Annotated in this window: 45 protein-coding genes, 5 tRNA genes, 1 other RNA gene and 2 pseudogenes (1 of these 53 running past the window's edge); 28 read left to right on the top strand and 25 right to left on the bottom strand. The window is 72.0% G+C overall.

Annotated features, from left to right (window positions below):
• Positions 1 to 175 carry the 5' end (the start) of a phosphoribosylformylglycinamidine synthase subunit PurQ gene (purQ, locus tag AB0H32_RS07595; RefSeq protein ID WP_361115776.1) on the bottom strand. Its footprint begins 506 nt before the window's first position, so only the first 175 of its 681 coding nucleotides appear in the window; it begins with the start codon at positions 173 to 175; the stop codon falls past the left edge of the window.
• Positions 172 to 435 (bottom strand): phosphoribosylformylglycinamidine synthase subunit PurS, encoded by a 264-nt coding sequence (gene purS, locus AB0H32_RS07600; RefSeq protein ID WP_015659417.1) that lies wholly within the window; start codon positions 433 to 435, stop codon positions 172 to 174. Before purS ends, purQ begins: the two co-directional genes overlap by 4 nt.
• A gap of 310 nt (positions 436 to 745) precedes the next feature.
• Between purS and AB0H32_RS07605 the strand changes: the two genes are divergently transcribed.
• From AB0H32_RS07605 to AB0H32_RS07640, 8 genes are all read left to right on the top strand, one after another.
• The gene (locus AB0H32_RS07605; RefSeq protein ID WP_361115779.1) at positions 746 to 1,063 is read left to right on the top strand and encodes an Lsr2 family protein; all 318 of its coding nucleotides are present in this window, start codon (positions 746 to 748) and stop codon (positions 1,061 to 1,063) included.
• Between the two features lie 156 nt (positions 1,064 to 1,219).
• Positions 1,220 to 1,291 (top strand) — tRNA-Gly (locus AB0H32_RS07610).
• A gap of 79 nt (positions 1,292 to 1,370) precedes the next feature.
• Positions 1,371 to 1,443, top strand: a tRNA-Gly gene (locus AB0H32_RS07615).
• 126 nt (positions 1,444 to 1,569) lie between these two features.
• The gene (locus AB0H32_RS07620; RefSeq protein WP_361115782.1) at positions 1,570 to 2,508 is read left to right on the top strand and encodes an ABC transporter ATP-binding protein; all 939 of its coding nucleotides are present in this window, start codon (positions 1,570 to 1,572) and stop codon (positions 2,506 to 2,508) included.
• Complete coding sequence (locus tag AB0H32_RS07625; protein ID WP_361115785.1) at positions 2,505 to 3,284, top strand: ABC transporter permease; 780 nt, start codon at positions 2,505 to 2,507, stop codon at positions 3,282 to 3,284. The genes AB0H32_RS07620 and AB0H32_RS07625 overlap by 4 nt, the downstream gene beginning before the upstream one ends.
• Before the next feature lie 18 nt (positions 3,285 to 3,302).
• Complete coding sequence (locus tag AB0H32_RS07630) at positions 3,303 to 4,550, top strand: histidine kinase (protein WP_361115788.1); 1,248 nt, start codon at positions 3,303 to 3,305, stop codon at positions 4,548 to 4,550.
• Complete coding sequence (locus AB0H32_RS07635; RefSeq protein WP_361115791.1) at positions 4,547 to 5,161, top strand: response regulator transcription factor; 615 nt, start codon at positions 4,547 to 4,549, stop codon at positions 5,159 to 5,161. The genes AB0H32_RS07630 and AB0H32_RS07635 overlap by 4 nt, the downstream gene beginning before the upstream one ends.
• A gap of 23 nt (positions 5,162 to 5,184) precedes the next feature.
• Positions 5,185 to 5,260 (top strand) — tRNA-Gly (locus AB0H32_RS07640).
• A 59-nt stretch (positions 5,261 to 5,319) separates the two neighbouring features.
• Here AB0H32_RS07640 and AB0H32_RS07645 read toward each other — a convergent pair.
• From AB0H32_RS07645 to ffs, 6 genes are all read right to left on the bottom strand, one after another.
• Positions 5,320 to 6,219, bottom strand: a complete 900-nt coding sequence (locus AB0H32_RS07645; protein WP_361115794.1) for a phosphoribosylaminoimidazolesuccinocarboxamide synthase — start codon at positions 6,217 to 6,219, stop codon at positions 5,320 to 5,322.
• A 72-nt stretch (positions 6,220 to 6,291) separates the two neighbouring features.
• Entirely contained in the window at positions 6,292 to 7,788 is a 1,497-nt protein-coding gene (locus tag AB0H32_RS07650; protein ID WP_361115797.1) for a N,N-dimethylformamidase beta subunit family domain-containing protein, read from the bottom strand.
• A gap of 252 nt (positions 7,789 to 8,040) precedes the next feature.
• The gene (locus AB0H32_RS07655) at positions 8,041 to 10,005 is read right to left on the bottom strand and encodes a hypothetical protein (protein WP_361115800.1); all 1,965 of its coding nucleotides are present in this window, start codon (positions 10,003 to 10,005) and stop codon (positions 8,041 to 8,043) included.
• A 420-nt stretch (positions 10,006 to 10,425) separates the two neighbouring features.
• On the bottom strand, positions 10,426 to 11,709 hold the full coding sequence (gene purD, locus AB0H32_RS07660; RefSeq protein ID WP_361115803.1) for a phosphoribosylamine--glycine ligase: 1,284 nt from the start codon (positions 11,707 to 11,709) through the stop codon (positions 10,426 to 10,428).
• A gap of 318 nt (positions 11,710 to 12,027) precedes the next feature.
• Positions 12,028 to 14,334, bottom strand: coding sequence for a DNA polymerase III subunit gamma and tau (locus AB0H32_RS07665; protein ID WP_361115806.1), 2,307 nt, complete (start codon positions 14,332 to 14,334; stop codon positions 12,028 to 12,030).
• Between the two features lie 58 nt (positions 14,335 to 14,392).
• Positions 14,393 to 14,491, bottom strand: an RNA gene (gene ffs, locus AB0H32_RS07670) — signal recognition particle sRNA small type.
• Between the two features lie 97 nt (positions 14,492 to 14,588).
• On the opposite strand from ffs, the gene AB0H32_RS07675 reads away from it, so the two are divergent.
• Positions 14,589 to 14,676, top strand: a tRNA-Ser gene (locus AB0H32_RS07675).
• Positions 14,677 to 14,681: 5 nt separating this feature from the next.
• Here AB0H32_RS07675 and AB0H32_RS07680 read toward each other — a convergent pair.
• Positions 14,682 to 15,066, bottom strand: a pseudogene (locus AB0H32_RS07680) (hypothetical protein); the annotation flags it as partial.
• Positions 15,067 to 15,069: 3 nt separating this feature from the next.
• Here AB0H32_RS07680 and AB0H32_RS07685 point away from each other — a divergent pair.
• A pseudogene (locus AB0H32_RS07685) lies at positions 15,070 to 15,348 on the top strand (hypothetical protein); the annotation flags it as partial.
• A 58-nt stretch (positions 15,349 to 15,406) separates the two neighbouring features.
• On the opposite strand, the gene AB0H32_RS07690 reads toward AB0H32_RS07685, so the two are convergent.
• The 13 genes from AB0H32_RS07690 to AB0H32_RS07750 all read right to left on the bottom strand — a co-directional run bounded on the left by AB0H32_RS07690 (position 15,407) and on the right by AB0H32_RS07750 (position 29,798).
• Positions 15,407 to 15,931, bottom strand: coding sequence for a hypothetical protein (locus AB0H32_RS07690; protein WP_361115809.1), 525 nt, complete (start codon positions 15,929 to 15,931; stop codon positions 15,407 to 15,409).
• Between the two features lie 631 nt (positions 15,932 to 16,562).
• Positions 16,563 to 17,639 carry a zinc-dependent alcohol dehydrogenase family protein gene (locus tag AB0H32_RS07695; protein ID WP_361115811.1) on the bottom strand — a complete coding sequence of 359 codons (1,077 nt, stop codon included), beginning with the start codon at positions 17,637 to 17,639 and terminating at the stop codon, positions 16,563 to 16,565.
• Positions 17,640 to 18,216: 577 nt separating this feature from the next.
• On the bottom strand, positions 18,217 to 18,813 hold the full coding sequence (locus AB0H32_RS07700) for a hypothetical protein (protein ID WP_361115814.1): 597 nt from the start codon (positions 18,811 to 18,813) through the stop codon (positions 18,217 to 18,219).
• A 355-nt stretch (positions 18,814 to 19,168) separates the two neighbouring features.
• Complete coding sequence (locus tag AB0H32_RS07705; RefSeq protein ID WP_361115817.1) at positions 19,169 to 19,666, bottom strand: DUF6114 domain-containing protein; 498 nt, start codon at positions 19,664 to 19,666, stop codon at positions 19,169 to 19,171.
• A gap of 17 nt (positions 19,667 to 19,683) precedes the next feature.
• Positions 19,684 to 20,307: a DUF6230 family protein gene (locus AB0H32_RS07710; protein WP_361115820.1), complete on the bottom strand. Its 624-nt coding sequence runs from the start codon at positions 20,305 to 20,307 to the stop codon at positions 19,684 to 19,686.
• Between the two features lie 341 nt (positions 20,308 to 20,648).
• Positions 20,649 to 21,353 carry an HNH endonuclease family protein gene (locus tag AB0H32_RS07715; RefSeq protein ID WP_361115823.1) on the bottom strand — a complete coding sequence of 235 codons (705 nt, stop codon included), beginning with the start codon at positions 21,351 to 21,353 and terminating at the stop codon, positions 20,649 to 20,651.
• A 177-nt stretch (positions 21,354 to 21,530) separates the two neighbouring features.
• Positions 21,531 to 22,484: an EamA family transporter gene (locus AB0H32_RS07720; RefSeq protein WP_361115826.1), complete on the bottom strand. Its 954-nt coding sequence runs from the start codon at positions 22,482 to 22,484 to the stop codon at positions 21,531 to 21,533.
• A 248-nt stretch (positions 22,485 to 22,732) separates the two neighbouring features.
• Entirely contained in the window at positions 22,733 to 23,332 is a 600-nt protein-coding gene (locus AB0H32_RS07725; RefSeq protein WP_361115829.1) for a poly-gamma-glutamate hydrolase family protein, read from the bottom strand.
• Positions 23,333 to 23,451: 119 nt separating this feature from the next.
• On the bottom strand, positions 23,452 to 25,248 hold the full coding sequence (locus tag AB0H32_RS07730) for a copper resistance CopC family protein (protein ID WP_361115832.1): 1,797 nt from the start codon (positions 25,246 to 25,248) through the stop codon (positions 23,452 to 23,454).
• A gap of 79 nt (positions 25,249 to 25,327) precedes the next feature.
• A complete protein-coding gene (locus AB0H32_RS07735) occupies positions 25,328 to 26,089 on the bottom strand; it encodes a glucose 1-dehydrogenase (RefSeq protein ID WP_361115835.1) in 762 nt (253 codons plus the stop codon).
• Complete coding sequence (locus AB0H32_RS07740) at positions 26,086 to 26,562, bottom strand: cupin domain-containing protein (RefSeq protein ID WP_361115838.1); 477 nt, start codon at positions 26,560 to 26,562, stop codon at positions 26,086 to 26,088. The genes AB0H32_RS07735 and AB0H32_RS07740 overlap by 4 nt, the downstream gene beginning before the upstream one ends.
• On the bottom strand, positions 26,549 to 27,166 hold the full coding sequence (locus AB0H32_RS07745; protein WP_361115891.1) for a GNAT family N-acetyltransferase: 618 nt from the start codon (positions 27,164 to 27,166) through the stop codon (positions 26,549 to 26,551). Before AB0H32_RS07745 ends, AB0H32_RS07740 begins: the two co-directional genes overlap by 14 nt.
• Before the next feature lie 133 nt (positions 27,167 to 27,299).
• A complete protein-coding gene (locus tag AB0H32_RS07750) occupies positions 27,300 to 29,798 on the bottom strand; it encodes a penicillin acylase family protein (protein WP_361115841.1) in 2,499 nt (832 codons plus the stop codon).
• Positions 29,799 to 29,876: 78 nt separating this feature from the next.
• Here AB0H32_RS07750 and AB0H32_RS07755 point away from each other — a divergent pair, with 78 nt between their 5' ends.
• From AB0H32_RS07755 to AB0H32_RS07775, 5 genes are all read left to right on the top strand, one after another.
• Complete coding sequence (locus AB0H32_RS07755) at positions 29,877 to 30,599, top strand: siderophore-interacting protein (RefSeq protein ID WP_361115844.1); 723 nt, start codon at positions 29,877 to 29,879, stop codon at positions 30,597 to 30,599.
• Positions 30,600 to 30,623: 24 nt separating this feature from the next.
• Complete coding sequence (locus AB0H32_RS07760) at positions 30,624 to 31,244, top strand: HhH-GPD-type base excision DNA repair protein (protein ID WP_361115847.1); 621 nt, start codon at positions 30,624 to 30,626, stop codon at positions 31,242 to 31,244.
• A 194-nt stretch (positions 31,245 to 31,438) separates the two neighbouring features.
• The gene (locus AB0H32_RS07765) at positions 31,439 to 32,107 is read left to right on the top strand and encodes an HdeD family acid-resistance protein (protein ID WP_361115850.1); all 669 of its coding nucleotides are present in this window, start codon (positions 31,439 to 31,441) and stop codon (positions 32,105 to 32,107) included.
• A 97-nt stretch (positions 32,108 to 32,204) separates the two neighbouring features.
• Positions 32,205 to 32,537: a hypothetical protein gene (locus tag AB0H32_RS07770; RefSeq protein WP_361115853.1), complete on the top strand. Its 333-nt coding sequence runs from the start codon at positions 32,205 to 32,207 to the stop codon at positions 32,535 to 32,537.
• A 49-nt stretch (positions 32,538 to 32,586) separates the two neighbouring features.
• The gene (locus AB0H32_RS07775) at positions 32,587 to 32,712 is read left to right on the top strand and encodes a hypothetical protein (protein WP_361115856.1); all 126 of its coding nucleotides are present in this window, start codon (positions 32,587 to 32,589) and stop codon (positions 32,710 to 32,712) included.
• Between the two features lie 18 nt (positions 32,713 to 32,730).
• Here AB0H32_RS07775 and AB0H32_RS07780 read toward each other — a convergent pair whose 3' ends face one another.
• The gene (locus AB0H32_RS07780) at positions 32,731 to 34,290 is read right to left on the bottom strand and encodes a helicase HerA-like domain-containing protein (RefSeq protein ID WP_361115859.1); all 1,560 of its coding nucleotides are present in this window, start codon (positions 34,288 to 34,290) and stop codon (positions 32,731 to 32,733) included.
• Positions 34,291 to 34,404: 114 nt separating this feature from the next.
• On the opposite strand from AB0H32_RS07780, the gene AB0H32_RS07785 reads away from it, so the two are divergent.
• Together AB0H32_RS07785 and AB0H32_RS07790 are read left to right on the top strand one after the other, a co-directional pair.
• A complete protein-coding gene (locus AB0H32_RS07785) occupies positions 34,405 to 34,701 on the top strand; it encodes a type II toxin-antitoxin system VapB family antitoxin (RefSeq protein WP_003999914.1) in 297 nt (98 codons plus the stop codon).
• A gap of 99 nt (positions 34,702 to 34,800) precedes the next feature.
• Positions 34,801 to 35,436 carry a LytR C-terminal domain-containing protein gene (locus AB0H32_RS07790; RefSeq protein ID WP_361115862.1) on the top strand — a complete coding sequence of 212 codons (636 nt, stop codon included), beginning with the start codon at positions 34,801 to 34,803 and terminating at the stop codon, positions 35,434 to 35,436.
• 108 nt (positions 35,437 to 35,544) lie between these two features.
• On the opposite strand, the gene upp is transcribed toward AB0H32_RS07790, so the two are convergent.
• Positions 35,545 to 36,180, bottom strand: a complete 636-nt coding sequence (gene upp / locus AB0H32_RS07795) for a uracil phosphoribosyltransferase (RefSeq protein ID WP_361115865.1) — start codon at positions 36,178 to 36,180, stop codon at positions 35,545 to 35,547.
• Between the two features lie 90 nt (positions 36,181 to 36,270).
• Between upp and AB0H32_RS07800 the strand changes: the two genes are divergently transcribed.
• The 9 genes from AB0H32_RS07800 to AB0H32_RS07840 all read left to right on the top strand — a co-directional run bounded on the left by AB0H32_RS07800 (position 36,271) and on the right by AB0H32_RS07840 (position 41,884).
• Positions 36,271 to 36,501 (top strand): hypothetical protein, encoded by a 231-nt coding sequence (locus AB0H32_RS07800; RefSeq protein WP_361115868.1) that lies wholly within the window; start codon positions 36,271 to 36,273, stop codon positions 36,499 to 36,501.
• Positions 36,502 to 36,843: 342 nt separating this feature from the next.
• Complete coding sequence (locus AB0H32_RS07805) at positions 36,844 to 37,380, top strand: hypothetical protein (protein ID WP_361115894.1); 537 nt, start codon at positions 36,844 to 36,846, stop codon at positions 37,378 to 37,380.
• A 113-nt stretch (positions 37,381 to 37,493) separates the two neighbouring features.
• On the top strand, positions 37,494 to 37,925 hold the full coding sequence (gene tadA, locus AB0H32_RS07810) for a tRNA adenosine(34) deaminase TadA (protein ID WP_361115897.1): 432 nt from the start codon (positions 37,494 to 37,496) through the stop codon (positions 37,923 to 37,925).
• Between the two features lie 46 nt (positions 37,926 to 37,971).
• A tRNA-Ser gene (locus AB0H32_RS07815) sits at positions 37,972 to 38,056 on the top strand.
• Between the two features lie 173 nt (positions 38,057 to 38,229).
• Positions 38,230 to 38,409, top strand: a complete 180-nt coding sequence (locus tag AB0H32_RS07820) for a hypothetical protein (RefSeq protein ID WP_153540120.1) — start codon at positions 38,230 to 38,232, stop codon at positions 38,407 to 38,409.
• A gap of 10 nt (positions 38,410 to 38,419) precedes the next feature.
• Positions 38,420 to 38,713, top strand: a complete 294-nt coding sequence (locus AB0H32_RS07825; RefSeq protein WP_361115872.1) for a Dabb family protein — start codon at positions 38,420 to 38,422, stop codon at positions 38,711 to 38,713.
• Between the two features lie 173 nt (positions 38,714 to 38,886).
• A complete protein-coding gene (locus AB0H32_RS07830; RefSeq protein WP_361115900.1) occupies positions 38,887 to 39,738 on the top strand; it encodes an RNA polymerase sigma factor SigF in 852 nt (283 codons plus the stop codon).
• Positions 39,739 to 40,048: 310 nt separating this feature from the next.
• On the top strand, positions 40,049 to 40,975 hold the full coding sequence (locus AB0H32_RS07835; RefSeq protein WP_361115874.1) for an RNA polymerase sigma factor SigF: 927 nt from the start codon (positions 40,049 to 40,051) through the stop codon (positions 40,973 to 40,975).
• A gap of 174 nt (positions 40,976 to 41,149) precedes the next feature.
• A complete protein-coding gene (locus tag AB0H32_RS07840; protein WP_361115877.1) occupies positions 41,150 to 41,884 on the top strand; it encodes a hypothetical protein in 735 nt (244 codons plus the stop codon).
• A 21-nt stretch (positions 41,885 to 41,905) separates the two neighbouring features.
• Here the strand turns inward: AB0H32_RS07840 and AB0H32_RS07845 are convergent, their stop codons facing one another.
• Positions 41,906 to 42,103: a hypothetical protein gene (locus tag AB0H32_RS07845; RefSeq protein ID WP_361115880.1), complete on the bottom strand. Its 198-nt coding sequence runs from the start codon at positions 42,101 to 42,103 to the stop codon at positions 41,906 to 41,908.
• Positions 42,104 to 42,307: 204 nt separating this feature from the next.
• Here AB0H32_RS07845 and AB0H32_RS07850 point away from each other — a divergent pair, with 204 nt between their 5' ends.
• Positions 42,308 to 42,802 (top strand): MarR family transcriptional regulator, encoded by a 495-nt coding sequence (locus tag AB0H32_RS07850; RefSeq protein WP_361115883.1) that lies wholly within the window; start codon positions 42,308 to 42,310, stop codon positions 42,800 to 42,802.
• A gap of 13 nt (positions 42,803 to 42,815) precedes the next feature.
• Positions 42,816 to 45,374: an MFS transporter gene (locus AB0H32_RS07855; protein WP_361115886.1), complete on the top strand. Its 2,559-nt coding sequence runs from the start codon at positions 42,816 to 42,818 to the stop codon at positions 45,372 to 45,374.
• Positions 45,375 to 45,484: the final 110 nt, after the last annotated feature.

Raw genomic sequence — 45,484 nt, forward strand, 5'->3', positions numbered from 1 at the left:
GCAGATAGTCGCCGTAGGAGAAACCACCCGGCAGCACCACGGCGTCGACCTGATGCAGGTCCTTGTCCTTGTGCCAGAGAGCGACCGGTTCGGCGCCCGCGAGGCGGATCGCACGCTGGGTGTCCCGGTCGTCGAGACTCCCCGGGAAAGTGACGACGCCAATACGAGCGGTCACTTCGCAGCCTCCGCGACTTCCTCCACCTTGACGGTGAAGTCCTCGATCACGGTGTTGGCGAGGAAGGATTCCGCAAGATCGTGGATGCGGGCGAGTGCGGCCTCGTCGACCGGCCCGTCAACTTCCAGTTCGAATCGCTTTCCCTGACGGACGTCCGAGATCCCTTCGAAACCCAGGCGCGGCAGCGCACGCTGGACCGCCTGGCCCTGGGGGTCGAGGATCTCCGGCTTGAGCATGACGTCGACTACGACGCGTGCCACTGGCACTCCCGGTGTGTGGTGCTGAGCAGGTTCCTTCAGACTACCCGCACAAAATTTCTACGCGAGTAGAGTTGTAGGAAACTACGTGAGACGCATCACGATCGGGTGTCGAAGCCGGGCACTAGTGAAAACTTCTGGGAAAGTTCGGGAGTCCGGCCCCGACATCTATTGCACTCGGACACGCGGACGGTTTTAGTCGGGCTTCACTTTGCATTGCCGGGCACTGTACAAATGAATTGGCAATAGCCGATACTCGGCACGTCATCGCCGATGAGCTGTATCGACGTGCCGCACGAAGGGACCGATATTCGTGGCGCAAAAGGTCGTGGTCACTCTCTTTGACGACATCGACGGCTCGGAAGCGGCGGAAACGATCGCCTTCGGACTCGACGGCAAGTCGTACGAGATCGACCTGAACGAAACCAACGCCAAGAAACTGCGCAAGGTGCTCGCGCCCTACGTGGAGGCCGGCCGCAAGCGGTCGCGGTCCGGCAAGGCGTACAAGCAGACGGAGGTCGCTCCCGACCCGGCCGCCGTGCGCGCCTGGGCCCAGGCGAACAAGATGGACGTGCCCGCGCGCGGACGCATCCCGAAGAAGGTCTACGAGGCGTTCAGCGCCGCCCAGTGAAGCCCGCGAAGGGGCAGCTCCCAAGGTCCGTCAGCGGACCCTGGGAGCCGTTCACTTGGCTCGGCAGGGAACCGACTTGCGCAACCCCCCTGCTGATCAGCTAATGTCTGGGACACGCCGAGGGGCGAGGCCGAAAGGCCGGATCCCGAGGACCGTGCGGGTGTAGTTCAGTAGCAGAACATCCCCCTTCCAGGGGGAAGGCGCAGTGTGCAATTCCTGTCACCCGCTCTGGCATCGGTCACGACCACTCTTGTGGATCAGGTAGGCTGGTGCTCGCACCGATCGGTGGGAGCCGATCGGGAGCAGTGCGGACGTAGCTCAGTTGGTAGAGCGCAACCTTGCCAAGGTTGAGGTCGCGAGTTCGAGCCTCGTCGTCCGCTCGGGAATGAGACCCCGGTCCATTGGACCGGGGTCTTTTCATCTGCCTCCGGACCGCTGACATTTGTCATGCCGAGTGATGACACCGCGCACTGCCGATCCGCCCGGCCCGCCGGGACGCTGAAGGCATGAACACCAACGGACACGAGCACGTGATCGAGGTCACCGACCTCAGGCGTGTCTACGGGGGCGGGTTCGAGGCCGTACGCGGAATCACCTTCTCCGTGACACGCGGGGAGATCTTCGCACTGCTCGGCACCAACGGCGCGGGCAAGACATCGACGGTCGAGCTGCTGGAAGGGCTCGCGGCACCGGCCGGCGGCCGGGTCCGCGTCCTCGGCCACGACCCCTTCCGGGAACGGGCCGCCGTACGTCCCCGTACCGGGGTCATGCTCCAGGAGGGCGGCTTCCCGTCCGACCTGACCGTCGCCGAGACCGCCCGGCTGTGGGCGGGCTGCACCAGCGGGGCACGGCCCGAGACAGAGGTCCTCGGGCTGGTCGGGCTGGCCGGGAAGACCGGGGTACGGGTCAAGCAGCTCTCCGGCGGCGAACGGCGGCGCCTGGACCTGGCGCTCGCCCTGCTGGGCGAACCCGAGGTGCTCTTCCTCGACGAGCCGACGACCGGACTCGACGCCGAAGGCCGCCAGGAGACCTGGGAATTGGTGCGCGGCCTGCGCGACGCGGGCACCACCGTGCTGCTCACCACGCACTACCTGGAGGAGGCGGAAGACCTCGCCGACCGGCTCGCCATCCTGCACGAGGGCCGCATCGCCGTCACCGGGACCCCGGCCGAGGTCACCGCGGGCCGGCCCTCGCGGATGTCCTTCGAACTGCCCGACGGCTACTTCCTCGGCGACCTGCCGCCGCTGGCCGCCCTCGGCGTCTGCGACCACGAGAGCGACGGCAGGGTCGTACGGCTGCGCACCCGGGAACTGCAGCGGACCGCCGCCGGGGTGCTGGCCTGGGCCGAGCGGGCCGGCGTCGAGCTGCACCGCCTGGAGGTGCGCTCGGCCTCGCTGGAAGAGGCGTTCCTCGGGATCGCACGGGAGCAGGAGGTCATGGCATGAGCAGCATCACCTGGGCACCGGCGGGCCGCCATCTGCGGGCTCTGGCCCAAGCGGAACTGGCCCTCCTCGGCCGGAACCGCAGCGTCGTGTTCGCCGCGCTGGTCATGCCGCTCGTCCTGCCGTTCAGCGTGCGGCCCGCCCTGGGGCAGCTGGACCTGAAGAAGCACGGGCTGAGCATCGGCGCGGTGACGATGACGGCCGCGATCGGGTTCTCCTTCCTCTTCGCCGTCTACACCTCCCTGGTCAACGTCTACACCGCCCGCCGCGAGGAACTCGTCCTCAAGCGGTTGCGCACCGGCGAACTCTCCGACACCGAGATCCTCTTCGGCACGGCCCTGCCCGCGGTCGGAGTCGGCCTCGTCCAGGCGCTGCTGCTGTGCGCGGGCTGCACGGCTCTGCTGAACACCGGGGCGCCCAAGGCGCCGTACCTGACCCTGCTGGGGCTGGTGGCGGGGCTCGTCCTGAGCGCCGCGCTGGCCGCGCTCACCGCGTCCTTCACCCGGAGCGTCGAGAGCGGACAGATCACCGCGCTGCCGCTGGTGTTCTTCTCGATGATGGGCTCCGGCATCACGTTCCCCACCGAGGTCATGCCCGACCGGCTCGCCTCCGTCTGCGAACTCCTCCCGCTCTCCCCCGCGATCCGGCTGGTACGCGGGGGCTGGACCGGCCAGCTGAGCGCCCTCCAGGCCCTCGGCGCGACGGCGACCGCGTTGGCCTGGATCGTCGTGGCGGTGTTTGCTGTACGGCGGTGGTTCCGGTGGGAGCCGCGGCGCTGAGGAACGGGGGAGGCGCGGATGCTGGGACGGATCAAGCGGTGGCAGCAGCGGCACTGGGGGGAGCGGAGCAAGGCCGACCGGGTCGAGCTGTACAGCGTCCTCACCTGGTACTGCACGGTCTGGTTCATCATGGCCTGCTGGCTGCTGCTGCCCCTGGTGGGCGGCGGTCTCGCCCACCGGCCCGTGGCATACGCCCTCGGCGCCCTCCTCGCCCTCGTGGGCATCCTGCAGTGCGCCCTCGCGAACCGGCTCACCAGGACCGCGCTCGACCACTACCTCGGGCGCGTCGAGCTGCCGGCCGGCACCCACCGCGCACCGGCCGTCCTGCTGGGACTGGCACTGGCGCTGCTCGTGGCGGTCGCCGGGCTGGATGCGGCCCCTCCCATGACGGTCCGGTTCGCGATCGGAGGTCTCCTGCTGCCGTTCGCGCTGCTGTACGGGCTCACGGTTCCGGTCCGGGTGTTCCTGCGCCGGACGGCCATCCTCACGGTCCTGCTCACGGCCGGCATCTGGTTCGCCGATCGCGACGACGTCGGCCTGGTGGCGACCGCCGCGATGACCGCCTTCCAGGCGATCTTCGCGCTGCTCGCGGGCCGTTGCGGCGCCTGGACCCTCGCCGTGATGTGGGAGGCGGAGCGGGGCCGCGAGGTGGAGGCCCGGCTCGCCGTCGCCGAGGAGCGGCTGCGGTTCGGGCGGGATCTGCACGACGTGCTGGGGCGGAACCTGTCGGTGATCTCCCTGAAGAGCGAGCTGGCCGTGCAACTGGCCCGGCGCGGGCGTCCGGAGGCCGTGGAGCAGATGATCGAGGTGCAGCGCATCGCCCAGGAGTCGCAGCGCGAGGTGCGGGACGTCGTACGCGGCTACCGGGAGGCCGACCTCGTCATCGAACTCGCCGGTGCGCAGGGCGTGCTGACGGCCGCCGGGATCGACTGCGAGGTCCGCGCCGAGGCCGCGGAGCTGCCCGCCGAGGTGCAGTCCGCGCTCGGCTGGGTGGTGCGTGAGGCGGCCACCAACGTGCTGCGGCACGGGGACGCGGGGCGGTGTGCGGTGGGACTGCGGATACGGGAGGAGCGCGTGGTGCTGACGGTGGAGAACGACGGAGCGGCCGGAACCCCCGACGGGGGTGGGGGTTCCGGCCTTCCCGGGCTGCGCGAGCGGCTGGCCGCCGTGGACGGGACGCTGGAAACGGGGCTCGTCGACAAGGACCGGTTCCGGCTGGTGGCCGAGGTGCCCCTGAGGCAGGAAGTGAGGGAAGTCACCTCATGAGCAGCCCGGTACGGCTGTTGCTCGCCGACGACGAGCATCTGATCCGGGGCGCCCTGGCCGCCCTGCTCGCCCTGGAGGACGACCTGCTGGTCGTCGCCGAGGCCGCGAGCGGGCCCGAGGCGCTGGCGATGGCACGGGCGCACCGGCCCGATGTGGCCGTGCTCGATCTCCAGATGCCGGGCGCCGACGGTGTGAAGGTCGCCACATCCCTGCGCACCGAACTGCCCGGCTGCCAGGTGCTGATCGTCACCGGTCACGGGCGGCCCGGGCACCTGAAACGGGCACTCGCGGCCGGTGTGCGCGGGTTCGTCCCGAAGACGGTCAGCGCCCAGCGGCTCGCCGAGATCATCCGGACCGTGCACGCGGGAAACCGCTACGTCGACCCGGAGTTGGCCGCCGACGCGATCTCCGCCGGTGACTCCCCGCTGACCACGCGGGAGGCCGAGGTGCTGGAGCTGGCCGCCGACGGGGCGCCGGTCGCGGAGATCGCCGAGCGGGCCGCGCTCTCGCCCGGGACCGTGCGGAACTACCTCTCCTCGGCCGTCACGAAGCTCGGTGCCGAGAACCGTCATACGGCAGTGCGTCTCGCACGGGAGCGAGGTTGGGTATAGTTGCTCTCGCGCCACGGCGCAATGCGGACGTAGCTCAGTTGGTAGAGCGCAACCTTGCCAAGGTTGAGGTCGCGAGTTCGAGCCTCGTCGTCCGCTCCACGGCGAAAGGCCCCCGGTTCTCCCGGGGGCCTTTTCCTGTTTCTACGACCAGCCGGTTTCTACGACCAGCCGGTACCGGTCAGCCGCTCGTACGCCTCCACGTACTTCGCCCGGGTCGCCTCCACGACCTGCTGCGGCAGCGGCGGCGGGGGCTGCTCGCTCCTGCGGTCCCAGCCGGACTCGGCCGAGGTCAGCCAGTCACGGACGAACTGCTTGTCGTACGACGGCTGTGCCCGGCCCGGCTGCCACTGGTCGGCCGGCCAGAAGCGGGAGGAGTCCGGGGTGAGGACCTCGTCGGCGAGGACGAGCGTGTCGCCGTCGAAGCCGAACTCGAACTTGGTGTCCGCGAGGATGATCCCCCGGTCGCGGGCGATGCCCCGGGCGCGGGAGTACACGTCGAGCGTGAGCCGGCGCAGCTGGGCCGCGGTCTCCGCGCCGACCTGGCGGGCGACCTCCTCGTAGGAGACGTTCTCGTCGTGCTCGCCGACCTCGGCCTTGGTGGCCGGGGTGAAGATCGGGCCGGGCAGCTCCGAGCCGTCGGTCAGGCCCTCGGGGAGGGCGAGGCCGCAGACGGTGCGGGACTCGTTGTACTCGGCGAGGCCCGAGCCGGTGAGGTAGCCGCGGGCCACGCACTCGACCGGGACCATCTTCAGGGACTTGCAGACCAGCGTGCGGCCCGCCCAGTCGGCGGGGGCGCCCTCGGGAAGCTCGGTGCTCAGCACATGGTGGGGTGCCAGGTCGCGGAGCTGGTCGAACCACCACAGGGAGAGCTGCGTGAGCACCCGGCCCTTGTCGGGGATCTCCGTGGGCAGCACCCAGTCGTAGGCGGACATGCGGTCGCTGGCGACCATCACGAGGTCGCCCGCCTCGTTCTGGTACAGCTCGCGCACCTTTCCGGTGTGCAGGTGCACCAGGCCCGGAACCTGGATCGGCTCGGGCTTTTCTACGAATCCGGACACGGTTCCTCCCCGTGGTTCTGTCCAAGTGCCTCGATTCTCCCTTATGCGGGCGATCGGTTTTGGCCAGGGGTGTCAGTCCCGTTTGCAGATGCGGTCCAGGAGATTGGCCGTGGCCCGCTGGATCCGGGGGTCCACATGGCCGGGGCGGTCCAGCGAAGGGGACCAGGCGAAGGTGCCTGCGGCGAACACCCAGGCGCCGGAGGGGGCGCGGTACAGGGACGTCTCCTGGTGGCGCTGGATGCCGTCGTTGTCGGTGTAGGGGGAGTGCGCGAGCAGCATGCGTTCCTCGTGCTCGGGCAGCGGGGTGCGCGGGAAGTAGCGGTCCGCCTCGCCGGCGACCAGGCCCTCGATCGCGTCCCCCTCGTGGGCGCCGGTCGCCTCCCACAGCCAGTGGCCCGCATTGCGGACGATCATCGGATGCGGCTCGGGCACCCGGCCCGCGTACTGGATGCCGACCAGCTGCTGCTCGGGCCGGTCGATCTCGCGCCACAGCACCGGCTTTCCCGGGCCCCTGCGTTTGCGACAGGTCAGCAGCCGGTGGGGGACGCCGGACGGCGAGGACCCCAACTCCACCTGCCAGTACATGGTGTTGGCGGAGAGGAAGACCAGCGAGGTGCCCCGGTCGCGGGCCTGTTCGACGGCGCGGCGCATCGGCACGGACCAGTACTCGTCGTGGCCCGGGAAGACCAGACCCCGGTAGCGGGAGGGTTCGATGCGGCCGGCGTGCAGATCGCGGGCGTCGGCGTAGGCGAGGTCGTAGCCGTAGCGCTCGGCCCAGCGGATGAAGTCGTAGGCGTGGCCGACGTGCAGGGGCAGGCCGGCGCCCGCGTACGGGCGGTCGAAGGAGACCGTGGTGGCCGCGTCGGCCTCGCCGAGCAGCCGCCCCTTCTCGTCCCAGGCGTGGTAGAGGCTGGCGCCCGTGCGGCCGTCCTCCGGGTAGAGGTTGTACGCCTGCCAGGTGATGTCGGGCAGCAGCAGGAGCAGGTCGGCGGGATGGTCGTCGCGGACCGTGAAGGGCACGTGGGAGCGGTAGCCGTCGGCGGTGGTGAGGACGGCCACGTAGGCGCCGATGCTCCAGTAGGAGGGCACCTGGAGGCGCCAGGACAGCCACCAGTGATGACAGGAGACCGTGCGGTCGGCGGCCAGCGGCGGGGGCTGGACGATGCCGGACAGCCGGGGGCTCGTGGTGATCTTGGAGGCGCCGTCGCCGCCGTAGTGGCCGATCCGGTAGATGTCCACGCTGAACTGCTGCGGCGGATCGACCGTGATGTGGAAGTCGATCGCCTCCCCGGGCGTGACCGCTCCGGTGGAGGTGAAGCCCTTGATCTGGCGGTGCACGTCGTCGGCCGAGCGGGGCCCGGAGATGGACGCGCGCGGCGCGGGGACGCGCGGCAGCTCACCGGCGGGCTGCTGCGGACTCGGGTCGACGTACCACGGCACGACGTGTCCCGTGTCGTCGAAGTAGGTCTCACTGCCGCGCAGCCAGGGGACCGGGCCCTGGCCGAAGGGATCCGTGACGGCGTGCGCGAGTGCTCCGGACTCCCAGCGGCGGATGCGATCCGAGGCCATGGTCGCTCCCCTCCCTCATGCCCCCGTGCCCTGTGTCAGGTGATGCTCGGTCGCGCTGTCGTATGTCGCATTTGCCTTTGCCATGTGCGTGGTCGGTCCCAGCACATCACATAACGCACGGGCTCGGTCACTATTCGTTGCGAATTGACCTGAAGTGGAAGATGGTGCTCCGTTACGCCGCCGGGTCGGCCACGGCACCGGGTGGCGCCGACACGTCCTACCACCTGCCGTCTCGTCGGACGAGATGCCGTGTCAGACGAGTCGCACCGGCTTCTCCGGGCGTATGCCGGACTCGGCCAGCCAGGCGCGCAGCGGGCCCGGGTCTCCCTCCTCGATCAGACTGAGCACCTTGGGCGCCAGGTCGGCCGCTCTCTCGCCCCCGAGGAGCAGGGAGGGGCCGTCCAGCCAGTCCAGGCCGGGGACGGCGCCTGCCGTGTCCACGGCGGCACAGCACACCATCGCCGTGACGTGGTCGGCGAGCAGTTCCCGGGCGGTGCGCGGGGGCTGCAGCGGGAAGAGCGGCAGCGCGCCGTCGTCCCACCGGGCGCTTTCGCTGTCGAGGGCCTGGCCGGCGGCGGTCGCGCCGCGCGGGGCACAGATCTCCTCGCGGGCCAGTTCCGCGCTCAGGCCCGCGGCGAGGGCGGCGCTGCGCTCGGTGCCGGAGCCGGCGTCCTCGTCCTCGTACCCGAGGATGTCGGCGTCCTGGCACCCGAGGGTGTCCTCGTCCTCGTGCCCGGCGGTGCCGACGGCCTCCGACCCGACGGTGCCGGGGGCCTCGAACCCGGCGGTTTCGGCGCCCTCGAACCCGGCGGTGCCGGTGTCCTCGTACGCAGCGGTGCCGGAGCCGTAGCCCGCTGTGGGGTCGGCGTACTCCTCGTCGGGCGCGGCCGGGCGGGCAGGGCCGGGGCAGTCGCCTTCCGGGTGATCCGGCTCGGTCAGGTGGTCCAGGACCCGGGCCAGGGTGGGGCCGCCGGGGCCGGGGGCGGCGGAGGCGAGCGTGGGGCGGACGCCGAGGGAGTCCAGGACGCGGTGCAGCCGGGCCGCGTGGGCGCGCCAGGTCCGGTCGACGACCTCCTCCGGATACGCCTGCCAGTCCACCGGCGCCCAGTCCGGGCCGGACTCGGCCGGAACGCCGTGGAAGAGGCGGGCGGCGAGCAGGGAGGCGGCCTCGTCCATCGCGCCGGGCTCCTCCAGCAGGTCACAGGCCGGGCGCTCGCCGAGGCGGGAGGCGAAGCCCTCGGCCAGCCGGTCGCGCCGGGACAGCTCGGTGAGCGCGGCCACGACGCCCGCATCGAGCCGGGACGGCCAGCGGCCCATGCGCCAGGCGGGCAGCGCCACCTTGGTCAGCAGACGGTCCCAGCCCGCGTAGGCGAGCCCGACCTGCTCCTGGGCGACGATCCGCAGTCCGTAGTCCACGGCCTGCGCGCGCTCGGCCGCCGCCGCGGCGACCCCGCGCTCCATCAGCGTCGCGTGCTCGCGGCAGGCGCGCAGCAGCAGCCGGGCGGCCCAGCCGAGGGCCGCGCACAGCCCGCGGGTCAGCGGGCAGCGGCCTGCGGTCGAGGCGACGGCCACCGCGGCGTCCAGACCGCGCACATAGCGCCGGGCGGCGGCTATGTCCGGGTGCGCGGAAGGGCCCGTGCCGGCGACGACCGGGGCGAGGACCGCCCGCAGCTCACCGACGCGCATCCACCACAGGAACGGTGAACCGATGACGAGGACGGGGGCGGTGACAGCACGGCGCCGGGCGCCGAAGCCTGAGCCGGGGCCCGCTATCTCGTCCCGCGCCGGCTGCGGGGGCGGGCCGTGGGCCGGATGGGTGCGGTCCTCCAGCCAGCTGTCGCAGTCCGGGGTGAGCGCTATGGCCGAGGGGGCCGGGACCTCGAGGCGGTCGGCGAGGTCGCGCACCAGCCGGTACAGATCCGGGGCGGAGGACTCCGGGATCGGGACGGTCGGGCTCACGGCGGGACGGGCGCGGGCCACGACCAGGGCGATACAGGCGGCGGCCAGCAGCACGACGACGGCCGGCACGCCCACGATCCAGCGGGCAGTGTCCCAGCCCCGGCCGACGAGATGGCCGGAGGAACCGCCGGCCAGCAGGATCACCTCGGCGGCCGCGGGCAGCACGGCCACCGCCAGCGCCCGGCCGCGGAGCCGCAGCACGGCCAGCGCCCGGGAGCGCGCCGCCTGCGCGCCCGCCTCCACACCGATTCCGGTCACGTGCCGACCTCACCCCCTCCCTGCCGAATCCCGCGCTGTCCTGGCGTTGCTCACTCCCCCACTGTGGCACCCGCCACCGACATCGCAATGCCGGTGGGCCAAGTGCCGGAACGCTTGCGCCGCACCCTAGTTGGGGCCCCGGCCCCCGTCAGCCGGATGGGCGATTGCTCACCCGATGGAATGGCTTTGGTCAGAGGTGGGCGACAGACAGCAAGGATCAGGCCCCGGATTCTCATCCGGGGCCCGGGTGACCGCGGGGTCCGCGTGACGCGGGGGCCGCGTGATCGGCGGTTCGCGTGATCGGCGGTTCGCCGGTTGCGCACCATGGCTGTTGCGCTCCGGCCGACGTCGCACTCCGGCCGGCCGTCCCGCTCAGACGGGCCTTCCCGCTCGGACCGGCCGTTGCACTTCGGGCGGTCGTTACGCTCCGGCTGCCTCCGCCGCGATGTCCGAGCGGTGCTGCGAGCCGTCGAGGCGGATGCGGGCCACCGCCCGGTACGCCCGCTCTCGGGCCTCGGCCAGGTCCTGGCCGGTCGCCGTGACGGACAGCACACGTCCGCCCGCGCTGACGATCGCGTCACCGTCCCGCCTGGTCCCCGCATGCAGGACGTAGGCGTGCGGGGCGTCCTCGGCGGCCACCTCGTCCAGGCCCTCGATCGGGTCGCCGGTGCGCGGGGTGCCGGGGTAGTTGTGGGAGGCGACGACCACTGTGACGGCCGCGTCCTCGCGCCAGCGCAGCGGCTCCAGGTCGTCGAGGGTGCCGTTCGCGGCGGCCAGCAGCACACCGGCCAGCGGGGTCTTCAGACGGGCCAGCACGACCTGGGTCTCGGGGTCGCCGAAGCGGGCGTTGAACTCGATGACACGGACGCCGCGCGAGGTGATCGCAAGCCCGGCGTAGAGGAGACCGGAGAAGGGCGTGCCACGACGGCGCATCTCGTCCACGGTCGGCTGCAGCACCGTCTCCAGCACCTCTTCGACCAGCTTCGGATCCGCCCACGGCAGGGGCGAGTACGCGCCCATGCCGCCCGTGTTGGGACCCTCGTCGCCGTCCAGGGCGCGCTTGAAGTCCTGGGCGGGCTGCAGCGGTACGACGGTCCGCCCGTCGGTGATGGCGAAGAGGGACACCTCGGGGCCGTCGAGGAAGTCCTCGATGACGACGCTCCCCCGCTGCCCGGAAGGCGCGGGAGGTGCCCCCACGCAGTCGGCCGCGTGAGCCTTGGCGACCTCGATGTCGTCCGTGACGACGACGCCCTTGCCGGCGGCCAGCCCGTCGTCCTTGACGACGTAGGGGGCGCCGAAGGCGTCGAGGGCCTCGGCGACCTCCTCCTCCGTGCCGCAGACGTACGAGCGGGCGGTCGGCACCCCGGCCTCCGCCATGACGTCCTTGGCGAAGGCCTTGGACCCTTCCAGCTGCGCGGCCTGCCCGGAGGGGCCGAACACCGGGATGCCCGCCTCGCGCACGGCGTCGGCCACACCGGCGACCAGCGGGGCCTCCGGGCCCACGACGACGAGTCCGGCGCCGAGGTCGCCGGCCAGCGCGGCAACGGCCTTGCCGTCGAGCGCGTCGACCTGGCGCAGCTCCGCCACTTCGGCGATGCCGGCGTTGCCGGGGGCGCAGTACAGCGCGGTGACGTCGGGGTCGAGGGACAGGGAGCGGCACAGGGCGTGTTCGCGGGCGCCGCTGCCGATGACGAGGACCTTCACGAGGGTCAGCCTAATGGCAAGGTTGCCGAACTCCGGGGGCCGGGGAAGTTGTGCGTTCCTACCAAGAGGCCGGTGCTGGTGCGGGCCGGCACCGGCGACGGCCGTCCCTGGCCCTCCACTTCGACCCGAACGGCCTCATCCCCGAACGCCGGACGGGCCCTTTCACCGACCGGCGCCGAAGAGGACCGGAAGTGGGTCAGTGGGGGACCGGAAGGCCGAAGAGAACCCGAAGAGGGCTCACCGGAGGACCGGGAGGCCGAAGAGGACCGGAAGTGGGTCGGTGGAGGGCCGGAAGGCCGAAGAGGGAGCAGAGGAGGGTCACTCGTTGGTGAACTCCTCCACCACCGTCGCCCCCAGCTCCCGGACGATCAGTTCGTGGCCGGACAGGGCCGACTCGTCGAGGTCGGGGTCGTCGTCCTCGGGGGTGTCGTCCTCGGGGGCGACCGGCGGCGGCTCGGGTGCCGACGCGGGCTGCGGGGCAGGAGCGGACGGTGCCGGGGCGGACGGGGCGCTGCCGTGGGGTGCGGCGGGCGCGGGGGAGGCCGGTGGGGGTGTTGCCGGGCGAGGAGCAGCGGGGGCGCCGTAGCCCGCGCCGCCGGCTGCGCCTCCGCCGCCGCCGAAGCCCGGTGAGCCGCCGGACGGCGGGGGTGCGGAGCCGCCCGAGGGGTCGACGACCGCCTCGATCTTCCACTGCACGTTGAACTGCTCGGACAGCGCCTGTCGCAGCACGTCCTCGCTGCCGCTGCTCGCGAAGTTGTCGCGGGCACCGGCGTTGACGAAGCCGAGTTGGAGGGTGGTGCCGTCGAAGCCGACCACCTGGGCGTTCTGGCTGAGCAGGATCCAGGTGAAGCGGCGGCGGTTCTTGACGGCCTCCAGGATGTTCGGCCAGAGCATGCGGGGGTCGAGGCCGCCGGTCGGAGCGGCCGGAGCCGGGGCAGAGGCCGGAGCCGGGGCCGGAGCAGAGGGTGCGGCGGCGGCCGGAGGTGCCTGGTGCTGCTGGGGCTGGCCGGCGGGGCCCTGCTGGGCGCCCGCCGGAGCTGCCGTGGGCCAGCCACCGGGCCGCCGGCCGCCGCCGGCGGGGGCGGCCGTGGGCCAGGCGCCAGGGGCAGGGGCTGAAGGGGCAGCGGCGGGTGCGGGCGAGTCGGCCGGAGCGGGAGCGGCATGCGGGTCGGCCTGAGCGGGTGCCTGGGGCGCAGGGGCAGCTGCCGCTGGAGCCGGTGCGGGCGCGGGGGCCGTCGGAGCGGGCGCGGGCGCCGCGCCAGCCGGAGCGCCTTGGCCCTGGGCCTGGCCCTGGCCCTGGCCCTGGGCGTGACCTTGGCCGCCGGAGCCGCCGGTCCGGACGGCCGCGCGGGCGGCGGCCGGTCCACCGCCGGGCGGCACCGGCTCGCCGCCCTGGGCCGGGCCGGGGTGGGCCTCGGGTCCGGGAACGTACCCCATGGCGGGCGCACCGCCCCCGCCCGCGAAGCTGACGCCGCGCTCGAGGCGGTCGAGGCGGGCCATCAGGGACCGCTCGTCCCCGTAGGCGGCGGGCAGCAGCACGCGCGCGCAGATGAGTTCGAGCTGGAGGCGCGGCGAGGTGGCGCCGCGCATCTCGGTGAGGCCTCCGTTGACGAGGTCGGCGGCGCGGCTCAGCTCGGCGGCACCGAAGGTGCCGGCCTGGGCCTGCATGCGCTCCAGGACGTCGGCCGGGGCGTCGATGAGCCCCTTCTCGATGGCGTCCGGCACGGCGGCGAGGATCACCAGGTCCCGCAGCCGCTCCAGCAGATCGGCGACGAAACGCCGCGGATCGTTGCCGCCCTCGATGACCCGGTCGACGACCTCGAAGGCCGCCGCCCCGTCGCCGGTGGCAAAGGCCTCGACGACGGAGTCGAGCAGCGAGCCGTCGGTGTACCCGAGGAGGGAGGTGGCCATGGCATAGGTCACACCTTCCTCGCGCGCACCGGCGAGGAGCTGGTCCATGACGGACATGGAGTCGCGCACGGAACCGGCGCCGGCCCGTACGACGAGCGGGAGCACGCCTTCCTCGACGGGGATGTCCTCCCGCCCGCACACCTCGGCGAGGTAGTCGCGCAGCGTCCCCGGCGGCACGAGCCGGAACGGATAGTGGTGGGTCCGCGACCGGATGGTCCCGATGACCTTCTCGGGCTCCGTGGTGGCGAAGATGAACTTGAGGTGCTCCGGGGGCTCCTCGACCACCTTCAGCAGGGCGTTGAAACCGGCCGACGTGACCATGTGGGCCTCGTCGATGATGTAGATCTTGTACCGGCTGGCGGCGGGCCCGAAGAAGGCCTTCTCGCGCAGCTCACGGGCGTCGTCCACACCACCGTGGGAGGCGGCGTCGATCTCGATGACGTCGATGGACCCCGGGCCGTTTCGCGCGAGGTCCTGGCAGGACTGGCATTCCCCGCAGGGCGTCGGAGTGGGACCTTGCTCACAGTTCAGGCAGCGGGCCAGGATGCGCGCGCTGGTGGTCTTCCCGCACCCACGCGGCCCGCTGAACAGGTACGCGTGATTGACCCGGTTGTTCCGCAGCGCCTGCTGCAGCGGGTCGGTGACATGCTCCTGCCCGATGACCTCGGCAAAGGTCTCCGGGCGATAGCGGCGGTACAGCGCGAGAGACGACACGCATACGAGGTTATAGGCGCCCACTGACATCCAGCCCCGCCCAAGCCTTCGCCCGGGAAACGCAAGCGCCCCCCACGCACCCGCCAGAGCCGACCTACCCTTGCTGCCTTCCGGCCCTGGGGGAGTTCAGTCAGATAGCGCCGCGTGAGGGGCTGCGCCCAACAGTACCCGATCGCGCCCCACGGGCTGTACCCGATGACGGCCTGCGGGAACGGGTTCGCGAGCACTCCCCTCGGTCATGTAATGTTTCCGGCGGAGGATTCGCCTAGAGGCCTAGGGCGCACGCTTGGAAAGCGTGTTGGGGGCAACCCCTCACGAGTTCGAATCTCGTATCCTCCGCCAGTGCCTCACCGGGCACGATGTCGAAGGGCCCCACTGTTCGCAGTGGGGCCCTTCGACGTTGTCCGTCTCAGTTTCCGTCTCGGTCGGAGTTTTTTTTCGGTGCCGGGCGGCGCCCAGAGCGCACCCCCGACTTGCTGAGCGACCTTGCTGACCTTGCGGAGCATGGACCCGGTCACATGCACGTACCGGGCGCGCATCCGCACCGTTCCCCCCAGCCTCCCAACCCATGATCGCGTCGATCACGACGTCCGGGACTCCGAGGATCAGGAGGACGGCCGCGGCTGTGTGGCGAGCGTCATGGAGGCGGCCGTCCCGTACGCCCGTGTCCCGCAGAAGCCGCTTACAGACGTGAAAGTCGGTGTTCGGGCCCAGCGGCGCGCCGACCGGCGAAAGGATCAAGCGCCCGTGAAGCCCGACGCCGAAGCCGTGCTGCCCCGGCTCGACCGGTTCGAGGCGGAAGCCCGCAGCCGCGGAGTCACACACACGACGTTCCGCCACCTCACCGAGGACCTGAACCTCAACGGTTCTCAGCGCGATGCCCTGCGCCAGCTGCTCATCGAACGCCGTCCCTCATCAACCGCCGTCATCCGGAGCAGTACGACGCGCCCCCTGGCGCATCACGACGGATGTGTCGAGTCTCAGTCGATGCTTGACGGTCCGGCTGATGCTTGACGGTCCGGCGCCTCGTCCTCCAGACGGCCACACGACCCGCCCCGCACTCAGGCAGCTCTTATTCCTCCGCCTCCACGGCCCGCGTCACCGCTTCGCTCATTCCATGCCACCCCCGGGGCCGCTGCGGCGCCAACCGTGCGACCACGCGGCCCAGCCACTCGGGGTCGCCCAGGAGGCGGGCCTGCCCGGCGTCGATGACCTGCATCGTCAGCGTCTGAAGGAAGACAAGGTGGGCGCCGGGGTAGTAGCGGGGGTGCCGGTCGAAGCGGGCGATCCAGTTCTCGTAGGGGTGGCGCAGCGTCATGTGCAGGTAGCCGCTGCCGCGCCCCCGCCAGGGGCCGGGCAGGCCGCCGAGGAGCCCTCCGAAGCCGTTCGACCCCCTGGCCGGGTATTTGCTGCCCATGGTGAGGTTCATGCCCGGCATGATCCGGGCCCACGGGATCAGCTGTCCTTCCGAGTCAGGCTCGTGCTGGTACAGCCCGTCCCTGCGGAATTCCACCCAGTGGCTCTTGCCGGTGTCTCCCACCACCCAGCGGCCGTCGAGCAGTTCCAACGGCCCCAAGGACGTGCTCGTGTCCATCATCCAAACATTGGATCATGTGTCCACGAACCAGGACACCGACTCCGCTCCGTCTCCGGTCATCCGTCAGCTGCACACAGCCCCGCCCCACGGAGTGAGTTACAACTTTCCCTGCGGGTTTCCAGGCCCGCGCACGGCGCGGGCGCGCGCCGCCTCTGCGGCGCCCTGCGTGTGAGTTTCTGCCCAATGACACCGAATACCGTCGGGGCACATTGATGGACCCGACCGCACAGGGTCGCTCTGCCGCCTCGGCCCACTCATGAATAGGTACAACGGAGGCGCACGCGTCGGGATCAGCCGCTCACCGTGCCCCCGTACGCCTCCCTTCCGATGAAGAAAGCGAAGCCCCGAAGTTGGCATTCTGGCTGCGCCCGCCCAGGGGCGGCGAAACGACTGGAGGAGGCCTCGTCATGTCGATTGGCAGTCGGCGCGAGGGGATGTCAGCCGGCCTGGCATGAGTGCTGATGCTGAGCGTGGGGGGGCGCGTCTCCAATGGTTCACCTGGCGACTCGGTTTGGGTCGACTGGTCTCACGATGGGGGCCGGACCTCGGAACGGCCCCACCCCGTAGCGCCACCCTGGGGCCGATGCGCGACCTGTATGACGGTCTCCGACCGATCTCTGTAGAGCTACCGCTATCCAGAAACCGCGGCCTGCTTGTCGTCTTCGCCCCGGCCGTCTTCGAAGACGAGGAGCGGTTTGGCGCCATGAGCGGGTGTTTCGGCGAACGAGATGGCTTCAGCGAAGCGTTCGAGCGGGAACGGCTCGCCTTGGGGGATGCTCAGCACTTCATCAGCGACGAGGCTGCGGACCTCGGACAGCGCGCGCAGCGCATCCGCAGGTGAGGCAGTGCCGAACCAGCGGTTCAGCCAGAAGCCACGGACCACTTTGGTCTCGTAGATGACCGAGCGCGCCAGCAGCGGGATCGTCAGCGCCGCCGGGTCGGTCTGCCGATGGGTGGAGAGCGCGCCGTAGACCACGGTCTCTCCTCCCGGAGCCAGTGCCTGGGACACCTGGGCGCCCACCTGGCCCGCGACACAGTCGATGGCCTTGCGCACACCGGCCGGTCCTGCAATCTCAGCCACACGCTGCAACAGGTCCTCGTCCTCGGTGCAAATGACCTCGTCGCCACCCAGCGCCTTGATCTCCTCAACGGCATCGCGCCGCCGCACCACATTGATCGTGCGAATGCCCAGATGCCTGGCCAGCTGAATGACGAGCCGGCCGACGGTGGAGCCCGCGGCCGTCTGCACCAACCATTCACCCGGCTGTACGTCGAGTTCGCGAGTCACCAGGAGCAGCGCGGTCAACGGGTTGACAGCGAGTTGACAGGCGCTGGAGTCGCTCAGACGATCGGGGACCGGCAGAAGCCTATGCGTATCGGCAACAAGGTATTCCTGCCAGGTGCCGGCCACACGCGGCCCGGGTACCGCCGGGACAGCAACGGCCACCACGCGCTCGCCAATCTTCAGTCCCTCGGTATCCGGGCCCAGGGCCTCAATACGGCCCACGCATTCCATGTGGCCCCCGACGGTGGGAAACTCGGGGGAGAAACCGTAGCGGCCACGCAGCACGTGCAGATCGCTGGCGTGAATCGGAGTCGCCTTCACACGGATCAACGCCTGGCCGGCTTCTGGCGTGGGAACAGGCCGGGATTCCAGCCGCAGGACGTCGTTCGGCTCGCCGACCTTTCCGGCTACGAGCGCGCGCATGGATTGCGGCATGAGTGACCTTTCGTCTCTCAGCGCCCAACGAACCCGGCGGACGTTCTGGGCAGGAACGACGCAACCTCCGGCGGGCCTCGACGCCATATGTACAGCTCGCCTCGCCTGATCGATCGCCAGGTGTCACCCCTCCACTTCTCCCAGATTGCGCTCCTTCGCGATTGCTGTCATGTCGTGAGCAGCCTTGCCCCCAACGCCAGGCTCGCGACGTCACAAGAGCTGCACCAATCGCCTCGTTCCATGGCCGTACACGCGGCCCAGCCAGGCGCCGACAGACTTGGAAAGCGTGTCGGGGGCAACCCCTCACGGGTTCGGTCCGCTGCAGGCTCCCACGAGGCTCCGACGGGCGGAGCCCTGTGCCGGTCCTCCAGCCTTCCGGCCTTCCGGCGGCCCGGCCTCCCGACGGCCCGGCCTCACCAATCGGCCGTCTGACCGTCCGGACGGCCGATGGTCCGGACGGCCGGACGCGGTCAGCGCAGCACGCAGCGGAAGCCCCGCCGGCGTGTCTCCCCGGCGTCAGGGGTGCCGAGCCGGATCCGGAGCCGGTACCGCGCCGTCCGCGCGCTCAGCCCGCCGCGACACGGAGCCTCGGCCCGGTGATGGACAGGGTGCCGCCGAACTGCGCGACCGCTCTGACGGTCACGCCGTCGAAGATGAGCGTGCGGCCGGGAACGGCAGGGTGGGAGAGCCAGCGAGGCACGGCGTCGGGGGTGATGGTGACGGTGCGGTGCACCGGCAGCGGGGCACCGCCGAGGCTCTCGACCGTGCCCGACAGCCTGCGGATGTAGAGGGTGACCACACGGTCGCCGCCCTCCCCCCTGAGCGTCGAGGTCGTCGCGGGACGGGCACTCAGGCGCAGGGCTGTGGAACCGCGGCCCATGGTCACGTCGAGCCGGGTGGCGTCCAGCGACCGCACGGTGAGCTCCAGTGCCCGCACGGTCCCGCCCGCCGTGCGCACGGTGACCGGGCCGCGGAAGGTGCCGGCGTGCAGGACGAGCCTGGCGGCGCCCAGCACCCAGGGCTCGGAGGCGGGCCGGACCGGCGGATGCGCCGCCCGTGCCCGTGCCGGGGATGACGTCGCGGCGGCACGAGTGGGTGCCGGCGCCCCGTTCGTGGGCGTCGGCGCGGTGCCTGCAAGTGCCGACGCACTGCGCGTGGGCATCGGCGTCGGGCCCACGAGGGTGGGCGTCCCGCTCGTGGGCATCCGCGTCGGGCCTGCGAGGGTGGGCGTCCCGCTCGTGGGCATCCGCGTCGGGCCTGCGAAGGTGGGCGTCCCGCTCGTGGGCATCCGCGTCGTGCCTGCGAAGGTGGGCGTCCCGCTCGTGGGCATCCGCGTCGTGCCTGCGAGGGGAGGCAGCGTGTTCGTCGCCACGGGCGGGGTGACATGCAGAGCGAGAGGCACTGCCGCCAGGGCCAGCGCGCACACGAGGGGCCTCGGCACGCGGGGGTGCGGCCCGATGCGGTTCGGGCGGACGGGCGCGGGCTCAGGTCCGTCCGGTGCGGGGCGGGTGTGCTCGTCACATGTCACGTGGGCCCTCTCCCGCCGTCGGCGCGGCCGTTGACCCGCTGCTCGTCTCCGACGGCGCCGCGGACGCCGACGCCGGGGCAGCAGCGGGCGGGATCCAGGAACAGGCCAGGGCTCCGCCGACGAGGCCGGAACCCAGACCGAGGAGGAGGCCGCCGAAATTCGCGACGGGAAAGGAGATGAGCGCGAGCAGCAGGGTGGCGATACCGGCGAACATCCGAAGGTGCTGGTGGTACCAGAGGGTGAGGCCCAGTGCCATGAGAAGAACTCCGATGACCAGGGACCCCGCGCCGGACGTGGTGGACAGAGCCAGCGGAATGCCGCCCAGATGCAGGTGCGCGTACGGCAGGTACAGGATGGGCAGGCCGGCCTTGAAGGTGAACAGCCCGGCCCAGAAAGGGCGTTCACCGCGCCAGACTCTGAACCTTCGCCGGACGCCCGCGGCCGTGGCGCGCAGGTTCACGGGTCTGCCGAAGACGTCGGTGAGCATGTGTCCCGCCCTTGAGGTCAGAAGCATTCGTCGCGGCCCTGGATGACGCGCGCGCGCAGGCCGGGAACGTGGAAAGTGCCGGCCGTAACCGCGACCGCGGTCAGGCGCACGTCGGTGAGGGTGGCCGACAGGGCCTGCTGGCCGGGACCGTCGGGATCGAAGAACCGCGAGTGCCTGTCGCCCGGGTTGATCGGCCCCTTGGTGATCTCGCCCTGTGCGATACCGACGTCGAGGCCGCGGAAGTCCGCCTGCCCGGCGGATTCGGAGATCTCGTCGAGGAACAGCTCCGACGCCTCGACCGGCCGCTCCTCGCCGCCGGTGAGCCGGAACGTCTGCGGGCCGAGGACCGGGATGTCGACCACCACGGACTGGCACAGCCCGATCACCGTCACCCGACGGGCGCCGGTGACCAGGACCGGCACGAGTTTGCCCTTCCGGGTCACGTCGACCATGCCGTAGATGCTGACTCCGCGGTTGATCATCTTGTCCGCGGTCACCTGGATCTTCTGGCCGGAGATGAAGAACGACGCGGCCAGGACTCCCTGCGCCATGGCGATGCCGAGAGCGGCAGAGGCGGCGACCCCGGAGACCAGGACAATGGCGAAGCGCCTCCAGCAGGTTCTGCCGGTACGTGGCGTCATCCCGTCTCCTCCGGTGTGAGGGGCGTTCGCCCATGCCGGACGGAATGGACCGCCCGTGTTCACTCGGTGACGGATCGTAGTCTCCCGGACGCATCAGGCTGCGGCTCGCCGGGTCTGCCGTGCGGGTGAGCCATCGTCGACTGGGCTCTTGGAGTGACGCTGCGCGGCGACGTCCACCGTGCGGACGGAACCCGTGCGCCCACGGGAGCGGCCCCGCCCGTGGCGGGGCGGGGCCGCGGCGTCATGGCGCGGGCCTTTACATCATGGTGCGGGCCGGCGCATCACGGCGCAGGAGGGTGCACCACCGTACGGGCCGGTGAATCACCGTACGGTCCGGTGCATCAGGGTGCGGGACGGTACGTCACGGTCGTCTCCGGGCACGCCTGCGCGAGCTGGTCGAGTGCGTCGAGCTCGACGGCGTCGACGGTGAGTCCCCAGCGGAGTTTGGTGGCGACCCATTCCGAGATGTACCGGCACGTGACCGAGACGGTCGGCGGCAGCCACTCGGCCGGGTCCTGGTCGGCCTTGCTGCGGTTCGAGGCTGCCGACACCGCGACGAGGGAGGTCGGGACGTCGAGGTCGTTTGCGTAGGCCTCGCGCCGCCCGGCGGTCCACTGCGATGCGCCGGAGTCCCAGGCCTCGGCGAGCGGCACCATGTGGTCGACGTCCAGGGCGGCGGCCGAGGTGATCGTCTTGGAGTCGTAGTACGACCACCAGCTCCCACCGGACAGCTTGCAGCCCGGCAGGATCTGGGGAGGCTCGATCGCCTCGGCGATGAGCACCTCCGCCCGGGTATTGCAGCCGTCGGTGGGGTTCTTGCCCGCGTTCCAGTGTTTGAAGCTCGTGCGCTGATAGCCCTCCCGCTTCTCCGCGGCGATCGGAAGCTCGTGGACCGCGCCCGCGATGGGGACGGTGTACGTCTGGACGGAGCGGCCCTGGGCCCGGGCCGGGGCGGAGCCGTTGTGCGCTTGGGCGGGAGCGGGCGCCGCGAGGGGCACGACGAGGAGCGCGGCCACGAGGGCGGCCGACCTGAGGTTCTTGATCACGTCAAGCAGGGTTGACTGCAAGTACCTCGTTCGAGGGTCTCGACTCGAATGAATGAGCCATATGGATGTTTCTGTTCACCGGACAGGCGTGCCAACCGACACCCGACAGGGGGCGTGGTGCTCCGGCGGAAGTGAGCCGACGGGAGCGCTCCGCCCCCTGTCAGGGCGGTCGAGGGCCTATCGGCCCCGGTTGCCCGGGAAGGCCAGCAGGACCAGGCCCAGGGCCAGGACGGCCAGCCCGCTCCAGGACGCGGCCGGAAGGCGTTCCCCGAGGACGGTGACGCCCAGGACCGCCGCGACGGCGGGCTCGGCCAGGGTCAGCGACGTGGCCACCGACGCGGGCGTACGGCGCAGCCCGTGCCCGAAGAGCCGGTAGGCCAGGCAGACGGTGAACAGGGCGAGGTACACCGCCACCGACGCGCCCCGGGCGGTGGCGAGCCAGTGCGGACCGGCGAACAGCACGAGCGGCAGGACGAGCAGCCCGGCCGCGCCGAACAGGACGCCCATCACCGCGCCGGAGGGGTGTCCGTGCGTGATGAGCCCGCCGCCGATCAGCGAGTAGAGGGCGTACGACAGTCCCGCGCAGGCGGCGAGCGCGACACCTGTCAGGTCCACCGGCGTGGCCTGCCCGGCCAGTTCGGGGCCCAGCACCACAAGGGTGCAGCCGAGTACGGCGGCCGCGGTCGCGGCCGTCCAGCGTGCGGTCGGCCGGGCCCGTCCGCCGAGCCAGGACAGCAGCCCGGCGAGGACCGGCGCGCTGCCCAGCGCGATCACGGTGGCCACCGCCACACCGGTGCGGGCCACGGCCGGATAGAAGGTGACCGGATACCCGGCCACCGCGAGCGCGCCCGCCACGAGCCGCCACCGATCACGGCCCGTGCAGGCGGCGGGCAGGGAACGGGCGCCCCGGGAGGTGAGGAACAGCAGGATGCCGCCGAGGGCGAGACCGGCGCAGCCGATGGCTGCCGCGGGTGCGCCGCCCGGTGCGAGGGAGGAGGCGGTCCCGGTCGTGCCCCACAGCACGGCCGAGGTCAGGATGGGTGCGGGGCCGCCGAGGAAGCCGGTGCGAGCGGGGCGCGGGCCGGCGGCGGCAGGGCGTGCGGGACTGAGGTGAGAAGTGCGGTTCGGCACGGTCGTGAACTTCCGTCGTCGAATGCGTCAGGGACTGGATCCGAAACGGGCGCACGACAGGAGCCCCTGACCGAACAACGGCTCGGTGGGGGCCGGGGATCAAGCCGCCGGTGTCCGCGCCCGGTCAGGCGCCGAGAGGCGGCAGGACGACGTGCCAGTACGAGTTCACGCCGCCATGGTACGGGCGGGCGGTTCCCGACCGTCCGCGTCCTGGCGGCGGGCGGAAGCCGCCTCACCGCGGCCGGTGGTCATCCGGGCCGCTCGGCCGTCAGCCGCCCGACCCCCGCGGTCAGCGCCTCCGTCACCGGCCGCGGGGGAAGGTCCGGGGCTCCCTGGACCTTCCCGGGGTGCTGGGTCCGGGCGCTCAGGGGGAGCTCCACCTGGACGCCCTTGGCCGGGGCCAGGTTCACGGGGTTGCGCGGGTGCAGGCCGCGCAGGCCGCTCGGGATGGCGGTCATGTCCGTCACGGTGTCGAAGGGCGGGGTGAGCAGGGCGAGGCTGTCGGCCAGGGTGCCGGCCGCGGTGCGGTTGCCGCCGCCCAGGAAGATCGTGCGCGGGAAGTCGGGCCGCAGGTGGCCGTGGAGCGAGACCACCACCGTCACGGCGGCGAGGAACTCCTGGAGGCTCTCGCAGTGGGGTACGGCCATCCGATGCGACGGGATGTGGACCGGGTCGCCGGCCGGCTGGGTGAAGACCAGGCAGCTGGTGCCCGTGCGGGCCGCGACCTCGTGGGCCAGCTCCGCCGTGCCGCCCTCCTTGCTGCCGTGCAGGGCCAGCAGCCCGACGCCCGACCGGAGCGTGAGCGCCGCGGCGAACTCCACGCCCTCGATCACGACGCTCTCGGTCACCACTGCTGCCCCACCACCCGCACGGTCTTCGACACGGTCACCACTGCTGCCCCACCACCCGCACGGTCTTCGACTCGCTCACCACTGCTGCCCCACCACCCGCACGGTCTTCGACTCGCTCACCACTGCTGCCGCGCCACCCGCACGGTCTTCGAAACGGTCACCTGGTCCACCTCCGACACCCGCACCGTCACCTTCATCGTCCACGTGCCCGGGATCGGCAGGTCGAAGGAGTCGGCGGCCCAGTAACCGCCCCGGTCGGTGACCTTGGTGTCCAGGGGGCCGATCCGCTGGGCGGCGAGGGTGAGGGTGATGCGCAGTTCGGGGACGGAGGACAGGCCGCCGTCGGGGCCGTAGACCACCGCCTGGACGGAGTTCGTGCCGACCCGGCCGGGGTCCAGGGTGATCTGGACCTTTCCGTGGCCGCCGGGGGTGCCGACGTCGAAGGGGATCGTGGTGACCGAGGCCGTCTGGAGGCCGGTCGCCGGCGCCGTGGAGTCGGCGGCCTCGGCCGCGGCCCGGCCCGGCAGGGTGCTCGTCAGGAGGGTCGTCAGGACCAGGACCAGGACACCCACCGCCACCTCGGCGAGCACCGAGCGGCGCAGGCGTTCCGGCAACGGGTGGGGCGCGGCGGGGGGTTCGGGGGCCGGGGGGAGCGGGGGGCCGCCGGCCGGCTCCGGGATGCGGTCCCGTCGCGCCGTCGTGGGCAGGCTCGCCAGGCGGGCCGTCCAGCGGCGGGAGCGGGAGGCGGCCGCGAGCAGGAGGGTGACCGCCGCCAGCTTGGCCAGCAGGAGGCGGCCGTAGGAGGTGTCGGCGAGCGCCTGCCAGGAGCCCAGGCCCCGCCAGGACTGGTAGACGCCGGTCACCACCAGGATCGTCACCGAGACGAAGGCCAGGCGCGAGAAGCGGGTGACGGCCTTCGCCGGCAGGGCGGCCGGGTCCGGTGACGTGCGGCGCAGCGTCAGCAGCAGGGCCGTCAGGCCCCCCAGCCAGGCCGCCATGGCCAGCAGGTGGAGCGCGGCGGAGGCGATCGCGACGGGGACCTGGATGCCTGCCGAGGCGTGTTCGGAGGCCGCCCAGGTCAGGGAGAGGGCGGTGGCGAGGACCGCGGCGGCGGTCAGGGCGGCCCGGCGGGGTATCCGCCGCCGCCATCTGCGCAGGGCCAGGGCCGAGGCGCCCGCCAGGAGCAGCAGGGCCAGGCGGGCGAGGAGGAGTTCGCCGGGACGGGTCGTGGCCGTGCGGGTGAGGGCGGAGAGGGCGAACGCCCGTGCCGGGGACATGCCTTCCTCGTAGGGGAATCGCAGGAGGAAGAGAACGATCGTCGAGGCGAACAGGGTCGCCCAGGCGGCCATCACCGGGGTGCGCAGGTGGGCCGGCCGCGGCGGGCGGCAGTACGCCACGAACGCCGCCGCGCCCAGGAGCAGCGCCACCGCGAGGTAGGCGAGGTAGCGGGCGATGTTGTACAGGCTCGTCGTCGCCCGGTTCTCCGTGCGGTCCTGGAGCACGCTCGTGGTCGTCGCCGTGCGCTTGCCCACCGAGAACGTCAGCGCGCCGGACACCGGGTGGCTGTCCGCGGACACCACCCGCCAGGCCACCGTGTAGGTGCCGGTGCCCAGCCGGGAGGGCAGCGGGACGCGGGCGGTGTCGGAGCGGCCGGGGGCGTGGCCGGCCTCGCCGGTGCGCACGCGGTGGTTGTCGGGGTCGTAGACGCGGAACGAGTCGGTCAGCAGGCCCACCGATTCCGTGAAGGTGAGCGTGACGTGCCGGGGCGCGGACTTGAGGACGGTCCCGTCGGCGGGGTCGCTCTCGCGCAGGGCCGCGTGGGCCGAGGCGGGGACCGCGGTGCCGAGGAGCAGCAGGAGCAGGCCCGCGGCAAGGGTGGTCAGCCGCCGCAGCCACCGGTGTTCGTCGCGCACCTGATCCCTCCGTCCGCGGGTCCTCCGCATGCCCTCCCCATCGATACGCAGAGATCGGCTTCCGTGCTCACCAGGTCCCTCACCACGTCGGCCGGGCCGACACCCCGCCGTCCACCACGAGGTCGTGGCCCGTGATCCAGGAGGCGAGGGGCGAGGCGAGGAACACACAGGCGTCGGCCACGTCCCGTGCGCGTCCCAGGCGGCCGGCGGGGACGGCGTCGAGCCAGCGGCGCACGCCGTCCGGCCAGGCATCGGCGAGGCCCTCGCGGTCGATCAGGCCGGGCGAGACCGAGTTGACGCGGATGCCGTGGGGGCCGTACTCCAGGGCGGCCGCGCGGGCGTGCACGACGACGGCCGCCTTGGCGGAGCTGTAGTGGGCGTGACCGGGGGCGGGGTGGGCTGCCTCGATGGAGGCGATGTGGGTGATGGTGCCGCCGCCGTGTTCGCCCATGTGCCGGGCCGCGGCCTGGGTGCAGGCGAAGACGCTGGTGAGGTTGGTGTCGACGACCGTGCGCCACTCGGCCGCCGTCATGCCGGGCAGGGGCTGCGCCGGCTGGACGGCCGCGTTGTTGACGAGGGCGGTGAGCCGGCCGCCGGACCAGTCGGTCGTCTCGCGGACCAGCCGGTGGCATGCCTCCTCGTCCGTGAGGTCCGCCTGCAGGACGGCCGCCTCGCCGCCCGAGTCCCGGATGCGCGCGGCGACTTCGCCGGCCGCCTGCACGGCCGTACGGCAGTGGAGGGCCACCGCGGCGCCCTCCTCCGCGAGGCGCAGGGCGATGGCGCGGCCGATGCCGCCGCCCGCGCCGGTCACCAGGGCGGTCTGTCCGTCGAGCAGGGTCATGGGCGGCACAGTTCCGCGATCCGGGCGGCCTCGGCCGGGTAACGCGCCGTGAGGTCCTGCGCGTCGCCGTGTTCGTACCCCTCGTAGGTGAATCCGGGGGCCATCGTGCAGCCGAAGAAGGACCATGCACCGCCGGGTGTCACCCTGCCGCCCATCCAGGTGCCGGCGGGGACGGTGAGCTGAACGTGCTGTCCGGCACCGAGCGCGGGGCCCAGGACGGCGGTGCGGCTGGTGCCGTCGGGGGCGAGGAGCAGGAGGTGGAGCGGGTCGCCCAGGTAGAAGTGCCAGATCTCGTCGCTGGTCAGGCGGTGCAGCGCGCAGAAGTCGTCCGCGGTGAGCAGCGCCACCACGGCGGAGCCCTCGGGGCGGCCGTCCGGGCGCTCGGGTCCTGCCCAGGTGCGCCGGAAGAGGCCGCCCTCGCGGGGGATCGGCTCCAGGCCGTAGTGGGCGATCAGCTCATCAGGCGTGGTCACCCGGGAAGGCTACCTCCCGCTCCAGAAAGGCCAGTTGAGCGCGCTTTTCCGGCAGGTACACGTCCGGGATGTCGACCTCGGGGAGCACCACCTCGGGGCCCTGGCCGAATCCCTGGCGTTCGAAGCGGGCGATCGCCCTGGTGTTGCGCACGTCCGGGTCCACCACGACCCGGCGGCGGTCCAGGACCAGCAGGACGTACGCCGCCATCGCGGTGAGCAGGGCCGAGGTCCAGCCGGGGCGCGGGCCGGAGGCCGGGGCGGGGGCGAGGAGGAGGTGCACGCCGATGTCGCCGGGGAGGACCTCGTAGCACTCCCCGACCCGGTCGGCGGCGGGCTCGTAGGTCTGGAGCAGGGCGGCCGGTTCGCCGTCCTTGGTGACGAGGTGGGCGTGGTGGGTGTCGAGGGTGGCCATATGGGCGTAGATGTCGGCCACTTGGGCCCGGGTGAGGCCGGTCATGCCCCAGAACACGGCGCGTTCGGCGCTCACCCAGGCATGGACCACGTCCGCGTCGGCCACCGGGTCGAGGGGACGGATACGGACGGTGCCGAAGCCGTCGATGCGCTGCTCGTGGACGGGCGTGGCGGCGGAGGTGGGGGCGGACACGGCAGCGGGTGCGGGAGCGGGCACGGCAGCGGGTGCGGGAGCGGACACGGCAGCAGGTACGGGAGCGGGCACGGCAGCAGGTACGGGAGCGGGCACGGCAGCAGGTGCGGCAGCAGGTGCGGGGGTGCGCGGGTCAGTCATCGGTCTCCTCGGTCTCCTCGGTGTGTTCGAGCGTGAGCAGGGTCCAGTCGGTGACGACCGGGGCCAGTTCTCCCTTGAGCCACAAGGTGAGTTGGTCGCGGTGGTGCGGGGCGCCGGGGACGCCGTCGGCGCCGAAGGGGACCACCCAGCGGCTGTCCTCGCGGCGGGACAGGTCCCAGACGTAGCGGGCGGCCGGGCCGCGGGCCGAGCGGTCGGTGAGCCCGGGTACGGCCGAGGTGCACAGCACGCAGTCGTGGTCACCGGCCAGGCCCGGCTCCTCGTACGGCTCCCCCGGCAGCGCCCTCCAGGGGGCGAGGCGGTGGGTGTCGGCCCAGGTGCCGGCCGGTGGTGCGGTGGCGACCTCCTCCACGGCGGCACGGACGGCCGCGGCGCGGTCGATGCCGAACAACTCCTCGGCGCGCAGGAGGTGTTCGAGGGCGTACCCGATGCGGGGCGCGAGAGCCAGCCAGGGGAGCAGGACCTCGGGGTAGGCGGGGGGCTCGATGAGGGCGGCGAACGCCGGGTGGGCGGCGAGCCGGCGTACGAGCGCCGTGCGCACCGCCGCGTAGGCGGCGGCCTCGGCGCTGTCGGCGTCCATGTGGCGGTTCCAGGACAGCAGGCGGTCGCGCAGGCGGGCCGCCCCGGGAGTGAGGCCGTCGAGCGCGGCGAGGTGGTCGAGAAGGGGGGCGGCGGAGGCGAGGAGGGTGTCGGTGTGGATCGCGGGCAGGTCGGCCGCGGACCAGGTGCGGCGTTCCTGGAGCAGGGCGTGGATGCGGTCGGCGCGGTGCGGTGGGGCGAACTCGACACCGAGCGGGGTCGCGGGGCCGCGCTGGTTGGCCATCACGGCGATGCCGTCGGTCAGGCCCGCGTACGGGGTGTCGTGCCAGCCGTGCCATGCGGTACCGGGGTGCCAGGCGGGGACGACGCGGAGGCGGTTCGGCTCCGCCCGCAGCGGGACCCTGCCTGCCACGCGGTGCAGGAGGCCGCCCTCGGTGTCGGCCGCCTGTACGACGTTGACCGGCTCGGCCCAGGAGTCGAAGGCGGCGTCGATGTCCTCGACGCGGCGGGCTCGGAGGAGGGGAAGGAGGGTGCTGAAGCCGAGGTCTTCGGTCACTCGGGGTGGGTGGCGGAGGGTGAGGGCGATGGGCTCCGCCGCCGCCTCGGCTTCGCCTTCGGCAGGCATCTTCTTCCCACCCGCACCACCCGTGCGGCTTTCGTCGTCACGTGCGGGTGGCCCCTGTGGGTCGTCCTCGCCGTCGGCGGCCTGCGGGACGTGTGCGGGTGCGCTGCCTGCGGCGGGCCGTGGGGCCTGTGCGGGTGCGCGGTCTGCAGCGGGCTGCGGGGCGTGTGCAGGCGCGCAGTCTCCGGCGGACTGCGAGGCGGGCGTCGATTCCGGCTGTACGGCCGCCGCCGCTGCCTCCAACCCCTCCGAACCCCCGGCAACAACCCCCGACACCAACCCCTCCGAACCCCCGGCAACAACCCCCGACACCAACCCCTCCGAACCCCCGGCAACAACCCCCGACACCGACCCCTCCGAACCCCCGGCAAGAACCCCCGCCTCCAACCCCTCCGGGCCCCCGGCGATCACCGGGCCCCGCTCCGTCTCGATCACCTCGATCTCGACGGGGTCCTCGCCCGCGATCTCCACCTTCTCCGTGTGGCGGCGGGCGCGGTGCCAGTGGCCGTCGGGGCCCAGGGCCTCCACGCCGGCGCCGGTGCGGCGCAGGCGTTCCCGGTAGATGTCCTGGTAGTCGGCCATGGCGTTGGTGATGGACCAGGCGGCCGTGCCGGTGTGGCCGAAGTGGGCGATGCCGGGGACGCCGGGGACGGCCAGGCCGATGACGTCGAACTCGGGGCAGGAGAGGCGGATCTGCTGGTAGACGCCCGGTTCCTCGATGAAGCGGTGCGGGTCGCCGGCGATCAGGGCGTGGCCGGTGGCGGTGCGGTCGCCGGAGATCAGCCAGCCGTTGCTGCCCGCGGTGCCGGGGCCGTCCGTGGCGAACAGGGCGACCGCCTCGCTGCCCAGGTGCCGTGTCACCTGCTCGCGCCAGAGCTTCGCGGGGAAGCCGGCGAAGAGGATGTGGGCGCCGAGCCAGATGCCGAGCGGGGTCCAGGGCTGCCAGGGGGTGGGCACGAGGCCGGTCCGGGCGAATTCGGGGGCCCGGCGGACGCCGTCCGCGAGGCCCTCGTTGACGCCGTCCACGTACGCCCGGACCCAGGCGGCCGTCTGCGGGTCCCGTTGCTCCAGCGCGGTGAAACAGCGCCTCGCGGTGTCGTCGAGGCGGGCGCGGCGGGCGAAGACGTCCCAGGCGAGGGCGTCGGCGCCGAGGAAGGAGGCCGAGGTGCCCTGGAAGCGGTGCCGTTCGACCTCGATCTGCCAGGCGCGGTCCAGGGCGGTGACCCGCCCCTGGGCGCGGGCGAGCGCGCGGGCGCCGGAGGCACGCAGATGGGGGATGCCCCAGGCATCGCGGTAGATCTCGGTGGTCACCCTGGGACACCCCTTTGTTTTAGGTTAGCCTTGCCTAAGTCGGTGGTGGGGGAATCGTACGCGAGGGGTGGAGGCGCCATGGGGCAGGGGCGGGGCTGGGAGGGGGCGGTCCTGCGACTGCTGCGCGCGAAGGACTTCGTGTGCACGGTCACCGGGGCCGAGGAGGTCACCCCGCACTACCGGCGGCTGCGGCTGAGCGACGGCGGACTGCTCGCCGCGACCGGCGTCCACCCCACGATGTGGGTACGGCTGTGGTTCTCCGACGCAGGCCGCCCGCACCAGCGGGCCTACACCCTGGTCGACCCGGACCCGGTCACCGGCACCTTCGGCCTGGAGTTCGCGCTGCACGAGGGGTGCGCCGCCGACTGGGCGCGCACGGCCCGGCCCGGGGACACGATCGAGGCGTCCGTCCAGGGCACCGGCTTCCAGCACCCCGACCCCGCGCCCTCGCACGTCGTGGCCGTCGGCGACCCGGCCTCGCTGCCCGCGATCAACTCCCTCCTCGGCGCCCTGGGTCCGGCCCCGGCGACGATCTGGTTCGAGGGCGCCCTGGCCGGCCTCCCCTGCCGGGCCGATCCGTCCCGGCACGAGATCCGCGAGGTGCCCCGCCGGGACGCGGGCGCCCACCTCGCCGAGCGCGTCCGCGCCGAGCTGCCCGCCGTACTCGACGGCACCCCCGACCCGTACGTCTGGATCGCCTGCGACACGGCCACCACCCGCACGCTCGCCTCGTACGTGCGCAGGGACCTGGGCGTGCCGAAGGCCCGGGTGCACGCCCTCGGGTACTGGCGCGCGTCCTGACGTCGCAGGCGGGACCATCGACCCATGGACGTCACCCTGCACCTCGCCCAGGACCCCGAGGCCGACGCGCTGCTCGGGCGCAGCCCGCTCGCCGCGCTCACCGGGATGCTGCTGGACCAGCAGGTTCCGATGGAGTGGGCGTTCAAGGGACCGGCGACCATCGCCGGGCGGATGGGCGCCGAGGACCTGGACGCGCACGAGATCGCGGCCATGGACCCGGAGGCGTTCGCCGCGCTGCTGTCCGGGAAGCCCGCCGTGCACCGCTACCCGGGCTCGATGGCCAAGCGGATCCAGCAGCTGTGCCAGTTCCTCGTCGAGCACTACGACGGGGACGCGGAGGCGGTGTGGCGGGGCGTCGGCAGCGGGGCCGAGCTGCTCGGGCGGCTTCAGGACCTGCCGGGGTTCGGCACGCAGAAGGCGCAGATCTTCCTCGCCCTGCTCGGCAAGCAGCTGGGCGTGCAGCCGGAGGGCTGGCGGGAGGCGGCGGGAGCGTACGGCGAGGCGCGGTCGTACCGGTCCGTCGCCGACATCACCGGGCCCGAGTCGCTGGCCAAGGTGCGCGCCCACAAGCAGGAGATGAAGGCCGCCGCCAAAGCCGCCAAGGCTGCCAAGGCTGCCAAGGCCTCCTGGACGGCCAGGACGTAGCCAGGACCGTCGGGCAGCCGGGTGACTCGGCCGGCGCTCGGCCAGGTGACTCGGCCGGCGCTCGGCCGGGTGACTCGGCCGGCGCTCGGCCGGGTGGCTCAACCCGGTGACCCGGCCGGGTGGCTCGACCGGGTGGTTCAGCCGCCCGGCCCACCCCGGTGGCAGGACCCGCGCGGGCGGGCCAAGCATGGAGCATGACCGAGCCACCCGGCGGTGGCCCCACCTGGGGCCGGGAGTACGACGACCGCAACGTCCACGCGGGACAGGGGCCGCACGGACACCATGAGCCCGAGCCGCCGCTCGAAGGCCCCCTGCACGCCCTGTCCCGGGCCGCCTGGCAGGTCGTCATGGGCACCGGCATCGCCTCGCTGATCCTCGGTGTGCTGGTGCTGGTCTGGCCGGGGCCCTCCCTGGCCGTCGCGGGTGTCCTGTTCGGCGTGTACCTCGTCGTCAGCGGCATCTTCCAGCTGGTCGCCGCCTTCGGCACGCACAGGACGACCTCGCTGCGTGTGCTCGCCTTCATCAGCGGTGCCCTGTCGATCCTGCTGGGCCTGTTCTGCTTCCGCGGGCCCATGCAGTCGATCCTGCTGCTCGCCCTGTGGATCGGCATCGGCTGGCTGATCCGCGGCATCACCCAGACCCTGGCGGCCGCCTCCGACAGCAGCATGCCCGCCCGCGGCTGGCAGATCCTCCTCGGGATCGTCACCTTCATCGCCGGGATCGTGCTGATCGACTCGCCGTTCACGTCGGTCGCCGTGCTGACCCTCGTCGGCGGCTGCTGGCTGGTGGCCGTCGGCGTCATCGAGATCGTCACCGCGATCCGCATCCGCGGGCGCGCCCGTCAGGTTCCCCACACGCTGTGACCGCCGCCGTCAACGCCGCGCCCCGCGGGTACGCCGAGCGAGCGGATCTCGGCGGCCGGGCGCTGCAGTCGGCACCTCCCGTGGGCAGGTGACCGGTGTGAGCACCGCACGCCGCCGCACGCCACGCCGCCACGCCCGGCTGCGGCTGCTCGTGCTGCTGCTCGTCCTGCTGGTGCCCGGAGCCCAGGTGCAGGCCCAGGCGGCACCCGTACCGGCCGCGGCCGCCGAGTCCGCGGAGAGCGACGGACACGACGCCCTCTCGGCGCTCCTGCGGCCGCCCGCCGGTGGCGTCCACCGGGCCGACCTGCCCGAGCGCCCCACGCCCCTGCGCGACCCGGCGCCCGTCCGCCCGGCGGCACGCCCGTGCCCCGTCCCGCCGCGGCCGCCGCACGCCCTGCCCCTGCTGCGCACGGTGGTCCTGCGCTGCTGACGGACGCCCGCTTCCGCAGGCCTGTCAGCTCGACGCGAGGAACACAGCCATGCCCACCGACCCGTACGCGGTCCTGCGCGCCCTGCTGCGCGCGGAGGCCAGGCGCAGCGCGCTGCCCCCGGGAGAACAGAAGAACCCGCAACCGCAGCGGCCGGCGAAGAAGGACGGCCGCTGACGTGCCGGCGGAGGCGGTCTACCGCCACCGCCGGGCCGTACCGAACAGCGAACGGGTGATCTCGCGGCCGAGCTGGGTGCCGACCGAGCGGGCCAGGGACCGGAACATCCCGCTGCTCACCACCTGTTCGACGAGCGAGGGCTCCTCCTCGGGCGGCTTCGGCCGGGGGACACTCTCCGGGCGGGTCCGTGCCTGCTGCGGTGTCCGCTCCGGTGTCCGCTCCTGCGCCGCCGACAGCTTCTCGTACGCCGACTCGCGATCCACAGCCTGTGCATAACGCCCGTGGAGCGCGGACCCCTGGACCGCACGGTCCAGTTCGGCCCCGTCCACCGGGCCCATCAGGGACTCCGGGGCGCGCAGCCGGGTGGCGGCGACCGGGGTCGGGGCGCCCTTCTCGCCGAGCACGGTCACCACGGCCTCGCCGATGCCGAGGCCGGTGAGGAGTTCTTCGAGGTCGTAGGCGGAGTTCGGGAAGGTCTTCACCGTCGCCTTCAGGGCCTTCTGGTCGTCCGGCGTGAAGGCCCTGAGCGCGTGCTGGACCCGGTTGCCGAGCTGCGCGAGGACGTCGGACGGCACGTCCTTCGGGGTCTGTGTGACGAAGAAGACGCCCACGCCTTTCGAGCGAATCAGGCGCACGGTCTGGGTGATCGAGTCCAGGAACGCCTTGGAGGCGTCGCCGAACAGCAGGTGCGCCTCGTCGAAGAAGAACACCAGCCCGGGCTTGTCGGCGTCGCCGACCTCGGGCAGGTCGTGGAAGAGGTCGGCCAGCAGCCACATCAGGAACGTCGAGAAGAGCAGCGGTTTGTCCTGGACCGCGGGCAGTTCCAGGACCGAGACGACGCCCCGTCCGTCGGGCGCCGTCCGCAGCAGGTCGGCCGTGTCGAACTCGGGCTCGCCGAAGAAGTCCGTCATGCCCTGCGCCTCGAAGGCGGTCAGCGAGCGCAGGATCACCCCGGCCGTGGCGGTGGACAGGCCGCCGATGTTCTTCAGCTCGGCCCTGCCCTCGTCGGAGATCAGGAACGCGACGACCGCCCTGAGGTCCTTGAGGTCGATCAGCTCCAGGCCCTTGGTGTCGGCGTAGTGGAAGATCAGGCCGAGGGACTGCTCCTGGGTCCGGTTGAGCTGCAGCACCTTGGAGAGCAGGACCGGGCCGAAGCTGGTGACGGTGGCCCGCACCGGGATACCGCGGCCGAGCCCGCCGAGGGCGAGGAACTCGGCGGGGAAACCGGCCGGCGTCCACTGCTGTCCCACCTCGGCGGCGCGCCCCTGGACCCGGCCGTCCGCCCGGCCGGGCTGCGCGATGCCGGACAGGTCGCCCTTGATGTCCGCGAGGAACACCGGCACGCCCTGCGCGGAGAGCTGCTCGGCGATCAGCTGGAGGGTCTTCGTCTTGCCCGTGCCGGTCGCGCCCGCGACCAGTCCGTGCCGGTTGAGCATGGGCAGCGGGATGCGCACCGGCGCGTCCGGGCGGCTCCGACCGTCCCACAGGAGGGCGCCGAGGTCGAGGGCGGGGCCGGCGAAGGCGTATCCGGCAGCGATCTCCTGAGCCTTCGCGGGGAGCGTCTCGCTGTCACTCATCTCCGGCCTCTGTTCCCGATAAACACCGGTATGCCCGTTTGGGTACGGCTTTTCCAGCGTCGCACTGCGTCGCCATGGCTGCGCCCGGAACGTCTTGACCGGTAGGCTTTCCGTGTGATCTTCAAGCGCATCGGAAACGGCCGGCCGTACCCCGACCACGGCCGGGAAAGCACCCGGCAGTGGGCGGACGTCGCGCCGCGCCCGGTCCGCCTCGATCAGCTCGTGACGACCAAGGGGCAGCTCGACCTGGAGACCCTGCTGGCCGAGGACTCGACGTTCTACGGCGACCTCTTCGCGCACGTCGTGAAGTGGCAGGGCGATCTGTACCTGGAGGACGGACTCCACCGTGCGGTCCGCGCCGCCCTCCAGCAGCGCCAGGTGCTGCACGCGCGCGTACTCGAACTCGACTGACCCGCGCACGATCGGGCGGTTGACCCTTTCGGGTTCCGCTGAGCGGCGTCTACTGATCATCTAATAGGCATCGCCGCTCGGGCGCACTACGCTGCGCCCATGAGCATGCTGACTCCTCCGGGCATGGGCGGCCAGTACCGGATCACGGGGGACAAATACCCTCGGATGCGCCCACGCCGGCGGCGCGGCAGGCTCGCGCTCGCCGCGGTGGCGTCCGCCGCCGCGCTCGGCCTGATCGGCTGGGGCACTCTGCAGCTCATCGACGTCTTCACGGGCGGCGCCAAGAAATCCTCGGCGGTGACCCCCAAGGCGGACTGCCGCACCAAGGTGCACCCCGCCGCGCAGGCCAGGGTGGTGCCCAAGCCCGGCGACATCACGGTGAACGTCTACAACGCCACCACGCGCACCGGGCTCGCCAAGACCACCGCGGACGAGCTGAAGAAACGCGGCTTCAAGATCGGCGACGTGGGCAACGCCGGCAAGGACTTCGACAAGAAGGTCAAGGGCACCGGGATACTCCTCGGCCCCGGCTCGGCGCTCAACACCTCGCTGCCGGTGCTCGCCACCCAACTCTCCGGCGCCGAACGCCGCACCGAGCCCACCCGCAAGGGCACCGACCTGGACCTGATCATCGGCGACGGCTTCAAGAACCTGACCAGCCGACCGGACGCGGCCAAGGCCCTGACGGCCCTGACCGCCCCCCAGCCGACGGCCCCGACGAAGAAGAGCTGCTGAGCAGGCGCCCCGAAGGGGCGCGGGGAACTGCGCGACAAGCCACGACAAACCCGCAGCCGCCCGCGCAACCGCACCCCAACGGCGTTATGGCGCCGAGGCGCCCGGCCGTTACTCCGCCGCGCCGTACAGCCGGTCCCCCGCGTCCCCGAGCCCGGGCACGATGTACCCGTGCTCGTTGAGGTGGTCGTCCACCGCCGCCGTCACGACCGTCACCGGGGTGCCCGCCAGCTCGCGCTCCATGACCGCGACGCCCTCGGGGGCGGCGAGCAGGACCACGGCGGTCACGTCGTCGGCGCCGCGCCTGATCAGCTCCTGGATGGCGGCGACCAGCGTGCCGCCCGTGGCCAGCATCGGGTCCAGGACGTACACCTGACGCCCCGAGAGGTCCTCCGGCATGCGCGAGGCGTAGGTGGAGGCCTGCAGCGTCTCCTCGTTGCGGATCATGCCCAGGAAGCCCACCTCGGCGGTCGGCAGCAGCCGGACCATGCCGTCCAGCATGCCGAGACCGGCTCGCAGGATCGGGACGACCAGCGGACGGGGGCGGGCCAGCTTGACGCCGGTGGTCTGCGCCACCGGGGTCCGGATGTCGACCTGCTCGGTGCGCACGTCCCGCGTGGCCTCGTAGGCGAGCAGGGTGACCAGTTCGTCGGCGAGCCGCCGGAAGGTCGCGGAGTCGGTGCGCTGGTCGCGCAGCGTGGTGAGCTTGTGGGCGACCAGGGGGTGGTCGACGACGTGGAGACGCATGCCCATAACAGTAACCGCGGTGGACCGCCCCTCGCTCTGGCATCAAACCGCCCGTCCGAGGGAAAGTGAGAGGGACGGACCGGGGGTGGTGTGCCTGTGCCTGACCTGCCTGACCACGAATCCGACGACGCGAAGGACGCCGCCCGGACGGAGCACTCCGGAGCGGAGCAGCCCGAGACGGACGCCGAGCGCCGGCGCCGGCGCGCCCAGTTCCTGCGCGAGCTCGCCGAGGCCCGGGCCCTGCGGGCCCGTGTCCAGCCCCGGCGCGCCAAGACGGCCCGGCTGCGCCACGCCATGCGGATGCGGACGTTCCGCTGGTAGGCGGGACGGGCGTACCGTCGGCATCGCGTGGCCTGCCGGAAAGAACCCGGTAAGGAAGATCGTCGCCCGCGCCGGTGTTCAGGCGGTGGGGGTGCGTGAGCGCCTGAAAAAGCCGCGTACGATCCGCAGGTGGCGGCAACAAGCGCGCTGGTGGGTCGTTTGCCCTTCAGTTCGGACGCACGATCAAAACAGCAAGACACAGGGAGCCGAAGACGTCCCCTGAACGCCTTGTTTCTGCCACGATTCCGAGTGGGTGGGGCTCGGAGCACAGCTCTCCCCGCCCAATAACCTCCGCCGGGGGGACCCCCAACCGGCACGCCTATGACCAGTGGGAGAGTCACGGTGTACTTCGCCGCACTGCTCGCGCGCACCGAAGACGGGTGGGAAGCGAGCGACACAGAGCTCGACGATGTGGAGACCCTGTCGGATCTGGCCGACCTGGCCCGGGAAGCCAATCCCGAAGAGGACACGGTGCTCGTCCTGATCGAGCAGGAGGACGCCTGGTTCGGCGTCGTCCGCGTGGACGGCGAGGACGACCCTCGCATCTACGTCTCCGACGCGGCCGCCGCCGCCCGCAGCGCGTACGGCGAGCTGCTGCTCACCGACGAACTGCTGGGCCGGGAGCCCGGCGCCGACGACGGCCCCGACCTGGACTCCTTGGACCTCGACGGCACGGAGGACGGTGAGTCCGAGGACGAGAACGAGGAAGCCGACGGCTCGGCCGCCGACGCGGTGCCGCACAGCCCGGTGGGCGACAGCCAGATCCTCGACGACCTGGGCGTCAGCGAGAAGGAGCTGCGCACACTGGACGCCGAGGACGCGCTGGGCGCCATCGCCGACGCCCTGGGCGCCTCGGAGGTGCTGGAGACCGTCCGCTGACCGCGCCGCACACCCCTCCGCCCGCCACGCCCGGCGACCCGGGGCGGGCCCCCGGCCCGGTGACCGCGGACCCGGCGGTCCCGGACCCGGTGCGCGACCGCTGGCGGCCCGCGATGCGTCTCGCCCTGGACGAGGCCGCCCTGGCCGTCCGGGGCGGCGACGTCCCCGTCGGCGCCGTCCTGCTGTCCCCGGACGGTACGACGGTGCTCGCGGCGGGGCACAACGAGCGCGAGGCCACCGGCGACCCCACGGCCCACGCCGAGGTACTGGCGATCCGGCGGGCCGCCGCGCTGCTCGGACAGTGGCGGCTGACCGGCTGCACGCTGGTCGTCACGCTCGAACCCTGCACGATGTGCGCGGGCGCACTCGTCCAGTCCCGGGTGGACCGCGTGGTCTACGGCGCCCGGGACGAGAAGGCGGGCGCGGCCGGCTCCCTCTGGGACGTCATACGCGACCGCCGGCTCAACCACCGGCCCGAGGTCGTGGAGGGCGTCCTGGCCGAGGACTGCGCGCGGATCCTCACGGACTTCTTCCGGGATCGCTGAAATACCGATTTCGAACCATGCACCACCTTGCTGTAAGGTCTCCCTCGGTAGCGTGTCCGAGCGGCCGAAGGAGCTCGCCTCGAAAGCGAGTGTGGCGCAAGTCACCGAGGGTTCAAATCCCTCCGCTACCGCTTGAGAAGGGCCCCGTCGCGAGACGGGGCCCTTCGTGCGTCCGCCCCGCTTCCCGAAAGGGACGCAGGCAAGAGACCTCGACGGGCGGGCCGTTGGTCCCGGCGCAGGGCGTGAAGGTTACACTCGCCGCCGGCAGGAGGGGCCCACGAGGCAAAGGCACAGGGAGGCCGCGGTGGCGGTGAACGCCAAGAAGATCGCCGTGTACGCGCTCGTGGTCTTCGCGCTGTACGTGATCATCACAGACCCGGCCAAGGCCGCCGACTATGTCCAGATAGGCTTCGAGGGCATCTCGGACGCGGCCAAGGCCATAGGCGACTTCATGACCTGGGTCGCCAACGGAGGAAAGAGCTGAGGTACATCCCATGATCCGCCACCTGGTCCTCTTCAAGCTCAACGAGGGCGTCGAGCGCGACGATCCGCGGGTCGTGGCGGGCGTGGAGGCCTTCAAGGCGCTCGGCGGCCAGATCGAGGAGCTGCGCTTCTGGGAGTGCGCCTGGAACATCAGCGACCGGCCGATCGCCTACGACTTCGCGATCAACTCGGCGGTCGAGGACTCCGACGCACTGGGGCGCTACCTGGCCCACCCGGACCACCAGGCGGGCGTCGCCCTGTGGCGGGAGTTCGCCACGTGGGTGATCGCCGACTACGAATTCTGAGCCCTCGCGGCACCAGCCCCCCGCCGGAAAGGCGGGGGGCTTTCTTGTGTTTGACGACCCAACTTGCCGCCGTTTAGCCACAACACGGCGTTATCAGGTGCTTGCACACAGTGCACATGTCTTGTGATGCTATGACCGCTTTTGACGGATGATTGACCGATGAAGAGGTGGCGTTGACCGTGTCGGCCAGTACTGCGCCACCCCAGGAGGAGGCGCCTGCCCCCGCTCCTGAGGCCTCGGCCCCTCCGGCTCCCGAGAAGCGCCGCGGCGCCGACACGCGTGCCCTCACCCAGGTGCTCTTCGCCGAGCTGAAGGAGCTCAAGCCGGGCACGCCGGAGCACCACCGGGTACGCGGGGCGCTCATCGAGGCCAATCTCCCGCTCGTGCGCTACGCGGCGGCCCGCTTCCGTTCCCGCAACGAGCCGATGGAGGACGTGGTCCAGGTCGGCACCATCGGGCTGATCAACGCCATCGACCGGTTCGACCCGGACCGGGGCGTGCAGTTCCCGACCTTCGCGATGCCGACCGTGGTCGGCGAGATCAAGCGGTACTTCCGGGACAACGTCCGCACGGTCCATGTGCCACGCCGGCTGCACGAGCTGTGGGTGCAGGTCAACAGTGCGACCGAGGACCTCACCACGGCCTTCGGGCGTTCGCCGTCGACGGCCGAGATCGCCGACCGGCTGCGGATCAGCGAGGAGGAGGTGCTCTCCTGCATCGAGGCGGGGCGGTCGTACCACGCCACCTCGCTGGAGGCCGCGCAGGAGGGCGACGGTCTGCCGGGCCTGCTGGACCGGATCGGCTACGAGGACCCGGCGCTGGACGGCGTGGAACACCGCGATCTGGTCCGCCATCTCCTCGTCCAACTCCCCGAGCGGGAACAGAGAATCCTTCTGCTGCGCTACTACAGCAATCTCACCCAGTCACAGATCAGCGCGGAACTCGGTGTATCCCAGATGCACGTTTCGCGGCTACTCGCGCGTAGCTTCCAGCGGTTGCGGTCCGCGAATCGGATCGAGGCATAGCCAGCGCACAGAAGCACGGTCCGGAACACACCAGATCGCACCGGATCGCAAGCAGGATCGATTCGTAACCGGCGCGAGCGAATCGCTCACCTGCGCTCTTCCCGACAGTTGTGCGCCGAAAAGCCGTCAGACCCCTTCTTTCCAGGGCTGATTCGCATCTTGCATGTCGACATGTCACTACAGCGTGTTGCCGACATGTGACATTCTGCGGGAAGCGCGTTTGCCGAGGCTCCGGCTCCGGTATTCAGGTGAAGGTTGCGTTGCTCGAAGCGACGCCGCCGCGACCGTCCCGCGACCCAAAGGGGGTGGCATGTCCGTAGACCAGGGCAGCTCGAAGGTGCTCACGCCCACGAGCGAGGCAGCGCCCAAGCAGCTCGACGCTCTCGACGTGCTCGATGACGTCCCGGCGCTCGAAGCCGTGCCGACCCCGGCCGCCGAGGCCGCCGCCCCGGTCCCGGCCCCGCCGGCCACGGCGGACATCGACACCCGAACCCTGTCCCGCTCCCTGTTCCTGCGGCTCGCCGCACTCGACGAGGACAGCCTCGAGCGGGCCTATGTCCGGGACACCCTGATCGAGCTGAACCTCCCCCTCGTGCGCTACGCGGCGGCCCGCTTCCGCTCGCGCAACGAGCCGATGGAGGACATCGTCCAGGTCGGCACCATCGGCCTGATCAAGGCGATCGACCGCTTCGACTGCGAACGGGGCGTGGAGTTCCCGACGTTCGCGATGCCCACGGTGGTCGGCGAGATCAAGCGCTTCTTCCGCGACACCTCCTGGTCGGTCCGCGTCCCGCGCCGCCTCCAGGAGCTGCGGCTGGCTCTCACCAAGGCCAGCGACGAGCTGTCCCAGAAGCTGGACCGCTCCCCGACGGTGACGGAACTGGCCGCGGTCCTCGGCGTCTCCGAGGAGGACGTGGTCGACGGCCTCGCGGTCGGCAACGCCTACACGGCCTCCTCCCTCGACTCCCCGGCCCCCGAGGACGACGGCGGCGAGGGTTCCCTGGCCGACCGCCTCGGCTACGAGGACAGCGCGCTGGAGGGCGTGGAGTACCGCGAGTCCCTCAAGCCGCTGCTGGCCAAACTGCCGCCCCGCGAGCGCCGGATCATCATGCTGCGCTTCTTCGCCAACATGACCCAGTCGCAGATCGGCGAGGAGGTCGGCATCTCCCAGATGCACGTCTCCCGGCTGCTGACCCGGACCCTGGCACAGCTGCGCGAGGGGCTCATCTCGGACTGAGGGCTGCGCGGGGAGGCCGGGACCGGCCGGCCGTCGTTCGTCGTCGGCGGCGGCGTGGTGGCTTGTCGCGCCCACGCGGCGCAGCCGCACACCCGCACGGACCCCGCGCCCCTTTGGGGTGCCGATCTCCGCACAAGGGTTTTCATCTGACGAAGCGTCAGCCACCATGACCGGATGCTTCGTTCCCGGATCCTTCGTACGACGACACGGACACAGGGCCGCCGAGGCGCCGTTGCGGCAGCGTCGGCGGCCGTCGTGTGTCTGGGTGCGGCCCTGGCCGGGTGCGGGGGCGGGAGCAGGGACGGATATGTGGCGGTGGGCGGCGTGCCGCGGCCCGGGAGCACGGCGGGCGGCCCGACGGGGACGGTCCGGATGGTCCCGCTGGACGGACCGGACGAGACCGCCAAGTCACCGTCCACCCAGGCTTCTTCGGACCGTCCCGGGACACTGACCCCGACGGCCGGCACCGGCACCGCCGCCCCGGATCCGGCCACGACCCCCGGCGCCGCACCGAGCACCACCGGCGGGAGCCCGACCACTCCACAGCGGCCCTCGCCCGCCTCGCCCACGCCAACTCCCTCGCGCACGACGCCTGCTGCGCCCGCCGACCTCGGCTGGGGTGACCCGGCGCGCAAGGACACGGATCAGCGCTGGTGCGAGAAGGTGACCGTCGCCTTCCACAACTCCGGCGGCACCGCCGTGCGTTCGGGCACGGTGACGTTCGGCACGCACATCATCGGCGCGCTCGGCATCGACTGGGGGACGGTCGAGTCGACCGCGGACCTTCCGGTGCCGATCGCCGCGGGCGCACACAAGAGCCCCACCTGGACGGTGTGCGTCGACGCCTGGCGCGTACCGCTCGGCATGCACATCGAGACGCGGGACGTCTCCGTCCGGTGGAGCCAGTGATCCCCTGCGGAGAGGTGCGTCCTACTTGAGCGCCAAGGCCACCGCGGCGACGACGACCACCACGGCGACGACGCCGAGGATCAGGCCGATGCGCGGACCGGAGGAGGAGGCGGCCTGCTGCTGCCGACGCCCCTGAGGGGCCTCGTCGACGAACGCGCGGAACATCTGGGTGTTGCCTGCGGGGTCGTGGTTGCCCTGGGGGCCCTGGGTGTTAGCCATGGCCCGAGACACTAGCGAATCCAGGTGACCGGCCCAAGTGCGGGGCCACCGGGACAGACCCGGGCACCTCACCTCCGCCCACCTGGGCATTTACATTCGCAATACTTGCCTTTGCCAAGTTTTTGCGCCAGCGGCTCCCAATTTGTTTGCCTGCAGCAACCAACAGATCTATGGTTGCCCCAAGCAACGAATACGGGAGGTGTGATGGCCGGGCAGACGCAGTTCGAAGAGTTGGCGCGTCAGCTCAGTGCCGTCGGCGCCGTGAAGCGGGACCTGGGGCGGATCCTTCCGCCCGACTGCCCGGCCGGCTCGGCCGCCGTGCTGACGCTGCTCGGCCGCCACGGCGACATGCGCATGAGCAAGCTCGCCGAGCTGCTCGCCGTGGACATGTCGGTCACCAGCCGCCATGTCGCGCACGTCGCCGCGCGCGGCTGGATCGAGCGGTCACCGGACCCCGCGGACAAGCGCTCGCGCATCCTGCGCCTGACGCCCGAGGGCCTGGCGCAGCTCGACGACCTGTCCCGGCGGACCACCCGGCTGCTCGCCGACCGGCTGAGCGACTGGACCGACGACGAGGTCGGCCAGCTCATCCGGCTGATGACGCGCCTGCGCGCGTCCTTCGGCGACTGCCGGACCGCCCCGCCGCGGCTGCCCGCACCCGTAGTCGAAGAGACCACCCGTACACCCGCGAACACGTAGGAAAAGGAAGCTCATGGCAACGACCACACCAGCCGGTGTGCGGGCTCACGCCAAGCACGGGGGAGGCGGCACCGGCCACGCCCCGATGACGCACCGGCAGATCATGGAGGCCCTGTCCGGGCTCCTGCTCGGCATGTTCGTGGCGATCCTGTCGTCCACGATCGTCTCCAACGCCCTGCCGCACATCATCGGTGACCTCGGGGGCGGCCAGTCCGCCTACACCTGGGTCGTCACCGCCGCCCTGCTGTCGATGACCGCGGCCACCCCCCTGTGGGGCAAGCTCGCCGACCTGTACAGCAAGAAGGCGCTCGTCCAGATAGCCCTGGTCATATACGTCCTGGGCTCGGCCGCCGCCGGTCTGTCGCAGAACGCCGGCATGCTCATCGCCTGCCGCGTGGTGCAGGGCATCGGCGTCGGCGGTCTGTCCGCCCTGGCCCAGATCGTCATGGCGGCGATGATCTCCCCGCGCGAGCGCGGCCGTTACTCCGGCTACCTGGGCGCCACGTTCGCCGTCGCCACCGTCGGCGGCCCGCTGCTCGGCGGTGTCATCACCGACACCTCCTGGCTCGGCTGGCGCTGGTGCTTCTACGTCGGCGTCCCCTTCGCGATCATCGCGCTGATCGTGCTGCAGAAGACCCTGCACCTGCCCGTCGTGAAGCGGGACGTGAAGGTCGACTGGGGCGGTGCCTTCGTCATCTCCGCCGCCGTCTCCCTGCTGCTGATCTGGGTCACCTTCGCCGGCGACAAGTACGACTGGATCTCCTGGCAGACCTACGCGATGGTCGCGGGCTCCGTCGTCCTCGGCGCGCTGTTCGTCCTCGTCGAGTCCAAGGCCAGCGAGCCGATCATCCCGCTGCGCCTGTTCCGCAACCGCACCATCACCCTGGCGTCCCTCGCCTCGCTGTTCGTCGGCGTCGCGATGTTCACCGGCACGGTGTTCTTCAGCCAGTACTTCCAGCTGGCCCGCGGAGAGTCGCCGACGATGTCCGGCGTCATGACCATCCCGATGATCGGTGGCCTGTTCATCTCCTCGACCGTCTCGGGCCAGTTCATCACCCGCACCGGCCGCTGGAAGGCCTGGCTGGTCAGCGGCGGTGTGCTGGTCACGGCCGGGCTGATGATGCTCGGCAGCCTCCGCTACGACACCGAGTACTGGAAGATGGCCATCTGGATGGCCCTGCTGGGTCTCGGCATCGGCATGATGATGCAGAACCTGGTCCTCGCCACGCAGAACCAGGTGTCGCCCGCCGACCTCGGTTCGGCCAGCTCCACCGTCACCTTCTTCCGTTCCCTCGGCGGTGCGGTCGGCGTCTCCGCACTCGGCGCGGTGATGTCCCACCGGATCACGCACTACGTCCAGGACGGCGTCGCCGCCCTGAGCCCCAAGTACCAGGCAGCCCTGGCCGGTGGCTCCGGCTCCACCGACAGCATCCCGGACCTGGACAAGCTGCCGGCCCCGATCCGCACACTGCTGGAGAGCGCCTACGGCCACGGCATCGCCGATGTCTTCTTCATCGCCGGCTGCCTCGCCGCCCTCGCCTTCCTGATCACGCTGTTCATCAAGGAGGTTCCGCTGAAGACCAAGGGTGCCCTGGCGCAGGCCGGCGAGACCAATACCCCGGCCGCGGCTCCGGCCGCCGCCGAGACCCGGGTTCCGGCCGCCGTCGAGACCCAGGCCGCCGAGACGCAGGTCCCGGCCGCCGTCGCCGCCACCGAGGCCGCCCCCGCGGCCACCGGCCCGGCCATGGCCACGGCGACCGCCACCCAGCCGCTGACCGCCCTCGCCACGATCGCCGAGCCCGGCGCGGGCGGCGGCACCCCGGTGCACGGCTTCGTCCGCGGCGCCGAGAGCGCCCCGGTCCCGCAGGCCGCGATCACCCTGATATCCCTGGCCGGCCGCCAGCTGGGCCGCTCGGTCGCGCAGTTCGACGGCTCCTACGCGCTGGACGCGCCGGGCACGGGTTCGTACGTGCTGATCGCCTCCGCCGACGGCTACCAGCCGCAGGCCTCCACGATCGTGGTCGGCGAGGAGCCGCTGTCGTACGACATCCTGCTCAGCGGCACCAGCGGGCTGACCGGTGTGGTCCGGGCGAGTGGCAGCGCGCTGCCGGTGAAGGACGCGATGGTGATCGTCACCGATGTGCGCGGGGACCTGCTGGCCACCGCCGCCACCGGTGAGCAGGGCGAGTTCGCCTTCACCGAGCTGGTGCCGGGCGCGGTGACCGTCGCGGTCAACGCGAGCGGGTTCCGGCCGCGCGCCCTGCCCGTCGAGGTCGCGACGACCGGCGCCACCCGGATCGAGATCGACCTGGACGCCGGGTCCCACCTGCAGGGTGTCGTACGGGCCCCGCACGGTCCGCTGGCCGACGCCCGCGTGACGCTGGTGGACCAGGCGGGCAACGTGGTCGGCACGGCCACCACCGGCCCGGACGGGGCGTACGCCTTCACCGACCTGGACGGCGGCGACTACACGGTCATCGCGACCGGTTACCCGCCGGTGGCCACCGCGCTGACCGTCTCCGGCCCCGGCACCGACGGCCACGACATCGAACTCGCCCACCCCGGCGAGTAGTTCACCCCGGCCCGGGGGGCGCGCCCCCCCCCGGGGGGGGCCGCGGGCCGCGGGGTTTAAAGCCAAATGTGGGGGGTTTGGGGGCGGGGGGGGGCGGGGGGGGGGGCCGG

Source organism: Streptomyces sp. NPDC020362 (assembly GCF_040642095.1).
GTDB lineage: Bacteria > Actinomycetota > Actinomycetes > Streptomycetales > Streptomycetaceae > Streptomyces.

Excerpts from the sequence above, each read along its gene's own strand:
- AB0H32_RS07620 (WP_361115782.1), top strand. The coding sequence starts at position 1,570 with ATGAACACCAACGGACACGAGCACGTGATCGAGGTCACCGACCTCAGG.
- AB0H32_RS07625 (WP_361115785.1), top strand. The coding sequence starts at position 2,505 with ATGAGCAGCATCACCTGGGCACCGGCGGGCCGCCATCTGCGGGCTCTG.
- AB0H32_RS07630 (WP_361115788.1), top strand. The coding sequence starts at position 3,303 with ATGCTGGGACGGATCAAGCGGTGGCAGCAGCGGCACTGGGGGGAGCGG.
- AB0H32_RS07635 (WP_361115791.1), top strand. The coding sequence starts at position 4,547 with ATGAGCAGCCCGGTACGGCTGTTGCTCGCCGACGACGAGCATCTGATC.
- AB0H32_RS07650 (WP_361115797.1), bottom strand. The coding sequence starts at position 7,788 with ATGGCCTCGGATCGCATCCGCCGCTGGGAGTCCGGAGCACTCGCGCAC.
- AB0H32_RS07690 (WP_361115809.1), bottom strand. The coding sequence starts at position 15,931 with ATGATGGACACGAGCACGTCCTTGGGGCCGTTGGAACTGCTCGACGGC.
- AB0H32_RS07695 (WP_361115811.1), bottom strand. The coding sequence starts at position 17,639 with ATGCGCGCGCTCGTAGCCGGAAAGGTCGGCGAGCCGAACGACGTCCTG.
- AB0H32_RS07700 (WP_361115814.1), bottom strand. The coding sequence starts at position 18,813 with ATGCCCACGCGCAGTGCGTCGGCACTTGCAGGCACCGCGCCGACGCCC.
- AB0H32_RS07705 (WP_361115817.1), bottom strand. The coding sequence starts at position 19,666 with ATGCTCACCGACGTCTTCGGCAGACCCGTGAACCTGCGCGCCACGGCC.
- AB0H32_RS07710 (WP_361115820.1), bottom strand. The coding sequence starts at position 20,307 with ATGACGCCACGTACCGGCAGAACCTGCTGGAGGCGCTTCGCCATTGTC.
- AB0H32_RS07735 (WP_361115835.1), bottom strand. The coding sequence starts at position 26,089 with ATGACCCTGCTCGACGGACAGACCGCCCTGGTGACCGGCGCGGGCGGC.
- AB0H32_RS07755 (WP_361115844.1), top strand. The coding sequence starts at position 29,877 with ATGGGGCAGGGGCGGGGCTGGGAGGGGGCGGTCCTGCGACTGCTGCGC.
- AB0H32_RS07760 (WP_361115847.1), top strand. The coding sequence starts at position 30,624 with ATGGACGTCACCCTGCACCTCGCCCAGGACCCCGAGGCCGACGCGCTG.
- AB0H32_RS07765 (WP_361115850.1), top strand. The coding sequence starts at position 31,439 with ATGACCGAGCCACCCGGCGGTGGCCCCACCTGGGGCCGGGAGTACGAC.
- AB0H32_RS07775 (WP_361115856.1), top strand. The coding sequence starts at position 32,587 with ATGCCCACCGACCCGTACGCGGTCCTGCGCGCCCTGCTGCGCGCGGAG.
- AB0H32_RS07780 (WP_361115859.1), bottom strand. The coding sequence starts at position 34,290 with ATGAGTGACAGCGAGACGCTCCCCGCGAAGGCTCAGGAGATCGCTGCC.
- AB0H32_RS07790 (WP_361115862.1), top strand. The coding sequence starts at position 34,801 with ATGAGCATGCTGACTCCTCCGGGCATGGGCGGCCAGTACCGGATCACG.
- upp (WP_361115865.1), bottom strand. The coding sequence starts at position 36,180 with ATGCGTCTCCACGTCGTCGACCACCCCCTGGTCGCCCACAAGCTCACC.
- tadA (WP_361115897.1), top strand. The coding sequence starts at position 37,494 with ATGCGTCTCGCCCTGGACGAGGCCGCCCTGGCCGTCCGGGGCGGCGAC.
- AB0H32_RS07825 (WP_361115872.1), top strand. The coding sequence starts at position 38,420 with ATGATCCGCCACCTGGTCCTCTTCAAGCTCAACGAGGGCGTCGAGCGC.
- AB0H32_RS07835 (WP_361115874.1), top strand. The coding sequence starts at position 40,049 with ATGTCCGTAGACCAGGGCAGCTCGAAGGTGCTCACGCCCACGAGCGAG.
- AB0H32_RS07840 (WP_361115877.1), top strand. The coding sequence starts at position 41,150 with ATGCTTCGTTCCCGGATCCTTCGTACGACGACACGGACACAGGGCCGC.
- AB0H32_RS07845 (WP_361115880.1), bottom strand. The coding sequence starts at position 42,103 with ATGGCTAACACCCAGGGCCCCCAGGGCAACCACGACCCCGCAGGCAAC.
- AB0H32_RS07850 (WP_361115883.1), top strand. The coding sequence starts at position 42,308 with ATGGCCGGGCAGACGCAGTTCGAAGAGTTGGCGCGTCAGCTCAGTGCC.
- AB0H32_RS07855 (WP_361115886.1), top strand. The coding sequence starts at position 42,816 with ATGGCAACGACCACACCAGCCGGTGTGCGGGCTCACGCCAAGCACGGG.